55 protein-coding genes and 3 tRNA genes (2 of these 58 only partly in view) are annotated in these 55,625 nt (G+C 62.2%); 32 read left to right on the top strand and 26 right to left on the bottom strand.

What is annotated here, in order from left to right:
• From NKH05_RS18130 to NKH05_RS18120, 3 genes are all read left to right on the top strand, one after another.
• Positions 1 to 541 carry the 3' portion of an SOS response-associated peptidase gene (locus NKH05_RS18130; protein WP_023719432.1) on the top strand. It extends 53 nt beyond the left edge of the window, so only the last 541 of its 594 coding nucleotides appear in the window; its start codon lies off the left edge, out of view; the stop codon is at positions 539 to 541.
• A 73-nt stretch (positions 542 to 614) separates the two neighbouring features.
• Complete coding sequence (locus NKH05_RS18125; RefSeq protein WP_352962442.1) at positions 615 to 1,496, top strand: transglutaminase family protein; 882 nt, start codon at positions 615 to 617, stop codon at positions 1,494 to 1,496.
• An 88-nt stretch (positions 1,497 to 1,584) separates the two neighbouring features.
• Positions 1,585 to 2,436 carry a transglutaminase-like domain-containing protein gene (locus NKH05_RS18120; protein WP_353025831.1) on the top strand — a complete coding sequence of 284 codons (852 nt, stop codon included), beginning with the start codon at positions 1,585 to 1,587 and terminating at the stop codon, positions 2,434 to 2,436.
• Between the two features lie 127 nt (positions 2,437 to 2,563).
• On the opposite strand, the gene NKH05_RS18115 is transcribed toward NKH05_RS18120, so the two are convergent.
• Positions 2,564 to 3,115, bottom strand: a complete 552-nt coding sequence (locus NKH05_RS18115; RefSeq protein WP_352716925.1) for a group I truncated hemoglobin — start codon at positions 3,113 to 3,115, stop codon at positions 2,564 to 2,566.
• Positions 3,116 to 3,249: 134 nt separating this feature from the next.
• Between NKH05_RS18115 and NKH05_RS18110 the strand changes: the two genes are divergently transcribed.
• A complete protein-coding gene (locus NKH05_RS18110) occupies positions 3,250 to 3,435 on the top strand; it encodes a hypothetical protein (protein WP_352482421.1) in 186 nt (61 codons plus the stop codon).
• 1,019 nt (positions 3,436 to 4,454) lie between these two features.
• Here the strand turns inward: NKH05_RS18110 and NKH05_RS18105 are convergent.
• Positions 4,455 to 5,246, bottom strand: coding sequence for a DUF1194 domain-containing protein (locus NKH05_RS18105; RefSeq protein ID WP_352493809.1), 792 nt, complete (start codon positions 5,244 to 5,246; stop codon positions 4,455 to 4,457).
• An 828-nt stretch (positions 5,247 to 6,074) separates the two neighbouring features.
• A tRNA-Thr gene (locus NKH05_RS18100) sits at positions 6,075 to 6,149 on the bottom strand.
• 160 nt (positions 6,150 to 6,309) lie between these two features.
• On the opposite strand from NKH05_RS18100, the gene NKH05_RS18095 reads away from it, so the two are divergent.
• From NKH05_RS18095 to NKH05_RS18050, 10 genes are all read left to right on the top strand, one after another.
• Positions 6,310 to 6,492, top strand: coding sequence for a hypothetical protein (locus NKH05_RS18095; RefSeq protein WP_023719440.1), 183 nt, complete (start codon positions 6,310 to 6,312; stop codon positions 6,490 to 6,492).
• Positions 6,493 to 6,651: 159 nt separating this feature from the next.
• Positions 6,652 to 7,944: a UDP-N-acetylglucosamine 1-carboxyvinyltransferase gene (gene murA / locus NKH05_RS18090; RefSeq protein ID WP_352592367.1), complete on the top strand. Its 1,293-nt coding sequence runs from the start codon at positions 6,652 to 6,654 to the stop codon at positions 7,942 to 7,944.
• 300 nt (positions 7,945 to 8,244) lie between these two features.
• Complete coding sequence (locus tag NKH05_RS18085; RefSeq protein WP_023719442.1) at positions 8,245 to 8,679, top strand: DUF2948 family protein; 435 nt, start codon at positions 8,245 to 8,247, stop codon at positions 8,677 to 8,679.
• A gap of 4 nt (positions 8,680 to 8,683) precedes the next feature.
• Entirely contained in the window at positions 8,684 to 9,976 is a 1,293-nt protein-coding gene (gene hisD, locus NKH05_RS18080) for a histidinol dehydrogenase (protein WP_023719443.1), read from the top strand.
• A 2-nt stretch (positions 9,977 to 9,978) separates the two neighbouring features.
• Positions 9,979 to 10,464 (top strand): UPF0262 family protein, encoded by a 486-nt coding sequence (locus tag NKH05_RS18075; protein ID WP_023719444.1) that lies wholly within the window; start codon positions 9,979 to 9,981, stop codon positions 10,462 to 10,464.
• Positions 10,465 to 10,522: 58 nt separating this feature from the next.
• Positions 10,523 to 10,933, top strand: a complete 411-nt coding sequence (locus tag NKH05_RS18070) for an arsenate-mycothiol transferase ArsC (protein WP_023719445.1) — start codon at positions 10,523 to 10,525, stop codon at positions 10,931 to 10,933.
• A gap of 89 nt (positions 10,934 to 11,022) precedes the next feature.
• The gene (infA, locus tag NKH05_RS18065) at positions 11,023 to 11,241 is read left to right on the top strand and encodes a translation initiation factor IF-1 (protein ID WP_006200926.1); all 219 of its coding nucleotides are present in this window, start codon (positions 11,023 to 11,025) and stop codon (positions 11,239 to 11,241) included.
• Positions 11,242 to 11,266: 25 nt separating this feature from the next.
• Positions 11,267 to 11,896, top strand: a complete 630-nt coding sequence (locus NKH05_RS18060; RefSeq protein ID WP_023719446.1) for a Maf-like protein — start codon at positions 11,267 to 11,269, stop codon at positions 11,894 to 11,896.
• Positions 11,893 to 12,084 carry a DNA gyrase inhibitor YacG gene (gene yacG / locus NKH05_RS18055; protein ID WP_023719447.1) on the top strand — a complete coding sequence of 64 codons (192 nt, stop codon included), beginning with the start codon at positions 11,893 to 11,895 and terminating at the stop codon, positions 12,082 to 12,084. The genes NKH05_RS18060 and yacG overlap by 4 nt, the downstream gene beginning before the upstream one ends.
• Before the next feature lie 375 nt (positions 12,085 to 12,459).
• Positions 12,460 to 12,535, top strand: a tRNA-Phe gene (locus NKH05_RS18050).
• A gap of 202 nt (positions 12,536 to 12,737) precedes the next feature.
• On the opposite strand, the gene NKH05_RS18045 is transcribed toward NKH05_RS18050, so the two are convergent.
• The 11 genes from NKH05_RS18045 to NKH05_RS17995 all read right to left on the bottom strand — a co-directional run bounded on the left by NKH05_RS18045 (position 12,738) and on the right by NKH05_RS17995 (position 22,176).
• On the bottom strand, positions 12,738 to 13,352 hold the full coding sequence (locus tag NKH05_RS18045; protein WP_245278607.1) for a class I SAM-dependent DNA methyltransferase: 615 nt from the start codon (positions 13,350 to 13,352) through the stop codon (positions 12,738 to 12,740).
• A gap of 217 nt (positions 13,353 to 13,569) precedes the next feature.
• Positions 13,570 to 14,325 carry an AAA family ATPase gene (locus NKH05_RS18040; RefSeq protein ID WP_023719449.1) on the bottom strand — a complete coding sequence of 252 codons (756 nt, stop codon included), beginning with the start codon at positions 14,323 to 14,325 and terminating at the stop codon, positions 13,570 to 13,572.
• A complete protein-coding gene (locus NKH05_RS18035; RefSeq protein WP_156948087.1) occupies positions 14,322 to 14,777 on the bottom strand; it encodes a hypothetical protein in 456 nt (151 codons plus the stop codon). Before NKH05_RS18035 ends, NKH05_RS18040 begins: the two co-directional genes overlap by 4 nt.
• A gap of 462 nt (positions 14,778 to 15,239) precedes the next feature.
• Positions 15,240 to 16,832: a gamma-glutamyltransferase gene (ggt, locus tag NKH05_RS18030; protein ID WP_352547883.1), complete on the bottom strand. Its 1,593-nt coding sequence runs from the start codon at positions 16,830 to 16,832 to the stop codon at positions 15,240 to 15,242.
• A gap of 21 nt (positions 16,833 to 16,853) precedes the next feature.
• Positions 16,854 to 17,570: an ABC transporter permease gene (locus tag NKH05_RS18025; RefSeq protein WP_023719452.1), complete on the bottom strand. Its 717-nt coding sequence runs from the start codon at positions 17,568 to 17,570 to the stop codon at positions 16,854 to 16,856.
• On the bottom strand, positions 17,567 to 18,280 hold the full coding sequence (locus NKH05_RS18020) for an ABC transporter permease (protein WP_023719453.1): 714 nt from the start codon (positions 18,278 to 18,280) through the stop codon (positions 17,567 to 17,569). The genes NKH05_RS18025 and NKH05_RS18020 overlap by 4 nt, the downstream gene beginning before the upstream one ends.
• A gap of 69 nt (positions 18,281 to 18,349) precedes the next feature.
• Positions 18,350 to 19,195, bottom strand: a complete 846-nt coding sequence (locus tag NKH05_RS18015; RefSeq protein WP_353025828.1) for a transporter substrate-binding domain-containing protein — start codon at positions 19,193 to 19,195, stop codon at positions 18,350 to 18,352.
• An 86-nt stretch (positions 19,196 to 19,281) separates the two neighbouring features.
• Entirely contained in the window at positions 19,282 to 19,953 is a 672-nt protein-coding gene (locus NKH05_RS18010; protein ID WP_023719455.1) for a GntR family transcriptional regulator, read from the bottom strand.
• Between the two features lie 511 nt (positions 19,954 to 20,464).
• Entirely contained in the window at positions 20,465 to 20,815 is a 351-nt protein-coding gene (locus tag NKH05_RS18005) for a VanZ family protein (RefSeq protein ID WP_031194161.1), read from the bottom strand.
• Between the two features lie 798 nt (positions 20,816 to 21,613).
• The gene (locus tag NKH05_RS18000) at positions 21,614 to 21,880 is read right to left on the bottom strand and encodes a DUF6894 family protein (protein ID WP_353025826.1); all 267 of its coding nucleotides are present in this window, start codon (positions 21,878 to 21,880) and stop codon (positions 21,614 to 21,616) included.
• A 104-nt stretch (positions 21,881 to 21,984) separates the two neighbouring features.
• Positions 21,985 to 22,176 carry a DUF3606 domain-containing protein gene (locus NKH05_RS17995; RefSeq protein ID WP_023719459.1) on the bottom strand — a complete coding sequence of 64 codons (192 nt, stop codon included), beginning with the start codon at positions 22,174 to 22,176 and terminating at the stop codon, positions 21,985 to 21,987.
• A 424-nt stretch (positions 22,177 to 22,600) separates the two neighbouring features.
• Between NKH05_RS17995 and NKH05_RS17990 the strand changes: the two genes are divergently transcribed.
• The 3 genes from NKH05_RS17990 to NKH05_RS17980 all read left to right on the top strand — a co-directional run bounded on the left by NKH05_RS17990 (position 22,601) and on the right by NKH05_RS17980 (position 23,994).
• Complete coding sequence (locus NKH05_RS17990) at positions 22,601 to 22,900, top strand: DUF1236 domain-containing protein (protein ID WP_023719460.1); 300 nt, start codon at positions 22,601 to 22,603, stop codon at positions 22,898 to 22,900.
• A 133-nt stretch (positions 22,901 to 23,033) separates the two neighbouring features.
• Positions 23,034 to 23,474 carry a hypothetical protein gene (locus tag NKH05_RS17985; RefSeq protein WP_023719461.1) on the top strand — a complete coding sequence of 147 codons (441 nt, stop codon included), beginning with the start codon at positions 23,034 to 23,036 and terminating at the stop codon, positions 23,472 to 23,474.
• A 175-nt stretch (positions 23,475 to 23,649) separates the two neighbouring features.
• Positions 23,650 to 23,994, top strand: coding sequence for a hypothetical protein (locus tag NKH05_RS17980; RefSeq protein ID WP_198030499.1), 345 nt, complete (start codon positions 23,650 to 23,652; stop codon positions 23,992 to 23,994).
• 68 nt (positions 23,995 to 24,062) lie between these two features.
• Here NKH05_RS17980 and ggt (NKH05_RS17975) read toward each other — a convergent pair whose 3' ends face one another.
• From ggt (NKH05_RS17975) to NKH05_RS17965, 3 genes are all read right to left on the bottom strand, one after another.
• Positions 24,063 to 25,793, bottom strand: a complete 1,731-nt coding sequence (ggt, locus tag NKH05_RS17975) for a gamma-glutamyltransferase (protein ID WP_352817576.1) — start codon at positions 25,791 to 25,793, stop codon at positions 24,063 to 24,065.
• Positions 25,794 to 26,230: 437 nt separating this feature from the next.
• Complete coding sequence (gene rhaI, locus NKH05_RS17970) at positions 26,231 to 27,523, bottom strand: L-rhamnose catabolism isomerase (protein ID WP_353025825.1); 1,293 nt, start codon at positions 27,521 to 27,523, stop codon at positions 26,231 to 26,233.
• Between the two features lie 173 nt (positions 27,524 to 27,696).
• Positions 27,697 to 29,799 (bottom strand): bifunctional rhamnulose-1-phosphate aldolase/short-chain dehydrogenase, encoded by a 2,103-nt coding sequence (locus NKH05_RS17965; protein WP_353025823.1) that lies wholly within the window; start codon positions 29,797 to 29,799, stop codon positions 27,697 to 27,699.
• A 187-nt stretch (positions 29,800 to 29,986) separates the two neighbouring features.
• On the opposite strand from NKH05_RS17965, the gene NKH05_RS17960 reads away from it, so the two are divergent.
• The 7 genes from NKH05_RS17960 to NKH05_RS17930 all read left to right on the top strand — a co-directional run bounded on the left by NKH05_RS17960 (position 29,987) and on the right by NKH05_RS17930 (position 37,127).
• Positions 29,987 to 30,796, top strand: coding sequence for a DeoR/GlpR family DNA-binding transcription regulator (locus tag NKH05_RS17960; RefSeq protein ID WP_353025822.1), 810 nt, complete (start codon positions 29,987 to 29,989; stop codon positions 30,794 to 30,796).
• Between the two features lie 54 nt (positions 30,797 to 30,850).
• On the top strand, positions 30,851 to 31,846 hold the full coding sequence (gene rhaS, locus NKH05_RS17955) for a rhamnose ABC transporter substrate-binding protein (protein WP_023719466.1): 996 nt from the start codon (positions 30,851 to 30,853) through the stop codon (positions 31,844 to 31,846).
• Between the two features lie 83 nt (positions 31,847 to 31,929).
• A complete protein-coding gene (locus NKH05_RS17950) occupies positions 31,930 to 33,471 on the top strand; it encodes a sugar ABC transporter ATP-binding protein (protein WP_352716949.1) in 1,542 nt (513 codons plus the stop codon).
• Positions 33,468 to 34,445 carry an ABC transporter permease gene (locus tag NKH05_RS17945; protein WP_352493795.1) on the top strand — a complete coding sequence of 326 codons (978 nt, stop codon included), beginning with the start codon at positions 33,468 to 33,470 and terminating at the stop codon, positions 34,443 to 34,445. Before NKH05_RS17950 ends, NKH05_RS17945 begins: the two co-directional genes overlap by 4 nt.
• Positions 34,442 to 35,443: an ABC transporter permease gene (locus NKH05_RS17940; protein ID WP_352482463.1), complete on the top strand. Its 1,002-nt coding sequence runs from the start codon at positions 34,442 to 34,444 to the stop codon at positions 35,441 to 35,443. Before NKH05_RS17945 ends, NKH05_RS17940 begins: the two co-directional genes overlap by 4 nt.
• Positions 35,443 to 35,760, top strand: a complete 318-nt coding sequence (gene rhaM, locus NKH05_RS17935; protein WP_352482465.1) for an L-rhamnose mutarotase — start codon at positions 35,443 to 35,445, stop codon at positions 35,758 to 35,760. The genes NKH05_RS17940 and rhaM overlap by 1 nt, the downstream gene beginning before the upstream one ends.
• On the top strand, positions 35,757 to 37,127 hold the full coding sequence (locus tag NKH05_RS17930; protein WP_353025820.1) for an FGGY-family carbohydrate kinase: 1,371 nt from the start codon (positions 35,757 to 35,759) through the stop codon (positions 37,125 to 37,127). Before rhaM ends, NKH05_RS17930 begins: the two co-directional genes overlap by 4 nt.
• Before the next feature lie 36 nt (positions 37,128 to 37,163).
• On the opposite strand, the gene NKH05_RS17925 is transcribed toward NKH05_RS17930, so the two are convergent.
• Together NKH05_RS17925 and galE are read right to left on the bottom strand one after the other, a co-directional pair.
• Complete coding sequence (locus tag NKH05_RS17925) at positions 37,164 to 38,414, bottom strand: D-amino acid dehydrogenase (RefSeq protein ID WP_353025819.1); 1,251 nt, start codon at positions 38,412 to 38,414, stop codon at positions 37,164 to 37,166.
• A gap of 104 nt (positions 38,415 to 38,518) precedes the next feature.
• Complete coding sequence (galE, locus tag NKH05_RS17920; protein WP_023719473.1) at positions 38,519 to 39,514, bottom strand: UDP-glucose 4-epimerase GalE; 996 nt, start codon at positions 39,512 to 39,514, stop codon at positions 38,519 to 38,521.
• A 265-nt stretch (positions 39,515 to 39,779) separates the two neighbouring features.
• Here galE and hemA point away from each other — a divergent pair, with 265 nt between their 5' ends.
• Entirely contained in the window at positions 39,780 to 41,057 is a 1,278-nt protein-coding gene (gene hemA / locus NKH05_RS17915) for a 5-aminolevulinate synthase (RefSeq protein ID WP_023719474.1), read from the top strand.
• Positions 41,058 to 41,149: 92 nt separating this feature from the next.
• Here hemA and NKH05_RS17910 read toward each other — a convergent pair whose 3' ends face one another.
• Together NKH05_RS17910 and mscL are read right to left on the bottom strand one after the other, a co-directional pair.
• Positions 41,150 to 42,316, bottom strand: a complete 1,167-nt coding sequence (locus NKH05_RS17910) for a pyridoxal phosphate-dependent aminotransferase (RefSeq protein WP_352547899.1) — start codon at positions 42,314 to 42,316, stop codon at positions 41,150 to 41,152.
• Positions 42,317 to 42,427: 111 nt separating this feature from the next.
• Complete coding sequence (gene mscL / locus NKH05_RS17905) at positions 42,428 to 42,850, bottom strand: large conductance mechanosensitive channel protein MscL (protein WP_023719476.1); 423 nt, start codon at positions 42,848 to 42,850, stop codon at positions 42,428 to 42,430.
• A gap of 233 nt (positions 42,851 to 43,083) precedes the next feature.
• On the opposite strand from mscL, the gene NKH05_RS17900 reads away from it, so the two are divergent.
• Positions 43,084 to 46,572, top strand: a complete 3,489-nt coding sequence (locus tag NKH05_RS17900; RefSeq protein WP_352482470.1) for a PAS domain-containing hybrid sensor histidine kinase/response regulator — start codon at positions 43,084 to 43,086, stop codon at positions 46,570 to 46,572.
• Positions 46,573 to 46,575: 3 nt separating this feature from the next.
• Here NKH05_RS17900 and NKH05_RS17895 read toward each other — a convergent pair whose 3' ends face one another.
• Both NKH05_RS17895 and NKH05_RS17890 read right to left on the bottom strand, forming a co-directional pair.
• Positions 46,576 to 47,238 carry a response regulator gene (locus NKH05_RS17895; protein ID WP_502893818.1) on the bottom strand — a complete coding sequence of 221 codons (663 nt, stop codon included), beginning with the start codon at positions 47,236 to 47,238 and terminating at the stop codon, positions 46,576 to 46,578.
• Positions 47,239 to 47,357: 119 nt separating this feature from the next.
• Complete coding sequence (locus tag NKH05_RS17890) at positions 47,358 to 47,789, bottom strand: hypothetical protein (protein ID WP_352715654.1); 432 nt, start codon at positions 47,787 to 47,789, stop codon at positions 47,358 to 47,360.
• A 126-nt stretch (positions 47,790 to 47,915) separates the two neighbouring features.
• Between NKH05_RS17890 and NKH05_RS17885 the strand changes: the two genes are divergently transcribed.
• Both NKH05_RS17885 and NKH05_RS17880 read left to right on the top strand, forming a co-directional pair.
• Positions 47,916 to 48,266, top strand: coding sequence for a DUF952 domain-containing protein (locus tag NKH05_RS17885; RefSeq protein ID WP_353025840.1), 351 nt, complete (start codon positions 47,916 to 47,918; stop codon positions 48,264 to 48,266).
• Entirely contained in the window at positions 48,263 to 49,339 is a 1,077-nt protein-coding gene (locus tag NKH05_RS17880; RefSeq protein WP_352860761.1) for a quinone-dependent dihydroorotate dehydrogenase, read from the top strand. The genes NKH05_RS17885 and NKH05_RS17880 overlap by 4 nt, the downstream gene beginning before the upstream one ends.
• 3 nt (positions 49,340 to 49,342) lie before the next feature.
• On the opposite strand, the gene NKH05_RS17875 is transcribed toward NKH05_RS17880, so the two are convergent.
• On the bottom strand, positions 49,343 to 50,767 hold the full coding sequence (locus tag NKH05_RS17875) for an MATE family efflux transporter (protein ID WP_352860760.1): 1,425 nt from the start codon (positions 50,765 to 50,767) through the stop codon (positions 49,343 to 49,345).
• Positions 50,768 to 50,817: 50 nt separating this feature from the next.
• On the opposite strand from NKH05_RS17875, the gene NKH05_RS17870 reads away from it, so the two are divergent.
• Positions 50,818 to 51,720: a histone deacetylase family protein gene (locus tag NKH05_RS17870; protein ID WP_353025817.1), complete on the top strand. Its 903-nt coding sequence runs from the start codon at positions 50,818 to 50,820 to the stop codon at positions 51,718 to 51,720.
• 62 nt (positions 51,721 to 51,782) lie between these two features.
• Here the strand turns inward: NKH05_RS17870 and NKH05_RS17865 are convergent, their stop codons facing one another.
• Complete coding sequence (locus tag NKH05_RS17865) at positions 51,783 to 52,085, bottom strand: DUF6460 domain-containing protein (RefSeq protein WP_254816341.1); 303 nt, start codon at positions 52,083 to 52,085, stop codon at positions 51,783 to 51,785.
• 93 nt (positions 52,086 to 52,178) lie between these two features.
• Between NKH05_RS17865 and NKH05_RS17860 the strand changes: the two genes are divergently transcribed.
• Positions 52,179 to 52,252, top strand: a tRNA-Gly gene (locus NKH05_RS17860).
• 313 nt (positions 52,253 to 52,565) lie between these two features.
• Here the strand turns inward: NKH05_RS17860 and NKH05_RS17855 are convergent.
• A complete protein-coding gene (locus NKH05_RS17855; protein WP_352482475.1) occupies positions 52,566 to 53,555 on the bottom strand; it encodes a LysR family transcriptional regulator in 990 nt (329 codons plus the stop codon).
• A gap of 316 nt (positions 53,556 to 53,871) precedes the next feature.
• On the opposite strand from NKH05_RS17855, the gene chvE reads away from it, so the two are divergent.
• A complete protein-coding gene (gene chvE / locus NKH05_RS17850; protein ID WP_023719486.1) occupies positions 53,872 to 54,936 on the top strand; it encodes a multiple monosaccharide ABC transporter substrate-binding protein in 1,065 nt (354 codons plus the stop codon).
• A 99-nt stretch (positions 54,937 to 55,035) separates the two neighbouring features.
• Positions 55,036 to 55,625, top strand: partial view of a multiple monosaccharide ABC transporter ATP-binding protein gene (gene mmsA / locus NKH05_RS17845; protein ID WP_353025816.1) — the 5' end (the start) only. It continues 943 nt past the right edge of the window; only the first 590 of its 1,533 coding nucleotides appear in the window; the start codon lies at positions 55,036 to 55,038; the stop codon falls past the right edge of the window.

Raw genomic sequence — 55,625 nt, 5'->3', positions numbered from 1 at the left:
GGCTTTGCTGACGCTCAATATTCCCAGCCATCAAACCGAACTGGATCTGCCGCAGGCGGATGACATCCACATCAACGACCCCGCGCCTGTAATGCGGGCTGCCGGCAACACAATCGAACTGGCGTCGATGACGTTCGGCTTTCCTCCGGCCGGACCAAAAGGCGGACCTGTATTCAACTTTCGCTCGGAGGGACGACAGTTCGGGAACAGCAAACGCTGCCTTGTCCCGGCGTCGGCATTCTTCGAATTCACGGGAACGAAATATCCGAAAGCCAAGCACAGGTTCACGCTGAATGGCCATCCGTTCATGGCGATTGCCGGGCTTTGGCGCGAGGCTGTCGGCAACAAGCCGCCGACGTTCACGATGCTGACGACCGATCCAAGCCCGGATGTCGCGCCGTATCACAATCGGCAAGTGGTTGTGCTGCGGCCATCGGACTGGGCGGCATGGATCCATCTGAGGAAGTCCGAGGCTGAACTCATGCGGCCGCTGCCGGAAGGGTCGCTCAGAGCGGAAACAGTTCGCGCAGGTTCCGAGTAGGAACCATCGGAAGAGCGTGGAAAAGATTATATGATTGCGCCAACATCGCAGGTAAACTTGTCGACCAAAACTGATGCCGATCTTCTCAGTCCAGCATACGACGGTCTATCGCTATAGCCGGCCGGTGAGGTTCGGCGAGCATCGGCTGATGTTCAGACCGCGCGACAGCTTCGATCAAAGACTCCTGGACCACGCCTTGTCTGTCGATCCCGAGCCGAAAGAGGTTCGCTGGATCCATGACGTTTTCGGAAACTGCGTGGCGGTGATCGATTTCGAGAATCCCGCGAAAGAACTGCGCTTTGCGACAGACATTCGGCTGGACCACACGCCGCAGCATGCGCCCGATTTCCGTATCGACGAAGCTGCGCTTCACTATCCGTTTTCCTACGATCCCGACGAAGCCGCAGATCTCTCCCAGACGATGGAACGTCAATACGAGGATGACAGTGACGAGGTTGGCAAGTGGGCACGACAGTTCCTCAGTGCCGCAGGGCACACCGGGACCGGCAATCTGTTGATGACGCTTTGCTATGCCGTCCACGAGAGCTTTGTGTATTCCCGTCGAAGCGAGCCAGGGACGCAGCCGCCGCTGATGACGTTGCACCTGCGTCGCGGCACATGCCGGGACTTTGCGCTGTTCATGATGGAGGCGGTTCGTTCGCTCGGCTTTGCCGCCCGTTTTGTGACTGGTTACGTCTATGTGCCGAGCCGCGACAGCGCGACGGTTCTTGGCGGCGGGTCGACGCATGCCTGGTGCCAGGTCTACCTGCCGGGTGCCGGCTGGGTCGAGTTCGACCCCACCAATGGCATTGTCGGCAATCGGGATTTGATCAGGGTGGCCGTGGCCCGGCATCCTCGTCAAGCCATTCCGCTTTCCGGGAGTTATTCGGGAAGCGCGTCGAGCTTTCTTGCAATGACCGTCGAGGTGAATGTGGCGAAGGAGATCGGTGCGTAGGAAAATTAGCATCCGCTGATGTTTTCCCGGAACTGTTTGGCCGACGCGGAGTTTGCCCGGTTGCTGAATGACAACAATCGGAGCGTCGATGCGGATCCGCGCAGGTTACACCCTCACCTACGAATGTCCGCAGCCAACGCCGATGCTGTTGGCGCTCGAAATCCATCCATCGCGCCGGGTCGATCTGTTGACGGAACAGGTCATCGATTTCGATCGTCCCGTCGAAGCACGCGGCTACGTCGACGGTTTCGGCAACGCCTGCACGAGGATCGAGGCGCCCTCGGGCCTGACGACGATCTCAACCACCTTCGATATCTACGATAGCGGCGAGCCCGATGCGGTCGCCGAGCAGGCTGTGCAGCACAAGATCAAGGACCTGCCGGACGAAGTGCTCGTCTTTCTTCTCGGCAGCCGCTACTGCGATACCGATCGTCTTGGAGATTTTGCCTGGGCGAAATTCGGCAATACCGCGCCTGGATGCGCGCGTGTCCGGGCGATCTGCGATTTCGTTCACAATCACATCGTCTTCGACTACCAGAAAGCCGACCCGCTGCGGACGGCTCACGACAGCTTCACCGACCAGGCCGGCGTTTGTCGTGACTTTACCCATTTGGCGATCGCGCTATGCCGTTGCATGAATATTCCCGCGCGGTACTGCACCGGCTATCTCGGTGACATCGGGGTACCCCCGGCGCCGTATCCGATGGATTTCAGCGCCTGGTTCCAGGCCTATCTCGCCGGCACCTGGTTCACATTCGATCCTCGCCACAACCGCCCGCGCATCGGGCGGATATTGATGGCAACCGGGCGCGACGCGACCGACGTCGCCATCTCAACCAGTTTCGGTTTTTCGCGGCTTACCCGCTTCGAAGTCGTGACGGAGGAGGTCCAGGCCGAACCTTCCCTGGCGTCTGTCGAAAATTCCGCGTTCTCACCTTGAGCTGCAAGGTTCGTAGAGGTGGGTCGACGATGTCCCGAGGCCCATCTGATCTCGAGGTCAGGGCCGCGCTGCATTCAGGGCGACGCTGGCGCCATGCGAATGCATCCGCCCGCACGATATAAGCGCTTCAGCCCCGCTTGACGTTGCCGGCGGTGACCTCGTCTTTGTGGGCGGCGAAAGCTTCCAAGACTTCGGTTTTCTCAGGCTTCGGAATCTTGAAATGATCCAGGGTCCGCCCGAGTTCCGCTGCGACCTCATCGAATTCCGCAGGGGAAATCCGCAGGTCGCGATGCGCCTCCTCGAGGCCGAGCGGCGTCGTGCCGGGCTTGGTGGCGACGAACTTGAAGGGCCCACCAGAAACGTCGCAGACCCACAGCGTGCGCATGAACTTGAGGCCGGGCAACCTTTCAAGGTTCTTGGTGTGCCATTTGCGCAATTGTGGGTTCTTCGACTTCTTGCCGACGATCGGGTTCTTCACGACGGCGTCGCTGAAATGATCGATCACCGCTGCGATGGCGAACACACCCCCCAGCCTCTCATACAGACTTTCTTCAGCTGTGGTTTTCTTGGCCTGGGCGAGTGCGTTGTCGGCAGGCAATACCGCCGTCGACGCGGCGGCCAGCGCCAGCGCGGCAACAACACTTCGTCTTGTCAAAGAGGTCGAAACGGCCGTTTTCATCCCTGGTTCCCTTCGAGGTTAGGCCAGAGCAAGCCGCAGCCTGTCTGGCGGGCTTCATGAAGTGACATTCGGACACTTTGCTATATTTTAGCATCGTCTAAGGAACAAACGAGCCCTTCGCCCGAATTATTCCGATGGACGGCATTCTCACGGTCAACATGCGTAAAAAGGGCGAAGGCCGCGCGGATGAGGAAGGCTTAAGCACGCGTCGCTGCACGCGGCAGAGGTCGCGAAGCCACTTCGGCCGCATCGGCCCGATCGATGTTGCGGGCACCGTAGTGTTCCTGGCCTCGCTGGCGGCGGTCGCCTGCGGCCAATAGCGTGTGCTTTTCAAAAATCGCTAGCTTCTGCGGATAGGTGATCCGCACCTTTGCGTTGCACCCGTCGCATTTGAAGTGCGCGATTGTTCTGAGTGCAGAGCCCTTTCTTACCGCCGGATGCGAGCAATCCGGACATTCGAATGTGAGCGCGACATCCGATAAGTCTTTGGCTAAGCCCATTTCCATCCCCTTCGCAAGCTCGGTGGCTACACTCTGGCGATTCTCAATGGGCAATTCAGATGCCAAACGGCTGTGCCAAAGCGGGATTAGACCAATTCACCTCGGAACGCCGCAAAGCTAGTGCGCCTTCTCTCTGCCTTTTGAGCGACGAAGAGACCTAACTTCCTCCAGCAGTTCGCGCTCATTGGTAGTCAAGTTTCGGAAGATTGCGACAATCATCACCGCTAAGGCTTCGGCATCCAGGCTTAAAAGGTCAATGTGTTCATCTGCGCAAACCTGATCAAACACGCGTTCACAAATAGCCAAATCGTGAGGGCTGAGGCGAGTGCTATTGAAACGCCGGCGCGACATTTGCGAGCCTTCGACGCCCGCCGCCCTGTTGCAAAAGAAGCGGGCCCTGGCAAGAAACGCGAGTCGTTGAGTGGTTGTTCCCGGCTGCAAGCTTTGCTAAGCCGCCTGCAGCAGGGGCAGACCAGAAGCCTTTCCCCGCACGCATCATGGCGCATGCGAGCGGAGCGGTGCGCCGACCTTGGCATTTTCCTAGCATGGCGAGATGCTTGGCACCTAAGGGATTTTCGAGCGACCGCTTGAACGGCTCTGGCTGCCATGCGCGGGCCGATTTTGGACGGCTGGACCGTTGGACTCACGTCAGACACACGCAAGACTACTTCGAACCCTAAACGGGGCCGTCGGCTACCGTTTTGCTTCGAGATCAGCCTGGCCGATTTTTGGATCCCCCCAAAATCGCTCGAACCTTTCTTAAGTAACGTTCAATCAGCGACAATCCGTCGACTGTTGGACTATTTTCAGAGCTTCGTCGGGCAGACCGCAGGATCCGTCTAAGAACGTGCTTTGCCGGAGGCGGAACTCACTTCTCGAATTAACTTCCTGATTATTGCCGATTGAAAGGAAGCGGCACTGTCGGCGGGAATGACGAACGAGCCGGGTCCTCCGATCACGTGCCTCGAATAATATTCCGTCGTCGTCTCACCATTTTCAACGTCGGCGCCTATCGGAAGACCATTGATCACGATGGCTTTCCGAAGTGCTCTCTGACGGCTGTCATCGACAGACGTTCCGTCGTTGTTCGCTCCGTCACCTGAAATGTCGATGATCCTGCGCAAGGTTGGGACAGGCAGTTTGTCAAAGGCGTCCACGGAGGCGTCGATGGCGTATGAGATCGACGTATTCGATCCGTGCGGACCAGAACGCAGCCTTCCAGACTTCTTCCGGAGTGCCTTAGCGATGACGGCCGCATCCTTTGCGTCAGAAAGAATGGTCCAGCTCACCCTCGTTTCCGAGGAGCCGCGGCTCGACCATTCGACAAAGGTGACGGCGATCTTGCCGTGCATACCCTCTTTGATCACCTTAAGCACGGTCGCTGATTCCAAAGCAGCCGCATAGCTCTCGCGTTGTAGGTTTGCCTCTATCTGGTTGATAGAGCCGGACATGTCGGCCGCGAGAACGATTGCGACATCGACTTCGTTGATCGGATTCTCAAGGGCAACCTTCTCGCGAATTCCACGAGGAGAAAGACCGATCGTGTGAGGATTTGCGTGAATATACTGGACAGAGACCAGCACAATTTTCAGCAATCCTGCGATCAGTGCGCTAAAGGATAGGACTTGCATCTCCCATCTATCCTCATGAGCTTATTAAACTCTTGGGGGGCGGTTGATCGCTGACTTCTATTAATTCTGAAGGGAACTCAAGTAGTTTAGATAAAGGGGCTTACTCTCCTAACATTAGCTTTCTCTATATTAGCTGTGACTATTTCAAAAGTCAACAAAATGGAGGGAGAGACACGGGGTAGTCAGCATGCCGGAGCGGAACGCAAGAACGGCTGCATAGGAGGACGCTCCAGCATCTTTTTATTAGCTAGTGCTAATTATCAGGCATATGGTCACTTCAACATGTGGCCGAAGCGGCAACCGGAAAAGGGAATGCGCGGCGCCGAGCCACTGCCGCGGTCGTCCTTGCGGCCTTTTCGTCGTTAGGGTTTTTGGTTCCCTCGAGGGCGCATGATGCCCCGTCAGGGTGGAGCTGTCCGCTGGCCTGCTGTCACGGCGACGCGGAACACGGTGAGTGTCAGCGAATCCCAGCGCGGGCGGTTCATGTTCGTCCCAGTGGCTGGGTTGTCATCTTGAGGCCTGGGGATCATCGGAAGATCACGCGGCAGCAGCGATACTTCATTCCGTATGGTGATGAGATTCCGTCGCAGGATGGCAATTATCATATTTGCCTTCATCCGACCGAAGAGCATGAGAACTGTTTTCTTGCACCGCCCGACGCCATGTGACCCGGGAGCCGCGCTGCGTCCGAAAAATTGCGAGATGCGGGAACGGCTGCAAGCCGGGTCCAGGAGCATGCCGGGCCGGCGCCCTAAAGGCCGCAAAGACACGGCGAGTCAAAGGGCGATGAAATTCAGGCGCAACACAAATCCTCGGTGACCGAAAATCTGGTGCTGCGAGAGAGGATTGAACTCTCGACCTCTCCCTTACCAAGGGAGTGCTCTACCACTGAGCTACCGCAGCCGCCGATGGCGGGGCTTCTGCCATATCGAACCGGCAAGCGCAAGGCCAAGACAAAGACGGGTTGAAAGGCCGCACCAGGCGATCGTTGCGGACATGGCCATGCCACAATGTTGGCTATCCCTTGATCCGCACGGGCGGGTCGCCGGCCGGGGACGGGACGATGAACGACAAGACAATTTCTCCGAACAAGGATGGTCTACCAAAAAAGGCTGGCCGGAAGGACCGGCTGGCCGAGCAGTTGCGTGCCAATCTGCAGAAGCGCAAGGCGCAATCGCGCTCACGGCGAACCGGCGGGGCCGACCAGCGGCCGGACGGGCTGCAGGCGGCAAAGCAGAAGGATTAACGCGAATCGGCTATGTTGGTCGCCGGTATTTTGGCCAAGGTATCGTGGGCCAACGCGGGGAAATAGCCTGTTTCTTGAACCAAGCCGGCCAATGGTCTAGATGGGCCGCAACTGACTCAACCGATTTAAACCGGCTTTTCGGCCGAGGGGACGCTCTTCATGGATCGCATCAGAATTGTCGGCGGCAACAAGCTTGCCGGAAGCATCCCGATCTCGGGCGCGAAAAACGCCGCGCTGCCGCTGATGATCGCCGCGCTTTTGACCGACGACACGCTGACGCTGGAAAACGTGCCGCATCTGGCCGACGTCGAGCAGCTGATCCGCATCCTCGGCAATCACGGCGTCGACTATTCGGTCAATGGCCGCCGCGAAAAGCAGCATGAGGGCTATTCGCGCACCATCAATTTCTCCGCCCGCAACATCGTCGACACGACGGCGCCTTACGAGCTGGTGTCGAAGATGCGGGCGTCGTTCTGGGTGATCGGGCCGCTGCTGGCCCGCATGGGCGAGGCCAAGGTGTCGCTGCCCGGCGGCTGCGCCATCGGCACGCGGCCGGTCGACCTCTTCCTGGAAGGCCTGGAGGCGCTGGGCGCCGATATCGACGTCGATACCGGCTATGTCATCGCCAAGACCAGGAACGGCCGGCTGGTCGGCAACCGCTACGTGTTCCCGAAAGTCTCGGTCGGCGCCACCCATGTGCTGATGATGGCGGCCTCGCTGGCCAAGGGCGAGACGGTGCTCGAAAACGCAGCCCGCGAGCCCGAGATCGTCAACCTTGCCGACTGCCTCAACGCCATGGGTGCGAAGATCTCCGGCGCTGGCACCGCGACCATCACCATCGACGGCGTCGAGGCGCTGTCGGGCGCCCGCGTCAGGGTGATCCCCGACCGTATCGAGACCGGCACCTATGCGATGGCGGTGGCGATGACCGGCGGCGACGTCGTGCTGGAAGGCGCGCGGCCCGACTTGTTGCAGACGGCGCTGGACATCATTTCGCAGACCGGTGCTGAGATCACGCAGACCAATTCCGGCATCCGCGTCAGGCGCAACGGCGCCGGCATTTCGCCGGTCGACGTGACGACGGCGCCGTTCCCGGCGTTCCCGACCGATCTGCAGGCGCAGTTCATGGGCCTGATGACGATGGCCAAGGGTAAGTCGCGCATCACCGAGACGATCTTCGAAAACCGCTTCATGCACGTCCAGGAGCTCGCCCGGCTCGGCGCCCACATCACGCTGTCCGGCCAGACGGCGATCGTCGACGGCGTGGCGAAGCTGAAGGGCGCGCCTGTCATGGCAACCGACCTTCGCGCCTCGGTGTCGCTGGTCATCGCCGGCCTTGCGGCAGAAGGCGAGACCACGGTCAACCGCGTCTATCATCTCGACCGCGGCTTCGAGCGGCTGGAAGAAAAGCTGTCCGGCTGCGGCGCGGAGATCGAGCGCATTTCGGGGTAACGATAGCAGGCTCAGGTCAGCGCCGCCCCTCATCTGCCTGCCGGCATCTTCTCCCCGTATAGGGACGGGAGAAGGACCGTCTGGCGAAGGATTTCGCCAATCTCCAGCGTTGCGGAGAGGGTGCCGAGGTTGCGGCCAGCCTCTCCTCCCGTCCCTATACGGGGAGAAGGTCCCGGCAGGCAGACGAGGGGCGGCGCTGACCGGGGCGATTGCCTGGCCAAGACCTCCGGTGCGGTTGCACGAGCCGGAAAGACCGCCTAACAGAAGGTCGAATAGTCAACTCGCAGGTGCGAATTCCGCATGAATGGCCTTAAGCTTGTCGCGCTCGACGATCAGGATCTGAGCATCATCTCGGCGCATGTCCAGGATGCCGTGATGAAGGTCAGCGATCTCGAATACCTGCCTTCGGTCAAGCGCTTCGTGCTGACCATGAACCGCTTCGTCTGGGAGGCGAAATCGGGCTTCTTGCGCCAGCACAATGAGCGGCGGCAAGCGGTGCTGCATTTCGACCGGGTGCTCGCCGCCAAGACCAGCGGCATTGCCCGCGACAAACCGGACGAGGTGCTGTCGCTGCTGGCGATCAGCTTTCTCGCGCTAGACAAGCCGGCCGGCATCGTCGAGCTGATCTTTGCGGGAGGCGGCGCCATCATGCTCGATGTCGAATGCATCGAGGCGCGGCTTGCCGATGTCGGCGGTGCCTGGGAAGCGACGTCGCGCCCGGTCCACAGGGCCTGAGCCGATGGCCATCACGCTTCGCCAGTCCGACGCCGATTTCGAGCAGCGCTTTGCCGCGTTCCTGCTGACCAAGCGGGAAGTCTCGGCCGACGTCGACGCCGTGGTGCGCGAGATCATCGCCAAGGTGCGCGCCGACGGCGACGCGGCGCTCGTCGCCTACACGCAGAAATTCGGCGGCGGCGACCTGACAAGGCTCGGCATTGCGGTGTCCAAGGATGACATTGCCAAGGCTTACGATGCAGCCGATCCGCAGACGGTCGAGGCGCTGAAATTCGCCCGCGAGCGCATCCGCTCCCATCACCAGCGGCAGCTGCCTAAAGACGATCGCTATACCGACGCCGCCGGCGTCGAGCTCGGCTCGCGCTGGACGGCGATCGAGGCCGTCGGGCTCTATGTGCCGGGCGGCACGGCGAGCTATCCGAGCTCGGTGCTGATGAACGCCGTGCCGGCCAAGGTCGCCGGCGTCGAGCGCATTGCCATGGTGGTGCCAGCCTCCGGCGGCGACGTGCCGCCGCTGGTGCTGGTCGCGGCCGACCTTGCCGGCGTTTCCGAAATCTACCGCGTCGGCGGCGCCCAGGCGATCGCAGCCCTTGCCTATGGCACCGAGACGATAAAGCCCGTCGCCAAGATCGTCGGCCCCGGCAATGCCTATGTCGCGGCGGCCAAACGCCAGGTGTTCGGCACGGTCGGCATCGACATGATCGCCGGGCCTTCGGAAGTGCTGGTCGTCGCCGACGGCAGCAACGACCCCGACTGGATCGCAGCCGACCTGCTGGCCCAGGCCGAGCACGACGTGTCGTCGCAATCGATCCTGATCACCAACGACCCTGCCTTCGGCGACGCGGTCGAACAGGCGGTTGAACGCCAATTGCAGAACCTGCCGCGCGCCGCGACGGCGGCGGCGAGTTGGCGCGATTTCGGCGCCATAGTCCTGGTGCCGACGATCGAGGCAGCACTGCCGCTGGTCGACCGCATCGCGGCCGAACATGTCGAGCTTGCCATCGACGACCCAGAGCCTTTCCTGGCGCGGATGCGCAATGCCGGTGCGGTGTTTCTCGGCCGGCATACGCCGGAGGCCATCGGCGACTATGTCGCCGGCTCCAACCACGTGCTGCCGACGGCGCGCTCGGCGCGCTTTTCGTCCGGGCTTTCGGTGCTCGATTTCGTCAAGCGTACCTCGATCCTGAAGCTCGGGCCGGAACAGTTGCGGGCGCTGGCGCCGGCGGCGATCACGCTGGCCAAGGCGGAAGGACTCGATGCGCATGGACGCTCCGTCGCCATCCGGCTGAACATGTAGAAATGTCCGACTACGACGAAACCCGCGCCAGGCTGATCGATGTCGAGCTCGACGAGACGATCGGCCGATCGACGCCCGATGTCGAGCATGAGCGGGCGGTGGCGATCTTCGACCTGATCGAGGAGAACCGTTTCCAGCCGGTCAATGACGACGGTGCCGGGCCATACCGACTGAAACTGTCGCTGGCCGAATCCCGGCTGGTGTTCGCGGTGGCGCGCGAGGACGGCGCAGCCGTGGTCACCCATATCCTGTCGCTGACGCCGCTTAGGCGCATCGTCAAGGATTACTACATGATCTGTGAAAGCTATTACGACGCCATCCGCACCGCGACGCCCAGCCATATCGAGGCGATCGACATGGGCCGGCGCGGCCTGCACAATGAAGGCTCGCAGACGCTGATGGACCGGCTTGCCGGCAAGATCGACATCGATTTCGACACGGCGCGCCGGCTGTTCACGCTGGTTTGCGTGCTGCACTGGCGAGGTTAAACTGGCCGCCCCGCTGCCCCGCTCGATCCTGCCCCGCTCGATCCTGTTTGTTTGCGGCATGAACGCCGTGCGCTCGCCGATGGCCGAATTGCTGGCGCGCAAGGTGCTCCCGCCTACCACTTTCGTCGCCTCGGCCGGGGTGCGCGGCGGCGAACGCGATCCGTTCGTCGATGCCGTGCTGGCCGAAGAGGGGCTGTCGCTCGGCGAACGGCACCCGAGAACGATGGACGACCTCGAAGACGATTATTTCGATCTGATCGTGACGCTGGCGCCGGAAGCCCACCACACCGCGCTCGAACTCACCCGCTCGCTGGCCGTCGAAGTCGAATATTGGCCGATGCCCGACCCGACCGGCGTCAGCGGCACGCGCGAACAGATCATGGCTGCCTATCGCGACGTGCGCGAGCGGCTGAAGGCGCGGATCGGCCGCCGTTTTCTCGGCAACGAGGCTGAAAACGCCGCGGATTAAGCGTGTTCACAAGCGGACGTTTATCATATAGGTTCCGCGCAACTTTCCGGCCGGGGCGCTGGAAGTACCCATCCAAGCAAAGGTATCGAATGCCGAAGGAAGAAGTCCTCGAGTTTCCGGGTGTCGTGACGGAATTGCTGCCCAACGCGATGTTCAGGGTCAAGCTCGAAAACGAACATGAAATCATCGCCCATACGGCCGGCCGCATGCGCAAGAATCGCATCCGCGTTTTGACCGGCGACAAGGTCCTGGTCGAGATGACGCCCTACGACCTGACCAAGGGCCGCATCACCTACCGCTTCAAGTAAGTTCAAGGACCCGGCCGGGATCGCGATGGGCATTTTGCAGAAGCTCGTGCTTGCCTCGGGTTCGCCGCGCCGGATCGAGCTGTTGCAGCAGGCCGGCATCGAGCCGGATCGCGTGCTGCCGGCCGATGTCGACGAGACGCCGCTGCGCGCGGAGCATCCGCGGTCGCTGGCCAAGCGGCTAGCGACGCAGAAGGCCGAGAAGGCGCTGGTCTCGCTGAAAACCGAGACGGACTACCTGCCGAGCTTCGTGCTGGCCGCCGACACGGTGGTTGCCGTCGGGCGGCGCATCCTGCCCAAGGCCGAGACGCTCGACGATGCCGCCAACTGCCTCGGGCTGCTGTCCGGCCGTTCGCACCGGGTCTATTCCGGCATCTGCCTGATCACGCCGGGCGGCAAGCAGCGCTTGCGGCTGGTCGAGACCAGGGTGCGCTTCAAGCGGCTGCCGCGCGAGGAGATCGACGCCTATATCGCGTCGGGAGAATGGCGCGGCAAGGCCGGCGGCTATGCCGTCCAGGGGCTTGCCGGCGCCTTCGTCGTCAAGCTCGTCGGCTCCTACACCAACGTCGTCGGCCTGCCGCTCTACGAGACGGTGGCGCTGCTGAGCGGCGAAGGCTTCAAGGTGCACGTCAACTGGCTGGCGGGTGCGCGGATATGAGCCCGGACGACAAGGTCACGCCGCTGCGACCCAAGCGGCCCTGCCCCGAATGCGGCAAGCCATCGGCGCGCGAAACCTACCCGTTCTGCTCGAAGCGCTGCAAGGACATCGACCTCAACCGTTGGCTGAAGGGCGTCTACGTCATCCCGGGCCGCGACGACGAGGACGACGACGACCACCAGAAATAGCGCCGTCCGCCTGCAGTTTTCCACAAGCTCGGGACGGTTTCGCGGCCGCGATTGTGACCGATGATCGGCCTTGCCGACTGCCTGTCGCTTCCCGCCTGAACTCAATGTCCAGAAGCTGTTCCATCCGGGTAGAGTCGGATGGAACAGGTTCTGGCGTTTTGCCTGAGCATGATCTTTTCCGAAAACCGGATTCCACTTTTCGGGATCATGCTTTTTGTTTGAGCATGATCTTTTCCGAAAACCGGATTCCACTTTTCGGGATCATGCTCTAAGCGCTGGACAGGCCGGATTCCCGTGCTATAACCCACGCGCTTTCAAGGGGTGCCGACGGCGCTTTCATGAACCCGGTGTGCAGATTGCCGCCCGCCGGAGCAGGCCCAGATAGCTCAGTTGGTAGAGCAGCGGACTGAAAATCCGCGTGTCGGTGGTTCGAATCCGCCTCTGGGCACCACTACTTCCTCATATAAAGTCAATGGCTTGCGGTGTCGCCAGCTTGGCGACTTACGGCATTTCATGTCGCGCCGTGTTGCGAACTGTTACCGTTGAGTTTCAAGGGTTTCCTGCGACTGTCGGCAACTCCACGCGACATGAACTTCAACAAAGACCAGCCTCATGGCAAATGCTCGGTTTCAAATTTCATGTGCCCGCCGGCTTTACCGCTTTCTGGCAACCACCAGGAAATTCTGCGCAAGCTCCGCCGGAATCCTGGCACTTGCGCAGGTCCTTTCAAACGGCACCATCAATATTTCGCACAGTCTTGGCAGCAATTTCCCGGGTCGCGGCAAAAAACCGTACCCAACTATCCGCTCGACAATAAAGCCATTTGCAATGAGCGTCTGCTCGTATCCTTTAATGCTCAAAGTGTGGCGGACTGTCCCTCCTGCATAACGGTTCAGAATGCGGCAGACCAGCCCTATTGGGGAGGTCGCATTCATGTGGATATTCGAGATTAGCAATCCACCTTCGTTCAAATGCGCGCTGATGGCCGACAGTGCATCCTTCCTGAGCTCATCTTCAGCATTGAGGAAGAATCTGAATGCCGTGACCACGTCGAACCTTTCGGCAAGCGGAGAGAACGTAAGATCAGCGCGGACCAATTTCACGTTCTTCGGAACCCGTGCGCTAGCCAGCATAGATTGGGAGATGTCAACGCCGACGACTTCACCAAAAAATGGAGCTGCGATATTTGCTATGCGGCCTGTGCCGCATGCGAAGTCCAGGCATTTCCGGTTCGGCCCGCCGACAGGCAGGAGAATACGTTCGACCAAAGGCTTTTCGATACCCGACCACAGAGCTGCATAGTAGCCGGACCGGTACGTGTCGGAGTAATGGGCACCGTACCCAGCCGTCTGGTGGCTTGCTCGGTAATCCCGACGAGCGGGTGCACGGTTCTCATGGACGCTCCCGAACGGTCGCCGCTGCGCCCGCAGAAATCTGCGAATGCCAACGAACGATCTCACCGTGAACACCATGCAACTCGCGCCTCTAGTCTGGCCCGACGCATGCCGTCGCGGGCAATCCGTGCCCCACGATGCGCGCGACGACCTGTTCGAAATTGCGTGGGTCGAGGCCGTCGACACGCATCAGCGGCCATTTGTCTTGCAGGCATTGGCCGATCTCCCTCGCGATATCCGCTTGCTTCAGGCCCCTGACCACTCCGACTTCGAGAAGGCGCTCGAGGTACGGCTGCCGCGCATACCGCTCAATGAGGCGGTGGCGCAGCGTTTCCCCGGGCGCGTCGACTTGAATGAGGAGATCCGGTCGCGGCAGGAACGTCAGGCAATTACGAACCATGTCGATACTTGGATTTCGTCCCAACAGGACGAGCGCACACAACGCCTGAACGATGCCCTCTTCGAAAATGAAGTACCCTTCTGAGGCCTTCGCCGTATTCCAGGCTTCGAAGAGCAAAACGACGTCGATCTTCAGACGCAACGCCCATATTCGGCTTTTTGGAGGGATCGATGCCAAAAGCCGCGCAGCGGCCCCCTCGCTCGGCGGGGTCGAGAACAAGACCGGACTCGCGGTGGCGAGCTTGTGCACCAGACGCTGGATACCATGGCGTGTCTCCGGGCTTTCATCCTCGACCGAATCGACTTCGCTGCCGACAGACACAAAATCAATCCGGCGATAGCCATTGACTGTCTTCACACGGATGTCGTGTTTCGCCAGCTCACGGCAAAGGGCGCGGAGAAGGGTCGTCTTGCCTGCACCAGGCGGACCGAACAACTCGATAATCATGTAGGGATCTCCCGAACAGGAAGCAGAAAGATCGGATGAAGCGAGCTCGCCCGCTCCGGCGGTGTGGCGAGCGTAAACACTCTGGCATCCGCCTGGCCGAGTTGACCCCGCTCGCTGGCATCCTGCTGACGCCGCAAAAAGCTTTGGAGGAGATGCGATGCGGTGGAAGACTGCCTTTCCATGGCGTGCAGTCCCGCCTGTTGAGCCGCGACAGCGTTGCCGGTTGACTTGAGAACTTGCAATTGCTTCTCGATCGCCTGCGCTTGCGGCTGGTTGACACGCCTGTCGCTGTCGAACTGGCTCGTCGCCCGTGCCATCTCCTGATCGATCGAGCACCCCACGGTTGCCCGTTGGTCGACGTCGGTCGTCGTGGCTTCCAGGCGTGCGAGGCTCGACGACGCCGACCCCGCCGCCTGCGCCAACACCTCCGTCGTCGCGCCGCTTGCGCCCATAGGGAACATGGACCTCAGAAAGTCTCTAAATTGCCTGGGGATCAGTGCTTACTATGAGTGCCGAACCATACCATCATCCATCTGAATGACTGTCGGCACCACGGCACGCGCGTTTGGGCGCTGAACAGGGCAACGAGTTCAGGCCGAGCGGGCGGTTTTGGCTTGACGCGACACAAACGCGACATTCGGCCTAAAATCTGAACAATATCAATCACCGACAGCGGACTGAAAATCCGCGTGTCGGTGGTTCGAATCCGCCTCTGGGCACCATTTTTTCCCTGTACGGCCCGGAGACATAGGTAACAGTTTATACCTAGACATGGGTGACAATCTCGCGCCGAGCGGATTGTCGATGGCGTGCAAGAATTATCTGGACCATGGCGCCAGAGGCTCCTGCTCGCCGGCCAAATGGCGATGAAGAACGCCTTCAGCATCTTGGATTCCGCTCCGGCCACAACCGCTCTAAAGACCGAGGGCGCAGCCGTCCTTGCGCGGTTCAGAACCACCCAGCAGCGTCCCGTTTGCCCAATCGATGCGGATGGCCTGCGCACCGCCGATCGGGTCCGTGGCAGGAATGATTTCGAAACCGCGCCGGCTAAGTTCAGCTACGGTTTCGCGAGCGAGCCCGTGTTCGGCCTGGACCTTCATCGTGCCGCTGACAGGGGCGACCCGCGGCAGATCGATCGCCTCCTGCAGATCTATCCCGAAGTCGAGCACCTTCGTCAGCAGGTGCGCGTGGCCCATTGCCTGGTAGTAGCCACCCATAACGCCGAAAGGCATCTCTGCCCGGCCGCCTCTCGCAAGCATCCCGGGTATGATGGTATGCAGAGGTCGCTTGTTCGGCGCCACTGCATTGGGGTGCCTGGGGTCAAGCGAAAAGCTTTGCCCGCGATTGTGCAAGACGACACCGGAGCGTGGCGAGACCAGGCCCGAGCCAAAGCTGTCGAAGACCGAGTTGATGAAACTGACCGCATTGCGATCCTTGTCGACAACGGAAATATAGACCGTGTCGCTGTGCAGCGGCATATCGAACGCCGGCAGGTCCGCGCGGGCGCGCTTTAGGTCAATCATGCCCGCCAGACGATCGGCCCAAGCATTCGACAACATGTCGGCCACCGGGACCTCGGACGCATCAGGATCGGCGACGAGCACGTCACGCGCGGCGTAAGCGAGGCGTGTCGCTTCGATTTCCAGGTGAAGCCGGTCCGCGGATTGCGGGTCGCCGTGGGCTTCGAAGCGCGAGAGGATGTTTAGAATCAGCAATGCGATCACACCCTGGCCATTCGGCGGACATTCGAACACATCGCAGCCTCGAAACGCCGTGCTGATCGGGGTCACGTACTCGCCTGTTGCCGAGACGAAATCTTCGACTGTGTGCAATCCGCCGAGCCCACGAAGATAGGCGACCATGTCTTCGGCCACAGGGCCAGTGTAGAAGGCCTCTCGTCCCTTCTCGGCGATCAGCCGCAGCGTTGCAGCCAACTCAGGCTGGCGATGCACTTCGCCAACGCCTGGCGCGCGGCCGTTTGGCAGGAAAATCCGTTTCGCGGTCACATCGGAGGCCAGAAGTTCTTCCTCCAACGCCCAGTCACGATGGACCCGCGGTGAAATGGCGTAGCCTTCCTCGGCGAAACGTATAGCGGGGGCCAGGATTTGATCGAAGGGCATGTGCCCGTGATCAGCGTGCAACCTGGTCCAGGCATCGATGGCTCCCGGGATGGTGACGGAGCCAGGAGAATTGCGGGCTACCTCCGCCATGCCACGTTCGAGGAACCAGTCAATTGTGAGGGCGGCGGGTGTCCTGCCCGATCCGTTATAGGCGATGACCTCGCCGGATCCGTTTCGCGACAGAAGAGCGAAGCAATCGCCTCCAATGCCGGTCGAGGCTGGCTCGACGACACATTGCACCGCGCAGGCTGCGATGGCGGCATCCATGGCGTTGCCGCCGGTCGCCATGATCTCCACCGCCGTCAGGGTCGCCGACGGATGAGAGGTGGCGGCCATGGCCTCGCGTGAAACGACGACCGAGCGCGTTGGTTTCTCAAAATTTCGCATGCTATGCCCTTCTGATCGTGCTCAAGAGGCGGCGTCCCTCGTCGAGGGGCGGTGCCGCAGATGCCGCGACATCCAGTATTCGAGTGCCGCCAAGGCACGGATGATCGCGAAATTCAAAGTGAGATAAATGGCGCCCGCGCAGATGAAGACTTCAAAGGCGCGGTAAGTCTGGGAGATCAATCCCTGGGCAATTCCAGTCACCTCCATCAAGGTCACGATGGAGGCCAGAGACGTGCCCTTGATCATCAGGATGATTTCATTGCCGTAACTCGGCAGAGCCTGGCGAAAGGCCAGCGGCAGGATAACATGCCGATAGGTCAGACAGGTGGACAGGCCGACAGACCGGGCCGCCTCGACAAGGCCGCGCGGCACCGATTGAATCGCGCCGCGGAGGATTTCACTGCCATAGGCGGTGGTGTTGAGTGTCAGCGCGATGATTGCGCACCAGTAGGGTTCGCGGAAAACGGCCCATAATCCAATTGCCGACAGTTGGTGCCGGAACTGACCAAGGCCATAATATGTCAGAAAAATCTGCACCAGCAGGGGCGTGCCCCTGAACACGGCAACGAAGCCACGGATCGGCAAAACGACGAAGGGCGATTCCGATTGCTGGGCAAGCGCCAATGTGACGGCAAGGACGAAGCCGGCAACAATGGAAGTCAGGGCCAATTCTATCGTAAGCGGCAGGCCGGCGAGGAGCTTCGGCAGGATTTCGAGGAAAAAACTGAAATCTATCATGCCGACCGGACGCGCCACGGCGCCTTTCGTTCCAGACGGTAAAAGGCATGGCCCGTGACGGAAGCGATAGCCAGATAGAGCAAGGCTGCAGCAATGTAGAAGATGAATGGTTCACGGGTCGAACCTGCAGCGATCTGTGCCTGGCGCATCAGTTCAACGAGGCCGATTACCGATATCAGCGACGAGTCCTTCAGAACCAACTGCCACACGTTGCCGAGACCTGGCAGCGCGTAGCTCAGGAGCTGGGGAAAAATAACCTGTCGCAGCCGCTGCAGCCGGTTGAGACCAAGCGCGCAAGCGGCATCGTGCTGTCCTTGGTCGATGGCGAGGTAAGCCCCTCGATAGACCTCGGCTTGATAGGCGCCCGAGATGATTGCGATGGCCAAGGTTCCAGTGGCAAAGGCCGGAACGCCGACGAATCCGGACCCGCCCAGGCTATGACCAAGCGAGGTCAGGGCGACACTTCCTCCATAGTAAAGCAGATAAATGGTCAGAAGGTCGGGCACGCCTCGGAAAACCGTGCAATAGCCAAGGGCCAAGAACCTCAATACCTTGGAGTTGCGGAGACGGCCGGCCGCTGCCAGCCCACCGAATACAGCGCCAAGCGCAAAGCCCAGCACAGACAGAAGCACTGTAACCGAGGCCGCCATGAGAAGAGCAGCCCCCCAACCTCCGTGCTGGAAACCAAGTAGCCGGAATGCGTCAACCATCGATACCCCCGGCAGGGCGAACGGCTCAGCTCCGGAACGGGTCAGGAATGGCCGTTCGCCGACAAGCGCCTACTTGACTGGAGTGACGTCGCTCTTGACCCATTTAAGCGACAGGGTTTTGATCGTGCCATCGGCGATCGCGGCGTCGATGGCCCCGTTGAGCATATCTTTCAGCTTGATGTCCTCTTTGCGGATACCGGCACCGGAGCCAAGACCGAAGAGCCCCCCGACAAATCCCGGCCCGGCAAGCGTATAGTCGCTGAACTCCGGTTTGCCCAGCGTGGCGGCCAGCGCTGTCTGCTGTGCGAAGAGCGCGTCGATGCGACCCGCGGCAAGATCGAGATCGTGTTGCTCGGTGGTCTTGTATTCGCGAATCTCAGCGACGTCCGAGAAGTATTTTTTCACAAATTCCAGGTTCGCCGTTGCGGCCTGAACTCCAATGATCTTTCCCTTCAGCAATGGCTTGAGCTTGTCGATTGCCGCCTGCGCAGAGGCTTCATTCTCCAGCTTGATCCGCTCGTTGGAAATGCCGACCTTGCCCAGTTCGCTATCCTTTGCGACCGCGAAACCTGAGGGATCCACCGCATATGGCTGGGTAAAGTCAATGATCTTCAGACGTTTTTCAGTGATGAACATGCTCGCCATGATCACGTCGAACTTGCCGACGGTCAGCGCGGGGATCATGCCGTCCCAGTCCTGTGCGACGATCTTGCACTCGATCTTCATTCGCCCGCACAAATCATTGGCGAGATCGACTTCGAAGCCGTCCAGTTTGCCGTCGGCTGTTGTGAAATTCCAGGGCGCGTAGGCTCCTTCGGTGGCAATGGTAATTGCCTTTGGTGTTTCTTGTGCGACGGCGGCCTGGACCAGGCCGAACAGGACCGACGCAATGGCTGCGATGCGGCTAATTTTCATGTCATTCTCCTCTTTTTTGCCGGTATGGCAGTTCCCTTTCGTCGTGCCGGATTATCTTCCGGCTTCAACGAGTTAGATGGCGTTTTCTAGCGGCGGCCGGGACTTGCGAAGTTGGCCAGAAGGGGCGCTGTCTCGACGATATGATCCCGCATGACGATCTCTGCCTTGCCGGCATCACCTGACCGCAACACCTCAATCAGGATCTCGTGCTCGGCGCGCGCGCTGGCGGGCTTGTCGACATAGTCGAACCAGATGCGCAGGTAGGGTTCGATCACGACGTGCAGGCTGGCAATCTGCCGGACCAGCTTGGGTCGGTTGCTCAGTTGGCAAATCTGCAAATGGAAGGCCTGATGGCGCACGACCCAGTCGCTGCTGCCGGTCTGGCTGGCGCGCTCCATGCGGTCGAGCTGGCGTTCCAGTTCTTCAAGCACTTCGACATCGATGTGCGGCATGGCAAGCCTCACCGCCAACCCTTCGAGCACCGAGCGCATTTCAAAGGTTTCGTAAATCTCATCGAGGGTAAGCCCGGCGACGATGCAGCCACGGTTCGGGCGAATGACCACAAGACCTTCCGCGGCCAGCTGGCGGAACGCTTCGCGAACCGGCATGCGGCTCATGCCGATTTCCGTCGCGATCTCTTCCGGGATAAGCCGGTCCCCGGCGCGGTAGCGCCCCATCCTCAAGGCACGCTGAATGTGGCGATAAGCCTCCTCCTCGGCGGTCGTGATGCCCAGCGGCTCGATTGCGTCTGCTGCCATGTCCTTGGTCCAATCAGAGCGTATCTGTGTATCCACTTATCCAGTTGTCGCGACCTGTGTCAAGCACCGAAGCTTGTGCGCGTTAGAATTTCTATTGTGAGAATAAACACTTGGGGGGAAAATGGGGCAAGCACACCGTCATCAGCTAAGCCGCTGATCGGCCGCTTTCAACGTCCGGCAAAAAGGCCCGCCGCTCCATTTGCGAAGCGGCGAGGCCCCATATTCGGGGACGATCGCCGGAGTGTTCCCCGGCATTGCCTACAGTGCAATTCAGGTGCCAGAATCATTGACCCAAAACGGGTCACCGCACCGGAGGCGAGAAGGCGGACCTTCCGCGATCACGCTACTGCCGCGCTTTGCCATTGCTGCTACATTACTTTGCGGCGGACCTGATTTTTCCGCCTGGCCGGCGTCCGTCAGGCAACTTACCCCAACGCGCCCCCCCAAGTGACGCCGGCCATTTTCCCCATATTGCAGCACGGGCGCGCCGATTCCGTTATGCGCTTTCGAGCTATGGCAATCCGCCGGCGAGCCGCTTTGTCCAGCCTGCAATTGTCAGCCCGAAGGCCATTCCGGCGCAGTCGGCCACCCAGTCGAATAGATCCGGGTGGCGCCCTATCAGCTGCACGGCCTGAAGGCCCTCGATCGCCGCGCCCGTGAGCACGAGGAGGACGATCAGCTTCGCCTTGTGTTCCGGCCAGCCGAGACTTCCGAGAGCCGCCAGCACGACGAAGGCGGCGGCGTGATTGAGCTTGTCGTGACCAAACGTGAAAGCCAGGCCAAGACCCTGCAGGAGCTGCTCCGGCAAAAGGGCAAACAGCAGAACGCCGGCAAACGCGGCGGGAAAAGCAATCCTTGCCACGATCTGATAAGAATCCAGGCGCAACAAGGGTGAAATGGCCTTTCGTCCGAAATCTGCAGGGAACACCGCTGGCCGCTGAATCGAGAGCGAACGCGGCGTCCAATTTCCGCCGTCCGGGCGTCCGGTGCATCGTCAGAATGAATGAATGCTTCGGGTCAGCCGCTGCACAGGCCGGGCTCGTGGCAAGTGGTCTGCAATGGTGTGGCTTCCGCGATCACGCAATTACCCGCCGCGCCAACGCAGCTACTATCTGGCTGCGGCGGACCTGATTTCCGCTTGGCCGGCGCTGCATCAGGCACCTTACCCCACGCCTCGCGAAGCAGCGCCGGCCATCTCTCCCAGCTAAAGCGCGTCGCGTTCGACCGGCCTCATGCGACGTGCTTAAAGTTCTTGTCTTGATGCATGTCGTTATCGCAAAACCGCTTCACACTTTTGCGCGACATGCATTGGATTTCCACCGGTTGCGCGATGACCCGGCCCGCATCAAAAAGCCCGCCGCCCTGTCGGACGACGGGCTCCGTTGCCTGGGCGCCAGGGCGCCGCGGTAGCGACTTCTGCTGCTTATGCTCCCGCAGGTTTCCAATATGCTGCCGCCGCATGGCGTTGCGCATCGGCTAAACAAACGAAGCCCGCGCCTCTGGCGGAGGGCGCGGGCCGACCGGGTTGCACCCCGATCTGCAGCAGAAACCCGGGAGGTTCCCGCTGCTTAAGATAACAATTAGAGACTTCTAATGTTCCCTTGGGGAAGATGCCGGCTGCTCCAGAAATCTCATGGTCGGCACGACAACGATAGGGCCGTCAACTCATGCGCATGTTGATCTGGAAAATCCGTTCGTCGAAATGCCGCGTTTCGACGGCAAAGGTCAAAGCCACTTCAAGCACCAGACCGTCATGGTCGTTCCGGACCTTGACTGTGATCCTTCGGTGAGGAAGGCCATCCCTGGCCATCTCGCCCAATGTGCGAAAGGCTTCTTTCCTGACCAGCGGGAAATCGTCACATGACGTTCCCTGATCGTCGGAATAGACGATTCCGTCTTCATCGGAATCGAAGAAATAAAGGGGCATTGGCTTGGCCGAAGCAGCGGCATCCGGGCACGTTGTCGATAGCTGACCGGAATTCTCGGCAGATTGTGATCAGTGCCTTTCCAACCGCCGGCTCCGCCGCCGTCTCACTTGCGCTCGCGCAATGCTTTCACCGCTTGCGAGAGGATCATCCGGTCGCCACCGGTCCTTTTGATCAGCTTGCTCACCTGGCTGGGCGAGACACCATTTTCCCGCGCGAAATATTCGACTTCATAATACTCATCCGCCGACACGCGGTTGCGGTCGCTGAAGTCTCGCTTGCTCTTGTCATCGGCCATTTCTCTTCTCCTCGTCTCTTCTCCTCGCCTCAGGGTCAACTTTGGTCAGAAGCACGCTGCAATTGAGGGTTCGCCCGCCACAAAAGTGACGCGCGAACCCTATCGGCGCAGGAAGGGACAGGGCTGCGCAGATGCCGGGTTCGATCGGAATGGAAACAGCCAAGATCGGTGCGAGCAACCGTCGACATTTTCCAAAGAATCCTCCCGGAACGTGCAGCCAGCAACGAGTTTGAGCGGCGGCGGTTCCGGGCTTCGCGACAAACCTACCCTTTGCCCGCGAGGATCAGACTTAGGTCCTGCGGCAACACGTCGATTGGTCCCCGCCGGGTGGGACCGAAGCCCCGTCGACGGAACGTTTTCAGCTGGCTTCCGTTCGAATGAGCCTTGGCGCGAAGAGCGGACCGAGTTCGCAAAGGAGACGACCATGAGAATGCATCTTTCCACCGCGGCGGCGGGACTTTTGCTGCTGGCAGGCGTCGGCGCCGCTGCGGCGCAAGACGTTGTCATCGAACCGCAGCAGGAAACCGTCATCAGGGAGTATGTGAAAAAGCAGCCGCTGGCCTCGGTGAAAATCCCTGGGGTGGAGCTCAACATCGGCTCGACGCTCCCCGACACCGTCGAGCTTCATGAGGTCCCGAACGTCAAATATCGTTATGTCGTCATTGACAACCGCACCGTTGTCGTCGACCCAGGCACGCGCAAGGTCATCAAGGTCATCGAGTGACGTGAAAACTCGGGCAGCCGTCGCCCGTCGCTCAGAAATGAGCGGCGGGTGACGTTTGCGTCAGGCGGTTCCTCGGCGCTCAGCTGGGACCCGCCTTACCGTCGAGGGCCGGGGGGCCTCACAGGCAGTTTCAATGCGAACAATCAGCAGACTTTTCGATTCCCATGACCAGGCGGCCCGTGCCGTCGAAACGCTTCAGGCAGCAGGAATTGCTCGCCAGGAGATCAGCGTCATCGGACCCTACGATGATGAAATCGGCGCCGTCTTGCGCGATCCAGGTACGGGTGCCGTCCTTGGCGCGGCAGCCGGTTTGTTGGCCGGCCTCGGCGCCTTTGATATGCCCGGCATCGATCCCCTCGGCGCGGGATGGCTGGCATCGGCCCTCGTCGGTGCAGTCTTGGGCGGCGTTGCCGGCGCGACATTGTCCCGTATCGGCAAGCAGCCGGGCCAGCCGGATGCCGCACAAGGTGTGATCCTGGTGCTGGCGCATGTCGATGAAAGACAGGCCGACACCGCACAGGCGGTGCTTGGAGCTTCCGTTCAGGCGACGCAGTCTTTGGCCAGGGCGGCTTGAAGATCAAGCTCGGGCAAAGCACTTTGATCAGACCGAGCAGAGGGCGATCAAAGCACGGACCCAAAAATCTCTGGCAAGCCGCCGCCAGAAAGTGTTGAACACCGTGCCGATCACATTCGGCGAGCGGTTGCGCTCGGCGAGGCTTGATGATTTGCTGTCGGTTTGCGGAGAACGAATGATGCATGAGCCTGTCGGTCAAGACGAATATGGGTCGACCAGCCCGTTCGATCCGGACGATCTGTCGAGGTTGAACGCGATCGGCCCGAGCGCCGGCAGCAACGATTTCGAAAAATACGCGGTAGCCGTGATCATCGTATTCGGCGCCCTGATCATCGGCGGCCTGATGGCCGCCGGCTTGAGCTTCGGGCGCCGCAGCACCTTCTTTTTCGCGCTTGGCGGCGCCACCGCGGCATGGATATCCGGCAACGCGCTCCTGCTCGATCGGCCGCGCATCTACGCCCTGTTCGTCGGCGTCGCGGCGTTGATGCTGATTGCGTCGACCATCGCGCTGGTCACCTGAAGCAAGGCGAATCTTCCTATTGACCGTGACCTTATCCGAAAACCGGTTCCGCCTTTTGAGACCATGGTCTAATACCCGATAGCCTCACCGGATGCGGCGCGGCTGTCGATGGCGCCGTTGTAGCGGGCGCCGCCGCCCTTCTCGATTTCCGCCAGGCTCTTGCCGCCGACCAGGATGCCGGCCGCCTGGCCCCAATTCGCCTCGGCGAGATCGAGATGGTAGCCCATGCCGGTAAGCAGCTTTTCGGTATCCGGCGACAGGCCGAAGGGTTCGATATAGACCGTGTCGGGTAACCATTGGTGGTGGGTGCGCGGCGCGTCGATCGCTTCCTGGATGTTCATGCCGTGATCGATGACGTTGACGATCGCCTCCAGCGTGATGGTGATGATGCGTGAACCGCCAGGGCTGCCGATGACCATGAACGGCTTGCCGTCTTTGGCGAGGATGGTCGGGCTCATCGACGACAGCGGCGTCTTTTTCGGCGCGATCGCATTCGCCTCGCCCTGGACGAGGCCGTAGAGATTGGGCACGCCGGGTTTCTGGGTGAAGTCGTCCATCTCGTTGTTGAGCAGGATGCCCGTGCCGTCGGCGACGACGCCGGCGCCGAAAGAGCCGTTCAGCGTGTAGGTTACCGCGACGGCGTTGCCGTCATTGTCGATGATCGAATAATGCGTCGTCTCGTTGCTCTCGCCAAAGCCCTTCGGCATCAATTCCTGCGACACGCCGGCCCGGAACGGATCGATCTTTTCGCGGATTTCCCTGGCGTAATTCTTGTCGAGCAGTTTTGCGACCGGATTGTCGACGAAGCCGGGATCGCCGAGCGCCGAATTCCGGTCGACATAGGCGTGGCGCATCGCCTCGACCATGACGTGAACCGTCTCGGCCGAACCAGAGCCGAGATAGGACAGCGGATAGAACTCAAGCACGTTGAGGATCTCGCAGATGATGACGCCGCCGGAGCTCGGCGGCGGCGAGGACGTGATCTCGTAGCCGCGATAATTGCAGGTCGCCGGCTTGAGCTCGCGCACCGCGTAGTTTTCGAAATCCGCCTTGGCCAGAATGCCGCCCTTCTCGCCGCTCGCCTTGACGATGGCGTCGGCGATCGCGCCTTTGTAGAAGGCATCCGCACCGCGTTCGGAAATGGCGGCAAGCGAAGCCGCGAGATCGGGCTGAACGAGGCGCTCGCCGACGGTGTAAGGCTTGCCGTCCGGCTTGAGGAAAACGGCCGCCGCCGCCGGGTCCCTCGCCAACCGCTCCGCGCCGCCCTGGAGCGAGGCCGCATCGCCCTGCTCCAGTACGAAGCCTTCCCTGGCAAAGCGGATGGCCGGCGCCAGCAAGTCCTGCCGCGTCAGCGTGCCGTATTTCTCCCGCGCCATCTCGAAGCCGGCGACCGAACCCGGCACGCCGACGGCCAGATAGCCGTCGAGACTGGCGCCCTTTACCGGCTTGCCGTCCTTGTCGAGATACATGGTTTTGGTTGCGGCGAGCGGCGCGCGCTCGCGGAAATCGAGGAAGGTCGAGCGGCCGTCCTTGAAGCGGATGGTCATGAAGCCGCCACCGCCGATATTGCCGGCGGTCGGATAGACCACGGCCAGCGCATAGCCGACGGCGACCGCGGCATCGACGGCATTGCCGCCCTTCTTCAGCACCTCGACGCCGACTTCAGACGCAAGATGCTGGGCGGTCACCACCATGCCGTGCTCGCCCTTCGCCGGCTGCGGCGAAGCGGCGAAGGCGAGGAACGGCACGAAGGTCAGGGTGAGGGAAAGGCTGACGGCGATTAGGGTTCGGCGGTGCATGGCCGTTCTCCGTGGCTTGGGGTGAGCCTAGGAAACGCGCTTGGAGCGGTTGAGTCTACTGACAATAATGGGAAGATACGGCGAGGCTTCGCGCCTCCGGTTGAGCTGCCGATCTCCCCCCTTGCGGGGGAGATGGCCGGCAGGCCAGAGGGGGGTGCTGTCCCTCCGACCTCTCCAGCAATGCGCGGGCACATCCTCTGGCTATTTTGCAGGTTGCACGGTTCGACGTTGGAGATCCTTCCCACCCCCCTCTGTCCTGCCGGACATCTCCCCCGCAAGGGGGGAGATCGGATTTCGCCTTTGGTTTTCGCCAACATTCAACGCTGGCGAGCAACTTTGTTCTTGCTTTGTGCCGGCAGCTATGCTACTAATCTATCTATGGTGCTGAATCGCACCGCGACCCGCCTCTGGCGGGTTTTTCATTTTTCACCTCGACATCAAACAATCCCGCCACCGACGCTCGCGACCGCCGGCCGTTCCGCTGCGACTTTCGCCCGATACCCGGCTGCGCGGTAGGCGGCGACCGGATCGATGGCGCCGCCGGTCTTTAGTCGTGCCATGGCGAGGATCGGCTCGACATCGGTGCGATAGGCTATCTTCAGCGTCTGCGTTGCCATCAGCGCATCATTGGCGTCCTGGAAGCCTTCGAGCGCCTTGCGATCGACCAGCAGCGCCTGGGCATAGGCGCGCTGCACTTCAACCGCCGACAGCATCAGGCTTTCGATCGGATCGGTGACGTTGTGGCTCTGGTCGAGCATGTGGGCCGGATCGAACCCTTCGGGACCGGAAAGCTCGGCATCGACCAGTTCGTTGAAGACCAGGAACAGCCGGTAGGGATCGATCGAGCCGGCGTCGAGGTCGTCGTCGCCATATTTCGAATCGTTGAAATGGAAGCCGCCGAGCTTCTTGAACTGGATCAGCCGCGACACGATCATCTCGATGTTGACGTTGGGGGCGTGATGGCCGAGGTCGACCAGGCAGAACGCCTTGTCGCCAAGCTCTTTGGCGATGATGTAGTTGGTGCCCCAATCCTGCACGACGGTCGAATAAAAGGCCGGCTCGTACATCTTGTGCTCGGTGAACAGCTTCCAGTCGTCCGGCAGTCCGGCATAAATCTCCTTCATCGCGTCGAGATAACGCTCGAACGCCTTGGCGAAATTAACCTGGCCGGGAAAATTCGAGCCGTCGCCGATCCACACCGTCAGCGCTTTCGAGCCCAGCGTCCTGCCGATCTCGATGCATTCGAGATTATGCTCGACCGCCTGCCGGCGTGTTGCGGCATCGGCATGCGACAACGAGCCGAACTTATACGAAAGTTTTTGGTCCCTGGCGTCGGAGAAGGTATTGGAGTTGATGGCGTCGAGGCCGAGGCCGAAGCGGGATGCCGCCTGCTTCAGCCGGTTCGGATCGGCCTTGTCCCACGGAATATGCAGCGAGACGGTCGGCGTCGCCTGCGTCAGCTGGCGGATGACGGCGCAGTCCTCGATCTTGTCGAAAATGTCGCGCGGCTCGCCAGCGCCGGGAAAGCGGGCAAAGCGGGTGCCGCCGGTGCCGACGCCCCAGGACGGGATGGCGACGGCGAATTTCTCGACCTTGTCGCGGATGGCATCGATGGCGATGCCGCGGCGGTCGAGGCGCTCGCCGAGGGACTCGTAGTCGCGCTTGAGGTCGGCATTGCGCGCGGCATTGTGCCTGTCGACGAGGTCGGCGGAGATGATGGTTTCGGACATGGTGGTTTCCTCCCAATTTGCGTTGGTCGGCGCTGCCCCTCACCCTTACCCCTCTCCCCGTAAAGAACGGGGAGATCACCGGCGTTGGAGCGCTTCCCTTCTCGGCGTCACTATTACGGGGAGAAGGTGCCGGCAGGCGGATGAGGGGCAGCGCAACCCTCAAAGACGGTCGCTTATCGCGTAAAACTCTGCGCGTTGCCGGCATCGACGTTGATGATGTTGCCGGTCGATTTTGCCGACATGTCGGAGGCGAAAAAATAGATCGCTTCGGCGATGTCCTCGGGGAATACCGACCGCTTCAGCATCGAGCGCGAGCGGTAATGCTCTTCGAGATCGTCGGTCGACATCTTGTAAGCGGCGGCGCGCTGTTCCTTCCATTCGCCGGTCCAGATCTTCGAGCCGCGCAGCACGGCGTCGGGATTGACGACATTGACCCTGATCTGGGCTTCCGCGCCTTCCAGCGCCAGGCAGCGCGCCAGATGGATCTCGGCAGCCTTGGCCGTGCAGTAGGCGGCGGCGTTTGGCGATGCGGCAAGGCCGTTCTTAGAGGCGACGAAGACGACGTTGCCGCCGATCTTTTGCGTCCGAAACAGCCGGAACGCCTCCCGCGAAACCAGGAAATATCCCGTCGACAAGATGTCCATGTTCTTGTTCCACAGCGCCAGCGTGGTGTCCTCGATCGGCGCCGAGGAGGCCAGGCCAGCGTTGGACACCAGGATGTCGATGCCGCCGAACTCGACCGCTGTCTCGGCAAAGCCGGAGATCACCTGATCCTCGGACGTGACGTTGATGACGACGGGCCGCACGAAATCCTTGCCGTAGGCCTTGGCAAGCTCGTCATTGGCGCTGGCAAGGGCTGCCTCGTCGATATCGGCCAGCACGACGCAGGCGCCTTCGCGCAGCAGCCGGTTGGCGGTGGCGCAGCCAATGCCGCCGGCGCCGCCGGTGACCAGCGCGATTTGGCCGGCAAGAGCTTTCGGTTTCGGCAGGCGCTGCAGCTTTGCCTCTTCGAGCAGCCAGTATTCGATATCGAAGGCTTCCTGGTCGGGCAGCCCGACATAGGTCGACACCGTCGAGGCGCCGCGCATGACGTTGATGGCGTTGACGTAGAATTCGCCCGATATACGCGCCGTCGCCTTGTCGCCGGCGAAGGTGAACATGCCGACACCGGGCATCAGATAGACCACGGCGTTCGGATCGCGCACCGGTGGCGAATCCGCGTGCTTGCAGCGGTCATAATAGGCCTGATAGCCGACGCGATACTCCGCCACATCGTCGACAAGACGGGCAATGACGGCATCGACATCGGGATTCCTGGGATCGAACTCGATGACCAGCGGCCGGATCTTGGTGCGCAGGAAGTGGTCCGGGCAGGATGTGCCGAGTGCCGCCAACGGCCGCAAATCCCTGGAATTGACGAATTCGAGCACCGCAGGAGAATCGTCGAAATGGCCGAGCTTGTGGCTTTTCTCCGAGATCAGGCCGCGGATCCTCGGCATCAGTTTTGCAGCCACAGCGCGACGCGCCGGTGCATCGAGCGATTTGACGATTTCGCCGCCGAAGATCGGCTTGCCCTGGCTCTTGCGCTCGAACCAGTCGATCGCCTGGTTGATCACCGAAATCGTCGTCTCGTAGCATTCCTTCGGCGTGTCGCCCCAGCTGAACAGGCCATGGCTTGCCAGCACGACACCCTTGGCCTCGGGGTTCTCGAGGCAGAATTTCTCCAGCCACAGGCCGAGTTCGAAGCCCGGGCGCTTCCATGGCAGCCAGCCGATCGTGTCGCCGAATATCTCCTTGGTCAGCGCCTGCGAATCCTTGGCGGCGGCAATAGCGATGATGGCGTCGGGGTGCATGTGGTCGACATAAGGCTTCGGCACGAAGGCATGCAGCGGTGTGTCGATCGAGGCCGCGCGCGGGTTGAGGTTGAAAGTGCAGTGGGGCAAATAGCCGACCATCTCGTCTTCATGTTCGAGGCCACGATAGAGACCTTTCAGCGCGCGCAATTTGTCCATGTAGAGCGTGGCGAAGCCGTCGAGTTTGATCGAGGCGCTGTCGCCGCCCGAGCCCTTGACCCACAGCACTTCCACGCTCTGCCCAGTGAGCGGATCGTTTTGCCAGATCTTGGAGGAGGTGTTGCCGCCGCCATAATTGGTGACGCGCTTGTCGGAGCCAAGAACATTCGAGCGATAGACCAGACGTTCGGGCTCGCTCATCGCTTGCGCTTTTGCGTCATCCCAAAGATTGGCGAGGCGCGTGCCGGAGCGCTTGTCGAGCATAGGTAATCCTCCCTTTGGGACACGCAAACGGCGCGGGTCCTTTTGTCCGAATTTCTACGCAAGCGGCCGTCTTGTCAATCACAAACGATCAATATCAATCATATTGCACTGCACAATGAAATTATCTGATCGGAAATGATTGACACTGCGCGCTTGGGGTGCCTAGATGCTCAAGCAGGGAGGAACCATGCACGAGAAAGAGCGCCACAGGATCATTCTGTCCGCCGTCCAGGAAAAGCCTGTGGTGACGGTGCAGGAGATGGTCGACCTGACGGAGTCGTCGGAGGCGACGATCCGGCGCGACATCGCGGCATTGCATGTGCAAAAGCGCCTGCGCCGGGTGCGCGGCGGCGCCGAGGCGCTCTCGCCTCCGCAGTTCATCGGCCTTGCCGGCCGGCCGTTTTCCGTCAACGAGACGATCAACGCTTCGCAGAAGCGGGCGATCGCACGAGCGGCCGTGGAACTCTGCAAGGACGGCGAGCCGATCATCATCAATGGCGGCACCACCACGTTCCAGATGGTGCATTTCCTGAGCGGCCGCCGCATGCCGATCTTCACCAATTCCTTTCCGATCGCCGAGCACCTGCTCAGGCATTCCAAGAACACGGTGATGCTGTCGGGCGGCACCATCTACCGCGAGCAGAACATCATCCTGTCGCCCTTCGACAATGACGTGACGCGCAATTTCTACGCGCGCCGCATGTTCATGGGCGCGCAGGGACTGGGGCCGCTGGGTCTTATGGAAGGCGACCCGCTGCTGATCCAGGCCGAGCAGAAGCTTATCGACCAGGCGGACGAATTGGTGGTGCTGGTCGACTCCTCGAAATTTCGCAAGCGCTCGAGCCTGATCCTGTGCGGCCTGTCGCGCATCGCCACGGTGATCACCGACGACGGCATCGAGGATCGCGAAGCCAAGATGCTGGAGACCGCCGGCGTGACGCTGATCGTCGCCCGCACAACGGCAAGCAATAAGGAAGAATCTTCGCTGCAGGCCTGAGAAAACTCACGCCCGCAGCGGCGATGGAATGCAACGCTCAAGGGAGGATATTCGATGAGCTTTCTGAAGAAACTGATGGTTACGGCGGCGTTTTCCGCCGCCATGTTCGTGAATGCCGCCTATGCCGAAAACGTCAAGATCGCGCTGGTGGTGAAGTCGCTCGGCAACGGCTTCTTCGACGCCGCCAACAAGGGCGCCGAAGAGGCGGCCAAGGAACTCGGCGACGTCGAGATCATCTACACCGGCCCGACCAAGGCGACCGCCGAAGCGCAGATCGAAGTGGTCAATTCGCTGATCGCCCAGAAGGTCAACGCCATCGCCATTTCGGCCAATGACGCCGACGCGCTGGTTCCGGCGCTGAAGAAGGCGATGGAACGCGGCATCACCGTCATCTCGTGGGATTCAGGCGTCGCGCCGGAAGGCCGCCAGCTTCACCTCAACCCTTCCGACACCAACCTGATCGGCGAGACCATCATCAAGCTTGCCGCCGACTACCTGCCGGAAGGCGGCGATGTCGCCATCCTGTCGGCTTCGTCCACCGCGACCAACCAGAACGCCTGGATCGACGCGGCCAAGAAGGTGCTGCCGGAGAAGTTCCCCAAGATCAAGCTCGTCGCCACCGTCTATGGCGACGACGACTCGGCCAAGAGCACGGACGAGGCCAAGGGCTTGCTGAAGTCCTACCCGAACCTCAAGGCGATCATCGCACCGACCACGGTCGGCGTCGTTGCCGCCGCGCAGGTGGTGACCGATGAAGGCCTGATCGGCAAGGTCAACGTCACCGGCCTGGCGCTGCCGTCGGAGTTCAAGAAGTTCATCGACAACGGCGCCAGCCAAGCGGTTGCGCTGTGGAACCCGATCGACCTCGGCTATTCGGCCGTCTACCTCGCCCACGACCTGGCGGTGAAGAAGGAAGAGGCGAAGCCCGGTGCTACGCTGTCGATCGGCCGCGTCGGCAAGGTCACGCTCGACGACACCAACTCGGCTGCGATGGCTCCGCCCTTCCAGTTCGACAAGTCGAACATCGAAAAGTTCTCCAAGATCTATTGATCCTGGAGCCTTCGAACTGGTGCGGCGGGACCTTGGCCCCGCCGCGGCCTCAACCGGACCTAGTTTCAGGGCTTGATACGATTATGGACACGACAGCCCAACACGAAGTGGCGAAGGAAGCGCCTTTGTCTCCCGGGCCGCGGCTGACGCTGTCCGGCATCTCGAAAAGCTTTCCCGGCGTGCGCGCGCTGCACGATGTCAGCCTGTCGCTCTATCCCGGCCAGGTGACCGCGCTGATCGGCGAGAACGGCGCCGGCAAGTCGACGCTGGTCAAGATCATGACCGGCATCTATCAGCCCGATTCAGGCACAATCAACATCGACGGCCAGCCCGTCGCTTTGCCCAGCGCCCATGCCGCCTTCGGGCATGGCATCACCGCCATCCATCAGGAAACCGTGCTGTTCGACGATCTGACGGTGGCCGAAAACATCTTCCTCGGCCATGCGCCGCGCACCCGCTTCAAGACCATCGACTGGCGCACCATGCGCAAGAATGCCCGCGAGGTGCTGGACACGATGGGCGCCGGCCATATCGACGCCGATGCCAGGCTGAAGGATCTCGGCATCGCCAACAAGCATCTCGTCGCCGTTGCCCGCGCCATGTCGATCGACGCGCGGATCGTCATCATGGACGAGCCGACGGCAGCACTTTCGATGAAGGAGATCGAAGAGCTTTTCCTGCTGATCGAATTCCTCAAGAGCGACGGCAAGGCGATCCTGTTCATCAGCCACAAATTCGATGAGATCTACCGCATCGCCGACCGCTATACCGTGTTCCGTGACGGCGAGATGGTTGGCGAAGGCCTGATCAAGGATGCCGGTCAGAGCCAGATCGTGCGCATGATGGTCGGCCGGGCGGTCGACCATATCTTTCCGCAGCGCAAGGCCGAGATCGGCGCGCCGGTGCTGGCCGTCTCCGGCCTGTCGCATCCGACCGAGTTCGATGATATCGGCTTCGAGCTGCACAGGGGCGAGATCCTCGGCTTCTACGGTCTTGTCGGCGCCGGGCGCAGCGAGGTGATGCAGGCGATATCAGGCATCACCCGCACCAGCGGCGGCACGATCACGCTGGAAGGCAAAGCGATCGCGCCGAAATCGGCGGCGGATTCGATCGATGCCGGCATCGTCTATGTGCCGGAGGAACGCGGCAAGCAAGGCGTGGTGATCGGCCTGCCTATCTTCCAGAATGTCTCGCTGCCTTCGCTCAAGCGAACCTCCAAATCCGGCGTATTGCGGCTGGCGGAAGAGTTTGCGCTAGCCCGCTCCTACACAGAGCGGCTCGACCTGCGCGCCTCCTCGCTCAGCCAGGACGTCGGCACGCTGTCGGGCGGCAACCAGCAGAAGATCGTCATCGCCAAATGGCTGGCGACCGCGCCCAAGGTGATCATACTGGACGAGCCGACCAAGGGCATCGACATCGGCTCGAAGGCCGCCGTGCACGGCTTCATGGCCGAGCTCGTCGCGCAAGGCCTGTCGGTTATCATGGTGTCGTCCGAACTGCCGGAAATTCTCGGCATGTCCGACCGTGTCGTCGTTATGCGCGAGGGCCGCATTGCCGCGGTCTACGACAATAAGGGGCTCGACGCCGAAACGCTGGTCAGGACGGCAGCGGGGATCGCGGCATGAAGGCTCTTCTCAAATACCGCGAAGTCTGGCTGCTGGCGGCAATCGCCGTGCTGATCGGGCTGATCTCGATGCGTTTTCCGGGCTTTGCCGCTCCCGGCAATGTGCGCCAGGTGTTCAACGACACGTCGATCCTGATGATCCTGGCGCTCGGCCAGATGGTGGTTATCCTGACCCGCTCGATCGACCTGTCGATGGCAGCCAATCTCTGCTTCACCGGCATGGTGGTGGCGATGCTGAACGCCGCGCATCCGGCAATCCCGATCCCGCTGCTGATCGTCATCGCACTTCTGGTCGGCCTGGTGCTCGGCGCCATCAATGGCCTGTTGGTGTGGCGGCTGAACATTCCCTCGATCGTGGTAACGCTCGGCACTCTCACCATCTACCGCGGCGCCACCTTCGTTATTTCAGGCGGCGCCTGGGTCAACGCCGACCAGATGAGCCCCGATTTCATCGGCCTGCAGCGCGCGACGTTCCTCGGCATACCGGTGCTGTCATGGATTGCCCTGCTGGTCATCGCCTTGTTCTTCCTTGTGATGACGCGCACGGCGCTCGGCCGCTCGATCTACGCCATCGGTGTCAACCCGACCGCATCGGTCTATGCCGGCATCGACGTCGGCCGGACGAAATTCATCGTCTTCTGCATTTCGGGGATGATCGGCGGCCTCTGCGGCTATCTCTGGATCTCGCGCTACGTCATCGCCTCGGTCGAGGTCGCCAACGGCTATGAGCTCAACATCATCGCCGCCTGCGTCATCGGCGGCATCTCCATCGCCGGCGGCATCGGCTCGGTCGGCGGCGCGGTGCTCGGCGCGCTGTTCCTCGGTATCATCTCCAACGCGCTGCCGGTGATCAATATCTCGCCCTTCTGGCAAATGGCGATTTCGGGCAGCGCCATCATCCTGGCCGTGGTGCTCAACGCGCGCGGCGAACGCCGGCAAGGCCGCATCATCCTCAAAAAGGCGGAAGTGGCATGACCGATACCCCTGCCCCGCGCCATGTTCCGAACCGACTCGACAAGCCGTTCACTGCGGCGATCTTCTCATGGGAGGCGCTGCTGGTCGTCGTGGCGGTCGCCATCTTTGCCGTCAACAGTTTTGCCTCGCCCTATTTCCTCGACGCGTGGTCGCTGTCGGACCTGACTTTCAACTTCACCGAAAAGGCGCTGATCGCGCTGGCCATGGCACTGCTGATCATCTCCGGCGAAATCGACCTGTCGGTCGCCGCTATCATCGCACTCGCCTCGACGATGATGGGCATGGCGGTGCAGGCCGGCGCCGGCACGCCTGTCCTGGTGGCAATCGGCATCGTCGTCGGGCTCGGCTGCGGCGCCTTCAACGGGCTGCTCGTCACCAGGCTGGGGCTGCCGTCGATCGTCGTCACCATCGGCACGATGAGCCTGTTTCGCGGCGTTGCCTTCATCATCCTCGGCGACCAGGCCTACAAGGGCTATCCCGCGAGCTTCGCCTTCTTCGGCCAAGGTTATGTCTGGTGGGTGGTGTCGTTCGAACTGACGCTTTTCCTGGTCGCGGCCGTCGTCTACTGGTTCCTTCTGCATCGGACGAGCTTCGGCCGCCGGGTCTTTGCCATCGGCAACAACCCGGTTGCGGCGCAGTTTTCCGGCGTGCGTGTCGGCCGCATCAAGTTCATCCTGTTTTGCCTGACCGGCCTGATGGCGGGCATCGCCTCGGTGCTGATTACGTCACGGCTCGGCTCGACCCGGCCGTCGATCGCGCAGGGCTACGAACTCGAAGTCATCACCATGGTGGTGCTCGGCGGCGTCAGCATTCTCGGCGGCGCCGGCAGCATTCTGGGCGTCGTGCTGGCGGCCTTCATCATGGGGCTGGTGACCTTCGGTCTTGGCCTGCTCAACGTGCCGGGGATCGTCATGTCGATCTTCATCGGCCTGCTGCTGATCATCGTCATCGCGCTGCCGATCCTGTGGCAGCGCGTGCGGCGGGAGCGCTTTGCCTGATGCCCGAAAAATATGCGTTCAAGATGAAGCTCAATCCCGGCATGAAGGCCGAATACAAGAGGCGCCACGACGACATCTGGCCGTCACTCGTCGCGTTGCTAAAACAGGCTGGTATCTCCGATTACTCGATCCATCTCGACGAGGAGACCAACACCTTGTTCGGCGTGCTGTGGCGCCGTGACGACCATGGCATGGACGAATTGCCTAAGCATCCGGCGATGCAGCGCTGGTGGGCCGAGATGGCAGACATCATGGAAACCAAGCCGAACAACGAGCCGGTGGCGGTGCCGCTGGAAACAATGTTCCATATGGAATGACCCGCCACGTCGCCGTCATCGATATCGGCAAGACCAACGCCAAGGTGGCGCTGGTCGATCTCGCCGCAGCAAGCGAAGTGGCGCTGCGCAGGATGGTCAACGAGCCGGTTCGGCAACGCCCGTATCCGCACCACGACGTCGAGCGGTTATGGGCGTTCATCCTCGGCAGCCTGGCCGAGATCGATCGCGAGCAGCGCATCGACGCGATATCGATCACCACCCATGGCGCAACGGCGGTGCTGGCCGACGCATCAGGCGAACTGGCGCTGCCGGTGCTCGATTACGAGTTCGACGGTCCGGATGCCTTCGCCAAGGACTACGACGCGATCCGCCCGCCTTTCACCGAGACCGGCACGCCGCGCCTGCCGGCCGGCCTCAATCTCGGCGCGCAGTTGTTCTGGCAGCAGAAGCGCTTTCCAGCGGATTTCGCCAGGGCCGCCGCGATGCTGATGTATCCGCAATACTGGGCCTTGCGCCTGACCGGCGTCGCCGCCAGCGAGGTGACTTCGCTCGGCTGCCACACCGATCTGTGGAACCCGTGGAAAGCGGATTTTTCCTCACTGGTCGACCGGCTGGAATGGCGCCGGCTAATGGCGCCGGTGCGGCAGGCCAAGGACCGCTTGGGCCCGATCCTGCCCGCTCTGGCGCGGCAAACCGCCCTCGATCCGCAAACGCCGGTGTATTGCGGCCTGCACGATTCCAACGCCTCGCTGCTGCCGCATCTCCTGTCCGACAAGCCGCCTTTCTCCGTCGTCTCGACCGGCACCTGGGTGGTGTCGATGGCGGTTGGCGGCAGCAAGGTCACGCTCGATCCGGCGCGCGACACGCTGGTCAATGTCAACGCGTTCGGCGATGCCGTGCCCTCGGCGCGCTTCATGGGTGGCCGCGAGTTCTCCGTGCTGACGGAAGGCCAATTGGAAGACTGGACCGAAGACGATGTCGCCGCGGTGCTCGCGCGCAAGACGTCCCTATTGCCTTCGATCCAACGGGGTTCGGGGCCGTTTCCGCACTGCGCCGCGGCATGGCTTAACGCGGACGGCATCAACAATGGCCAGCGCTTTGTCGCCATCTCGTTCTACCTGGCGCTGATGACCGCGACCTGCCTCGATCTGATCGGCGGCGGGGGGTCAACCATCGTCGAAGGACCCTTCGCCCGCAACCGGCTGTTCACCCGCATGCTGGCTGCGGCGACGGCGCGCGCCGTCATTGCCTCCGCGGCTGCGACAGGCACCAGCATCGGCGCCGCCTTGCTGGCGTCGGACCAGGGGACACCGCAAGGCAGAGGCGAAAGGACCGAACCGTCGGCCGATCCACTCTGGACAAGTTACGTGCGCTCCTGGCGTTCGGCAGTCGACGAACGAGCCTGACCGCCGAGCTCATGGCGCCCTGCGGTCAGGCCGTTGCTAGCCCGCGTAGAGCAATCCCTGTGGATCGATCTCCGGCTTGCGGCCGGCGACCACGTCGGCAAGGAATTTTCCCGAACCGCAGGCCATGGTCCAGCCGAGATGGCCGTGGCCGGTATCGAGATATAGATTGTCATACCGCGCCCGGCTGATGACCGGCACGGAGTTCGGCATCATCGGGCGAAGTCCAGCCCAGAGCTCGGCCTTGCTCTCGTCGAAGGCGCCGGGGAACAGGTCCTTGCCGGTGTTCAGGATCGAGTTGAAATCGCGCGGCTTGAACGTGCGGTCGAAACCGGTGAACTCCGCCGTCGAGGACATCCGCAGCCGATTTCCCAGCCTGGAATAGCCGATCAGCCGGTCCTCGTCGGCGCCGCCCATGATCGGCCCCTTGCTTTCATCTTCCAGCGGAACGGTCACGGTATAGCCCTTCACGGGATAGACGGGCAGGTCGATGCCGTAGCGGCGGCCGAGCAGACCGCTCTCCGGCCCCATGGAAATGACCACGGCGTCGCCGGCCACCGGGCCGGCCGAGGTCATCACCGCGCGCACCCGGTCGCCGTCGATGTCGAGGCCTTCGACCGTCGTGCCGTAGAGGAATTGGACACCGAGTTTTTCGGCGGCATAGGCAGCGAGGCGCTGCGTGAATTGACTGGAATCGCCGGTCTGGTCGATCGGCGAATAGACGCCGCCGGCAATTTTGTCCTTGGCTCCGGCAAGGCCGGGCTCGAGCTCGACCAGCCGGTCGCGGCCGACGATCTCGATCGGCAGGCCATGTTCGGCGAGATAGCGGTAATTGTCGGTGCCGGTATCAAAGCTCTGCTGCGAGCGGAAGAAATACAGAATGCCTTTCTTGCGCTCGTCATAGTGAATGCCGGTGTCAGCGGAGATGGCGTTGATGCAGTCGCGTGAATAAAGCGCCAGGCGCAGCTTGATCTCGGTGTTGGCGCGCATGCGCTTATGCGTGCACTGGCGCAGGAAGCGCAGGCTCCAGGCGACAAAATACGGATCGAAGCGCAGCCGCACCTTGATGCCGAGATCGTGGTTGTAGAGGGCTCGCAGGAACGTTTTAAGCGCGGCGGGCGAAGCCCAGGCGGTGGCATCGCCGGGAGATACCAGGCCGGCATTCGACTGGCTGGTGCCGCGCGCCGCCGCCGGATGGCGCTCGATCACCGTGACTTCATGGCCGTCGCTTGCCAGACAATAGGCCGCCGCCGTGCCAACGACGCCGGCTCCAAGCACCGATATTTTCATGCCGCCCCCAAGTCGAACGCAGCCGAACGCCTGCACGCTCAGCCGTGAGGCCCTTCAATAGCGCCTCTGCCGCCTGCCGACGAGCCCTTGCGGAGAGCCCGCGCTTAGCCCAGAGCCGAATTCTTGCTGGTCAGGATGCGCTCCCAGGCAAGCGCATCGGAGACGATCTGGTCGAGGTTGTCACGCTGCGGGGTCCAGCCGAGTTCGCCGCGGGCCAGCTCCGAATTGGCGACAACCGCGGCGGCGTCACCGGGGCGGCGCTCGCCCATCCGCACCTCGAAATCATGGCCGAAGACGCGGCGTACGCTGTCGATGACCTCGAGCACCGAATAGCCGTGGCTGTAGCCGCAATTGGCGACCAGGCTCGATCCGCCGGCACGCAGCCGCTGCAGGGCCAGCCGATGCGCCGCCGCCAGGTCGCTGACATGGATATAGTCGCGCATGCAGGTGCCGTCCGGCGTCGGATAGTCGGTGCCGAACACCTGCATGAAGGGGCGCTTGCCGAGCGCCGTCTCGCAGGCGACCTTGATCAGATGCGTGGCGCCGGGCGTCGACTGGCCGGTGCGGCCCTTCGGGTCGGCGCCGGCGACGTTGAAATAGCGCAGCGCCGTATAGCGCAGCCCATAGGCAATAGCCGCGTCGCGGAGCATCCATTCGCTCATCAGCTTGGACAGGCCGTAGGGCGATTCCGGCGCAAGCCTGGCGTCCTCGCGCACCGGCTCCAGGCCGGCGCCGCCATAGACGGCGGCGGTCGAGGAAAAGATGAAATTGGGCACGCCTTCGCGCACCGCGGTCTCGATCAGGGTGCGTGTCTTGCAGGTGTTATTCTCGTAATAGGCAAGCGGGTCGGCCACCGATTCGGGCACGACAATCGAGCCGGCGAAATGGATGATCGCGTCGACCTTGTTGTCGCGGATGATCGAGGCGACCAATTCCTTGTCGGCGACATCGCCGACGACGAGCTTTGCTTCCGGAGCCACCGCCCATTCAAAGCCGGTCGAAAGCCGGTCGAGGACGACGACGCTGTCGCCCGTGTCCAGCAACTCCCAGACCATATGGCTGCCGATATAGCCGGCACCGCCTGTCACCAAAACCGTCATCCGCATCCTCGCTATTCATGATTTATCGGAACTGTCTCAATCGTCGCCGTACTGGAAAACCTGCCGCCAGGCCATTACAATCTGCGGTAACCAGTCTCATCGGCGGGTGGCATTGTCCTGAAACAAGATTGATCCACATCAAGGGAATAGGCCACGTTCCGTGGTCGTTAGGAACAGGCCTGGGGCGTGGCATTTTGACCAAAACGGTGCGGTGGACGGCGAATAGGCCAATGACTATGATCCCGCGCAAAATTGGGAAGGCGACATGAATTACCAGCGGTTTTTCGAGGAAGCGATCGACCAGCTCCATGCAGAGCGTCGCTATCGCGTCTTCGCCGACCTTGAGCGTATCGTGGGAAAATTCCCGCGCGCCATCTGGCGTGCCAATGGCCGCGCCGAGGAAATCACCGTCTGGTGCTCCAACGATTATCTCGGCATGGGCCAGCATCCCGACGTCATCGCCGCGTTCCAGAAGGCGGCAGGCAAAATGGGATCGGGGGCTGGCGGCACCCGCAACATTTCGGGCACCAGCAACCCGCTGGTCGAGCTCGAACTGGAGCTTGCCGACCTGCACGACAAGGAAGCGGCACTGGTTTTCACCTCCGGCTTCGTTTCAAACGAAGCGTCGATCTCGACCATTGCAAAGCTGCTTCCCAATTGCCTGATCATCTCGGACGAGCTTAACCACGCTTCGATGATCGAGGGTGTGCGGCGCTCGGGCGCCGAGAAGAAGATCTTCCGCCATAACGACGTCGCGCATCTCGAAAGCCTGCTGCAGGCGGCCGGCCGCGAGCGTGCCAAGCTGATCGTCTTCGAGAGCGTCTATTCGATGGATGGCGACATCGCGCCGATCAAGCAGATCGTCGACCTCGCCGAGCGTTACAATGCGATGACTTATATAGACGAGGTCCATGCCGTCGGCATGTACGGGCCGCGCGGCGGCGGCATCACCGAGCGCGAAGGGCTGGCCGACCGCATCGACATCATCGAGGGCACACTGGCCAAGGCGTTCGGCACGCTTGGCGGCTACATCACCGGCACCAGCGCCGTGATCGACGCCGTGCGCTCCTATGCGCCGGGCTTCATCTTCACCACGGCGCTGCCGCCGGCGATCGCTGCCGCGGCAACCACCTCGATCCGCCATCTCAAGCGCTCGCAGGCCGAGCGCGACGCGCAGCTGCGTCAGGCGACGCGGACCAAGGAAGTGCTTGCCGCGGCCGGCCTGCCGGTAATGGAGTCACCTACCCACATCGTGCCGCTGCTGGTCGGCGATCCCGAGCTCTGCAAGATGGCCAGCGACCGCCTGCTCGGCGTGCACGGCATCTATATCCAGCCGATCAATTACCCGACAGTGCCGCGCGGCACCGAACGGCTGCGCATCACGCCGACACCGTTCCATTCTGACGCGCTGATTGCCTCCTTACAGGACGCGCTAGTCGAGACATGGGATGCGTTGGGGATTCCCTACGGTTCGGCCGGCCGGCCTTCAGTGGCCAAGAGCGACCGCGTCATTCCGTTGCTGGTGCCGAAGTCGGGCGGGTAACCTCCGCCGCTACGGGCACCATTGCGGAAGCCGCCTATCGGTGCCGCCTCATTTTTCAGTGCTGCGATGCCTGGCGCGAAGCTCAACACACCTCACACAGTCTTCATCCATTTCGCCAGCCGGTGCGCGGCTTCTTCGAGCTGGTCGAGGCGGCGGTGGAAGCATAGCCTGAGGAAAGCTTCGCCGCCGGGGCCGAAGGCGGTGCCGGGGGCCAGGCCGACATTGGCGCGGTCGACCATGTCGAAAGCGGCAGCGCGGGAATCGGTGATGCCGTCGACGGCGAAGAACAGATAGAACGCGCCCTGCGGCACGGTGAACCGCGCCCTGCCGGTTTCGGCGAGAATGCCGCAGACGAGGTCGCGCGCCGCCCTCGCCCGCTCCACCTGTTCGACGATGAAGGCATCGCCCTCGTCGAGGGCGACGACGGCGCCGCGCTGCATGAACTGCGCAACGCCGGAAGTCGAATACTGGACCAGGTTCTCGAACACCTGCTGCAAGGCGGGATGGATCTTGATCCAGCCGATGCGCCAGCCGGTCATCGCCCAGTTCTTGGAAAAGGAATTGACGAACAGGATGCGGTCCTCATCGGCCATGATGTCGATGAACGACGCCGCGCGGCCATGGCCGTAGTGGAACAGCGAATAGATCTCGTCGGCAATGATCCACAGGCCCCTTTCGCGGGCGAGATCGAGGATTGCCTGCAGCGTCTCCTTGTCGGCGGTCCAGCCGGTCGGGTTGGACGGCGTGTTGACGAACAGCGCCTTGGTCCGTGGCGTGATCGCCGCTGCGATCTTGTCGACATCGCAGGACCAGCCATTGCCGGACTGATCAAGGGTGACTGCAACCGGAACGGCGCCGGCCACGCCGGCGGCGGCGGCGAAATTCGGCCATGCCGGCGACAGGTAGACAAGTTCGTCGCCCTTGCCGGCCACCGCGTCGATGGCCATCTGGATGGCATGCATGCCGGAGCCGGTGACGATGAATTCTTCGTTGGCGAAAGTCTTGCCGAAATGCCTGGTGTAGTAGCGGGCGAGCGCCTGCCTGAGTTCGGGAATGCCCCGCTGCCAGGTGTAGAAGGTCTCGCCGGCGGCCAGCGCCTTGGCGGCGGCATCGGTGATGAAGGCAGGCGTCGGCAGGTCGCCCTCGCCGGCCCAAAGCGGGATCATACCGTCGCGGCCGCGGCCACGATTCATGACGGCGACAATGCCGCTTTCGGGCGCCGCCCGCGCTTCGGCGCGCAGAGTATCGATCAGGGTCATGGATGGGTCCGTTTTCGTTTGCTCGACTGCTAGCGTGTTTCAGGGCGGACGAAAACAGAAAACCCCGGCCGCAAGCGACCGGGGTTTTGGTCCAGAAAGTTGCCGCAGGCGCTACTTTCTGGCGAGGAGATCGCGAATTTCGGTGAGCAGCGCGACGTCGGCTGGTGGCGGAGCGGCCGGGGTAGCCGGTTTCTCGCGCTCCAGCCGCTGGCGCAGATTGTTCACCGCCTTGACCATCAGGAAGATAATGAAGGCGAGGATAAGGAAGTTCAACGCCACGGTGATGAAGCTGCCATAGGCGAAGACCGCGCCCTGTTTCTTGGCATCCGCCAGCGATGTGGCGTTAACGGCCGAGGACAAGGGCAGAAAGTAGTTGTTGAAGTCTAATCCGCCCAAAATCGCCCCGATGACCGGCATGATGATGTCGTCGACCAGCGAGGTGACGATCTTGCCGAAGGCAGCGCCGATGATGACGGCGACGGCCAGGTCCATCACATTGCCCCTGGAAATGAATTCCTGAAACTCTTTCAGCATTCGACCCTCCTTTTCCTGACCGGCCGTGCTGCCGTCCACGCCCTCGGCATCGACCGGCAGGCAGAATAGCAAAAACCTGCGGTTGCGACAGGAGCAAAGACGTGTTTCCCCGGCCTGGATTGCGCGAAGCCGCGGCCATAATGCGCCGAAAGCCGCGATGGACTCGGTGGCCAAGCTGTGATTGCGTCTGCAAGGCCGGATGAAAAAGCCGGCGCAGGGAGGAAGTTCGAGGCGTGCAGGGCTGGTTCATCGTCATCATCGCGATCGCCTATGTGACGTTGCTGTTTGCTATCGCCAGCCTGGGCGACCGGCGCTCGACTTCATCCGGGCCTGGCCGCGCCCGGCCCTTTATCTATGCGCTCAGCCTCGCCATCTACTGCACCTCCTGGACCTTCTTCGGCTCGGTCGGGCTCTCCTCCGAGCGCGGCCTCGAATTCCTCGGCATCTATATCGGACCGGTTCTGGTGTTCGTGTTCGGCTTTCCGCTGCTGCAGCGCATCGTCAGGCTGGCAAAGACCGAGAAGATCACCTCGATCGCCGACTTTCTCGGCGCCCGCTACGGCAAGAGCTTCGCTGTCGCGGCGATCGCCACGCTGATCGCAACCATAGGCGCGGTGCCTTACATGGCGCTGCAATTGAAGGCGATCTCCGGCTCGGTCAGCCTGATGGTCGAGCACTATACCGGCTCGCCGCCGTCGTTCGATCCGTTCGTCAGCGACATCTCGCTTGTCGTTGCCATGCTGCTGGCGCTGTTTGCCGTGCTGTTCGGCACGCGCCATGCCGACGCCACCGAACACCAGGACGGTCTGGTGCTGGCGGTGGCGGTCGAGACCGTGGTCAAGCTCGCCGCCTTCCTGGCGATAGGCCTGATGGTCACGTTTCTGATCTTCGGCGGGCCAGGCGATATGTTCGACCGGCTCGCCGAAAACACGCAGGTGCGCCAGGCGATGGGCTACAACACCTCGCTCGCGACCTGGCTGGTACTGACATGCCTGAGCGGCTTTGCCATCCTCATGCTGCCGCGCCAGTTCTACGTCACCATCGTCGAGAACCGCAGCGAGGCTGAGCTGCGCACGGCGACATGGGTGTTTCCGCTCTATCTCGTGGCAATCAACCTGTTCGTGCTGCCGATCGCGCTGGCCGGCCTGGAACTGGTCGGCCCCAGGACCAGCAGCGACCTCTATGTGCTGTCACTGCCGCTGTTCAGCGGCCACGACGTTCTGGCCATGGCCGCCTTTATCGGCGGCCTGTCGGCGGCGACGGCAATGGTGATCGTCGAAAGCGTCGCGCTGTCGATCATGATCTCCAACGACCTGATCATTCCGCTGTTCGTGCGCCGGCTGCTGCGGACCACGACCTCAGAGAGCGAGGACTGGTCGACGCTCATCCTCAATGTGCGGCGGGCGGCGATCTTCATCATGCTGTTCATCGCCTTCCTCTACTACCGCGAGAGCACAAACAGCGCGCGGCTATCCTCGATCGGCCTGATGTCGTTCGCCGCGATCGCGCAGTTCGCGCCGGCAATGATCGGCGGCCTGGTCTGGCGCGGCGCCAACGGAAGGGGTGCGGCACTCGGCATGGTGGCCGGCATCGTCGTCTGGAGCTACACGCTACTGCTTCCCTCGCTCGCCGCGCCCGAGACCGGCATCCTCGTCCACGGCCTGTTCGGCTTCGATGCATTGCGGCCGCAAGCCCTGTTCGGCACCGTCGCCGAGCCGCTGAACCATGGCGTGCTGTGGAGCCTGTCGATCAACACGTTGTTTTTTGTGTTCGGCTCACTGTCGCGCGCGTCGGTGCCGCTGGAACGCATCCAGGCGTCGATCTTCGTGCCGCGCGAGGCGGGGCCGCTGCCGAGCCTGCGCCGCTTCCGCACCACGATCACCGTCAACGACCTCAAGGACACGATCGCGCGCTATCTCGGTGTCGAACGCACCGAGCGCTCCTTCCAGTCATTCGAGAAGAGCAGCGGCACTTCACTGCACGGCAACGAACAGGCCAGCATGGATGTCATCCGCTTCTCCGAGCAGCTTCTGGCCAGTGCCGTCGGCTCCTCCTCGGCGCGGCTGATCCTGTCGCTGCTGCTGCGCCGCAACGACCGCGAATCCAAGGACGCCTTCCGCCTGCTCGACGACGCCACCGAGGCGCTACAGCACAATCGCGACCTGCTGCAGATCGCACTCGACCAGATGGAACAGGGCATCACCGTCTTCGACCGCGATTTCCGGTTGATCTGCTGGAACCGCCAGTACCGGGCGCTGTTCGACCTGCCCGACGAAATGGGCCAGGTCGGCGTCTCGCTCGATCGTATCCTGCGCCACCTTGCCGAGCGCGGCGATATACCGCCAGACCAGCGCGTCACCATGCTGAACCGCCTGACCAGCTTCGTCAGCCCATGGCAGATGGAGCTGAAGACCAGCGGGCGTATCCTGGAATTGCGCTCCAATCCGATGCCGGACGGCGGCATCGTCGCCACCTATGCCGACATCTCAGGGCGCGTCGAGCAGGATCTGGCGCTGAAGCGCGCCAATGAATCGCTGGAACAGCGCGTGAAGAGCCGCACCGCCGAGCTCACCCGCGTCAACGAGGAGCTGGCGCAGGCGCAGATGCTGGCCGAAGAGGCCAATCTCGGCAAGACGCGCTTCCTCGCTGCCGCCGGCCACGACATCCTGCAGCCGCTGAACGCCGCCCGCCTCTATTGCTCGTCGCTGATCGAGAAGACCGGCAAGGGGCCTGCCGGCAAGGCGGCGATGAATATCGAATCGTCACTGGAATCGGTCGAGACCATCCTCGGCGCGGTGCTCGACATTTCGCGCCTCGATGCCGGCGCGATGAAGCCGGACGATACGAGCTTCGGCCTCGACGGGCTGCTGCGCCAGATCGGCAACGACTTCCGGCCGCTTGCCGCCGAAAAGAAGCTCGAACTCTCGATCATGCCGTCGTCGCTCAGCGTCATGACGGATCGAAATCTGCTGCGCCGGCTGATCCAGAACCTGGTCTCCAACGCCATCAAATATACGCGCCATGGCCGCATCCTGGTCGGCGTGCGGCGGCGCGGCGAACTGGCCGAGATCCAGGTTATCGACACCGGCATCGGCATTGCCGGCGACAAGCTCAACACCGTGTTCCGCGAATTCACCCGGCTCGACGAGGGCATGCGCGAGGCGGAAGGCCTCGGCTTGGGGCTCTCCATCGTCGACCGCATCGCCCGCGTCCTGCGCCTTGAAATCCGGATCTTCTCCAATCCCGGCAAGGGCACGCGCTTTTCCGTGCTGCTGCCGGTGGCGGCCGTGCAGGCACCGCGGCGCGAGGCCGAGGCGAAGCCGCCTGCCCGCGCTACGACCTCGCTTGCCGGGCTGCATGTGCTCTGCATCGACAATGACGGCCGCATCCTCGACGGCATGCGGCTGCTGCTCGAGGGCTGGGGCTGCAGCGTCGACACGCTTTCCGGCGCGGAGGATCTCGACAGGTCCGCCATGCATCGGCCGGACATTGTGCTTGCCGACTATCATCTCGACGACAAGACCGGCCTCGAATTGATCGCCCAGTTGCGTGCGATCCATGGCGAGGACCTGCCGGCCGTGCTGGTCACCGCCGACCGCTCCAGCGAGGTTCGCGCCGCTGCTGGCAGGCTCGACGTGCCGGTGATCAGCAAACCGCTGAAACCGGCGATGCTGCGCTCGATGATGGCCAGGGTCAGGCCGCTGGCGCCGGCGGCCGAATGAGAATCAGCCAGCCGCCTGAACCGGGTCGCTGCCGATCTTGGACAAAAGGATGACCGCCTGGGTGCGACTGTCGACGCCGAGCTTCTGCAGGATGGCCGAGACATGCGCCTTGATCGTCGCTTCGGAGACGCCGAGCTCATAGGCTATCTGCTTGTTGAGCAGTCCCTCCGCCAGCATGCCGAGCACGCGCGTCTGCTGTGGCGTCAGCGCCTGCAGCCGCTTGATCAGGTCGGAAATCTCGGGATCGCGCTCGACGCCGAGATCGACCCCGGCGGGTGCCGCGATGTCGCCTGCGAGCACCGACTGCACCGCATTGCGGATCTCTTCCATGCTGGCCGATTTGGAGATGAACCCCGAGGCGCCCAGGTCGAGCGCGCGCCGGATCGTCACCGGATCGTCATGCGCCGAGACCACCATCATCGGCACCGCCGGATGGATGCCGCGCAACGAGATCAGGCCGGAAAGGCCGCTTGCGCCCGGCATCGAGAGGTCGAGCAGGACCAGATCGACATCCTCATTGGCCAGGACCAGCGCCTTGGCGCTTTCGAAATCGCCGGCCTCGTGAATGGCGGCAACATCTCCGATGCCGGCGAGTGCCTCCCTCAATGCACCGCGAAAAAGCGGATGATCGTCGGCAATGACGAATGTGTAGCCCAACGGTGATATCCCTCCCCGAATCCCGTTGGCGATTTTCCGCCTTGCAGGATCTGAACGATCATAACGCTACGCCTGCTGTTCGGCGTGGCCGGCTTGCTATTCCCGCCCTAGGTCTTTTTGCGAATTGCCTAGGTCTTTTGCGAATTGGGCTTGGCGCCGTCTTCGTCCTTGTCCATGTCCTTGACGATATCCATGAAGCTGCGCAGGAAGCGCTCCATGTAGCCCATCGTCTTGTTGAAATCCTCCTCGCTGGGCAAAGTCGATTCGAAACGGGCGGCTAGCGAATTTTCGAGCTTGGCGACGCGTTCGTCGAGCGCCTTCACCGAATTTTGCAGCCGGTCGACCTGATCCTGGAAGGCGGCACGTTCGTCGGCCGCTGTCTTGCAGACGAGCTGACCGGAACGCTCCTCGCAGAGCGACATGGCGCCGGTCTGCGTATCCATGCGCACATAGCCATTGGCCGATTTTTCCAGCCGGTAGCGATCGGCTTCCTCGGAAAAGGCCGAAGCTGCGACAAGCGAGACCAGTGCTGCGGGGATCAAGACGTGTTTCAGACGCATGTTTTCCTCCATGAGCCAGTCGGCGCAATCTATCACAGTTTGCGCCGGAATTGGGGAAGAACCTGAAATGGGGAAGAACGCGGGCCTGCCCTTCCCCGCATGATCTGTTCGGACTATAGCGCAATGATGTCCGAGATCATCTACAAGATAGTTCCCGAGGCGCTGTGGCGCGAGGCTGAAAGAGAAGGCCGCTTCACCGGCGCGCCGATCGACGTCGCCGACGGCTTCATCCATTTTTCCACCGCCGGGCAGGTTCGGGAAACGGCGGCCAGACATTTCACCGGCCAAAGCGGGTTGCTGCTGGTCGCCGTCGACAGCGCGCGCCTCGGCGACGCGCTGAAATATGAGGTCTCGCGCGGCGGCGCCTTGTTCCCTCATCTCTACAGCGGGCTCGGCCTCAATGCGGTCGTTTCTGTGCAGGCATTGCCGCTCGGCGCCCACGGCCGGCATGAATTCCCGGCGCTGGAGGCCGAATGAGCGCGTTCGACCGGATCGGCCAAAAACTGCTGTTCACGCTCGATCCGGAAACCGCGCATGGGCTGTCGATTGCCGCGCTGAGATGCGGCCTGCCGGTCGCCGGGCGCCCTTTGCGAGACGACAGGTTGAAGACACGCATCTGCGGGCTCGATTTTCCGAACCCGCTCGGCATGGCCGCGGGTTACGACAAGAATGCCGAAGTGCCGGACGCGCTGCTCGGCCTCGGCTTCGGCTTCGCCGAGGTCGGCACGATCACGCCGCTGCCGCAGACGGGCAATCCGAAGCCGCGCATCTTCCGGCTGCCTTCGGACGGGGCAGTGATCAACCGGCTGGGCTTCAACAATGAAGGCCACGCCGCCGCGGAAAAGCGTCTTGCTGCCCGCAAGGGCCGCGCCGGCGTCGTCGGCGTCAACATCGGCGCCAACAAGGACAGCGCCGACCGCGTCGGCGACTATGAGCGCGGCGTGATCAGGTTTGCGCGATACGCCGGCTATCTGACGATCAACATCTCCTCGCCAAACACGCCGGGCCTGCGCAACATGCAGGCGCGCGAACAGCTTGGTGAACTCCTGTCGCGGGTCATGGCCGCGCGTGCGGCGGCACCGGCAAAGCCGCCCGTCTTTCTCAAGATCGCGCCGGACCTGGTCGAGGCCGAACTGGAGGACATCGCCGCCGAGATCACCGACAAGCAAATGGACGGCGTCATCGTCTCCAACACCACGATCGCGCGAGCCGGCCTGCGCAGCGCCGGCCTTGCCGGCGAGACCGGCGGGCTTTCGGGAAAACCCTTGTTCGAGCGCTCGACCATCGTGCTGGCAAGGATGCGAAAACTACTTGGCCCGGATCCCGCCATCATCGGCGTCGGCGGCGTCGATTCCGCCGAGACGGCGCTGGAAAAGATCCGTGCCGGCGCCGATCTCGTCCAGCTCTATACCGGCATGATCTATGCCGGGCCTGCGCTGCCGGGGCGTATTCTTTCCGGCATGGTCCGTTTCATGGACAGTCAAGGGCTGAAGTCGCTGCGCGAGCTTCGCGACAGCCGCCTCGATCACTGGGCGACGAAACCGCTTTAGCGATCAGTTAAAGGCCGTGCGCACCCGCAGCCGCAATATAGTGAGCAGGCTGAAGCCGCGTACCAGCAGGAACACGTGCAGCGCCGCCCACAGGCCGTGATTGCCGAACGCCGGCGCCAGGATCAGCAACGCGGCGCTGAACGCCAGGAACGACACCAGCATCATGTTGCGCATGTCGCGCGACCATGTCGCGCCGATGAAAACACCGTCCATCTCGAAAGCCAGCACGCCGCTGAGTGCGGTGAATGCCGCCCATGGCAAGTAGATGTCGGCGACGGCGCGGACGTCTGTCGAGGTCGTGATCAGGGCGACCAGACCGGTGCCTTCCAGCAGGAGCACGAGCGTCGCCACGCCTGCCAGGCCGAGCCCCCAAAGCAGCGTCAGCCGCACCGCCTGGTCAAACGCCGTGGCGGCACGGGCGCCGATGGCGCGCCCGGCCAGCTGTTCGGCGGCGGTGGCGAAACCGTCGAGGAAATAGCCGGCAACCAGGAAGAGGTTCATCAGCACGGCGTTGGCGGCCAGCGTCAGCGTGCCGAATTGCGCGCCTTGGCGCGTGAACAGCGCGAAGGCGGCGAGCAGTGAGAAGGAGCGGATCATGATATCGCGATTGAGCGACATCATGCGCAGGAATGCCGGCAAATCGAGGACGCGATGGCGCGGCAGCCTGGGTGCGGCCCAGAAGCGCCGGCCGACGATGGCGAGACCAAGCAGCATGGCGACGAACTCGCCGGTGAGCGTCGCCCAGGCGACGCCGGCAACGCCCCAGCCAAGCTCCAGGGCGAGCAGGAAGCAGAGCGCGATATTGATGCCGTTCAGCACCAGCTGCAGCATCAGCCCGAGCCCGCCCTCGCCGCGCCCCAGCACATAACCAAGGATGGCGTAATTGATAAGCGAGAACGGTGCTGCGAGCATCCTGATGCGGATATAGACGTCCATCGCCGCGCCGACGCGCGGCTCGGCGCCGATGAACCATTGCCCGGCAGCCGAAACCAGGGGCGCAAGTGCGGCAAACACGATGCCGGCGACGACCGCGATCAGCACGGCGCGCCAGAACACCGCCTGCTCCTCCAGTGCATCGCCGCGCCCGAAGGCCTGGGCGACGAGGCCGGTGGTGCCGGAGCGCAGGAAGTTGAAGGTGGTGAAAACGACGTCGAAGATCAGGGCGCCGGCCGCCAGGCCGCCGAGAAGGGCGGCGTCGCCGAACTGTCCGACCACCGCCGTGTCGACAATTCCGAGCAACGGCGTCGTCAGATAGGCAAGCGTCATCGGCACGGCGATGGCGAGCACCGAACGGTTGGTGACGACGAAAGCCCTGGCTTCAGTGACGTGGGCTTCGGTGGGTAAAGCCTGCTCCAAACGTGTGTTGCTTCCTGTTGCGGCTTGATCGGCTAGCCGATGTGCCCCAGTTTGCGGACCTCGCGCAACCATCCATCCCGGCATGGTCAACCGAAACCCGCCTCTGGCGCACCGGCCGTCCCATGTCCTTGCAGATCGTTCATCATCCCGATTACGACGCCGGTTTCGCCGTCAACCACCGCTTCCCGATGAGCAAATATCCGCTGCTGATGGACGCCTTGCGGGCACGCGGCCTGGCGCGGCCCGAAGCGCTCAACACACCAGCGGTGGCGCGGCCATCATGGCTGAAGCTTGCCCACGCGGCAGACTATGTCGACCAGGTGCTTGCCTGCGACGTGCCGGTGAGGATCGAGCGCGAGATCGGCTTTCCCGTGGGACCGCGGGTTTCGCTGAGGGCGCAGCTCGCAACGGCCGGCACGGTGATGGCGGCGCGGCTGGCTTTGCTGAACGGAATCGCTTGCAACACGGCCGGCGGCAGTCATCACGCGCGGCGCGCGCAAGGCGCCGGCTTCTGCACCTTCAACGACGTGGCCGTTGCCGCGCTGGTGCTGCTCGCCGAAGGTGCCGCCCAAAACATCCTGGTCGTCGACCTCGACGTGCATCAGGGCGACGGCACGGCGGATATCCTGAACGACGAGCCGCGCGTGTTTACCTTCTCCATGCATGGCGACCGCAACTACCCCGCGCGCAAGATCGCCTCCAACCTCGACGTCGCCCTGCCCGACGCCACCGGCGATGCAGCCTATCTGGAGCGGCTGGGCGCCATCCTGCCGGAGCTGTCGGCGCGAAAGCGCTGGGATCTCGTCTTCTACAATGCCGGCGTCGATGTCCATGCCGAGGACCGGCTCGGCAGGCTGGCGCTGTCGAATGACGGGCTGCGCGCCCGCGACGATATGGTGATCCGCCATTTCCGCACGCTAGGCGTCCCGGTGTGCGGCGTTATCGGCGGCGGCTATTCGACGGATGTCGCAGCACTTGCCGCACGCCACGCCATCCTGTTCGAGGTGGCTGCGGGCTACGCGTGAAAGGCTGTTTGTTTGAGCATGATCTTTTCCGAAAGCCGGTTCCCACTTTTTGGGATCATGCTCTACTTCCTGAAATTGGCGATCCTGAGCAGGATGAAGGCCGGCACGACGATCGCGGCACCGAGCAGGATGTAGCCGAGGAAGCGGTCGATGGCGTGGAAGCCCAAATTCCACAGGTCGATGAAGAATTTGCGGATGCCGTAGAGCACGTCCATCGGCGACCAGCCGAAGGCGTTCATGACCAGGCCGACGAGGAACGACACCACAAGCAGCTTCAAGATCACCCGGAGCGGCGTATCGCCGAGAAAGCGGTTCAGTGCGGACAAGGCCTGTCTCCACAGTCGGGTGCCGCGATTCGGGCACATGCCCAGAAATACGCAGTTGACCGCCCGGCATCAAGCCGAGCCCTCAAACCGGATTGCGCATCGGCGCCGGGCCATGATATCGGAGGAACCAGCGCGGGTATGATGTAATGGTAGCTTGTCAGCTTCCCAAGCTGAACGCGCGGGTTCGATTCCCGCTACCCGCTCCAGCTTTTGCCACACGGGTTGCGCCTGAGTTGGCGATGTTGAAAACTTGCGGCTTTACAGGCAGTTTTACAGCTGCTGGCCGTCCTTCATCTGTTTGGCCGATGTGCCAGTTCGTCGAATATCTCACATTGAGGGTCGGCGGGGCCTCGAATGACCCCAACCGGAATGTCTACCCTTGGCCCGCTGGCTTCTGCTGGCGGGCTTTTTTTGAGCATCACGCAGCAGTTGTGGCCGACGTGCATCGGCGCCGCTGCTGGTGGGCCTGTCTGGTCGTCTGGCCGGCCACGGGATGCGCCCCGCTACCCGCTCCAATCCTCAGCCCACCTCCCGCAAAATAAAATCGTGCAGCATCTTGGCCGCCGGCGACAGCGCGCGGTTCTTTACCGTGATCAGGCTGTAGGGCCTGACCTCGATGTCGAACTCGGTCTGGACGACGTCGATGGCGCCGTCGAGCCCTTCGGGGTTCTGAATGAACTTCGCGACCTGGATCGACACCGGCGCGATCGCGTCGGATTGCGCGACCATGACCAGAGTCAGTAACAGCGAGCTGGTGTTGAGGATGCGATCCGGCAGCGCGATGTTGCGGTTCAAAAAGTTGCTTTCCATGGCTTGGCGCAGCGGCGAGCCGCCCGACTGGAAAACCCAGTCATAGGCGGCGGTGTCTTCCAACCGCACTGCCTTGCCCTTGGTCAGCGGGTGGCCGCGGCGCACGATCAGGCAGGCCTTCTCGACGCCGATGACGCGGGCCTCGAACAGCCGCGGATTGAGGTCGTCGGGGATGCGGGCGATGATGAAATCGTGCCGAGAGGCGATCAGCTCGCGCGCCAGCACGTTCGAGGTCTCGACCTGCATGGTGATCTCGATGCGCGGATAGAGGCGCCGGATCTCGCGGATCGCCGGCACCGCCAGCTCGATCGCCGGTGCCGTGACCGCGCCCAGGAACACCGAGCCGCCCTTGCCCGCCTTGAGCTCGAAGATCTCGCGGTCGACCTCGCGCATCTCGAGCAGGATCGACCGCGCGCGCCGTGCCAACGCCTTGCCATAGGGCGTCAGCGTGATGCCACGCGGCAGCCTTTCGCAGAGCTTGACGTCGAGCACCGCCTCCATCTCGGCGATCATGCGCGAAGCCGCCGGCTGCGAGATGTTCATGACCTGGGCCGCGGCACTCACCCGGCCGTGCTCGTCGAGGGCTGCGATCATACGCATGTGACGCAGGCTCAAGCCGCTGCGCAGCAGGGTTCCGCCATCGCGCGGAATCTCATCGTAACCGGCTGATATTCCACCAGGATTTCGCAGCGCCGCCATGATTTTTCCCTACTCCTACGCCCGGCGCGCCAGCTGGATCCGGCAGCGTCGTCACTAGCCTAAGCCATATCAGTCTCGATATAGCAACCATCAAAGATCGCATTTGACAGTTATGGCAAAGCGACACACCCTTCGCGCGTCCGGAGACTTGACGGTCGGTGACGAGGGAAAACTCGTATCGATTGAACCAGAGTTTCGGGGCCGATTGGGAGGATACCGGAGATCGATTGACGGCAGCGGCGCGTTTGGCGCTCCTGCACGATTGCGCGGCCCACGAAACCCAAGGGTACGCGTCCATCAACCAGGGAGAGTTAATGTGAAGATTATCAAGACACTGGCCGCCGTCGCGGCCCTAGGCATCGCGGCTATGACGCTGCCGGCGCAAGCGGGCGAAGGCCTGGTCGGCGTGCTGATGCCCACCAAGACCTCGCAGCGCTGGATCAACGACGGCGACGCCGTCAAGTCCCAGCTCGAGGCTCTGGGCTACACTGTCGACCTGCAATACGCGCAGGACGACATTCCGAACCAGCTCAGCCAGCTGGAAAACGAAATCACCAAAGGCCCGAAGGCGCTGATCATCGCTTCGATCGACGGCACCACGATGGGGGATGCGCTGCAGAAGGCGAATGACGCCGGCGTCGTCGTCGTCGCTTACGACCGCCTGATCAAGAAGACGCCAAATGTCGACTACTACACCACCTTCGACAATTTCGGCGTCGGCGTCATCCAGGCCAAATCGCTGCTCAAGGGCCTCGGCTATCCCGAGAAGAAAGGCCCGTTCAACATCGAGCTGTTCGGCGGTTCGCCGGACGACAACAATGCGTTCTTCTTCTATAACGGCGCCATGTCGGTTCTTCAGCCGCTGATCGACGACAAGACCCTCGTCGTGAAGTCCGGCCAGATGGGCATGGACAAGGTCGGCACGCTGCGCTGGCTGGCGGCAACCGCCCAGGCCCGCATGGACAATCTGCTCTCCGCCAACTACTCGGACGGCAGCCGCGTCGATGGCGTGCTCTCGCCCTATGACGGCCTGTCGCGCGGCATCATCGCTTCGCTGCGCGCCGTAGGCTACGGCACTGCCGATCAGCCATGGCCGATCGTCACCGGACAGGACGCCGAGACCGCTTCGGTCAAGGCGATCATCGCCGGCGAGCAGTATTCGACCGTGTTCAAGGACACCCGCGAACTCGCCAAGGCGACGGTCGAACTCGTCGACAAGGTGCTCTCGGGCGGCAAGCCGGAAGGCCTCGACACCACGACCTACAACAACGACGTCAAGGTCGTTCCCTCGATCCTGTTGACGCCGCATGACGTCGACAAGTCGAACTACCAGGCGCTGGTGGTCGACTCCGGCTACATCAAGGCCGAAGAACTGAAGTAATCGCGGTTACAAAGCCTGGGGTCCTGCGCAGGCAGGGCCCCTTTTCGTTGGCGAGCCAGCCCGGTATTGTTTGCGGACCTCGCAGGAGTGGTATTCTCAATGGCATCGACGATTTTGGAGATGCGCGACATCACCAAGACGTTTCCAGGCGTCAAGGCGCTGTCGAACGTCAAGCTCATGGTCGAGGAAGGCGAGATCCATGCCGTGGTCGGCGAGAACGGCGCCGGCAAGTCGACGCTGATGAAGGTGCTGTCGGGTGTGTATCCGTCCGGCACCTATGACGGCCAGATTATCTATCGCGGCGATGAGTGCCATTTCAAAGGCATCCATGACAGCGAGCGCAAGGGCATCGTCATCATCCACCAGGAGCTTGCGCTGGTGCCGATGCTGTCTATCGCCGAAAACATATTTCTCGGCAACGAGCAGGCCAAATACGGCGTCATCGACTGGAATGCCAACGAGACGCGCACCAGCGCCCTGCTCAAGAAGGTCGGCCTCAAGGAAGACCCCAACACGCTGATCACCAATATCGGCGTCGGCAAGCAGCAGCTGGTCGAGATCGCCAAGGCGCTCAGCAAGGAAGTGAAGCTGCTCATTCTGGACGAGCCGACGGCGAGCCTGTCCGAAAAGGACAGCCAGGCGCTGCTCGATCTGCTGCTCGAATTCAAGCGGCAGGGCATCACTTCGAT

The organism is Mesorhizobium sp. M1399 (assembly GCF_040317735.1).
In the GTDB taxonomy this organism is placed as follows: domain Bacteria; phylum Pseudomonadota; class Alphaproteobacteria; order Rhizobiales; family Rhizobiaceae; genus Mesorhizobium.
This window is presented reverse-complemented; position numbering and strand designations above follow the sequence as displayed.

Excerpts from the sequence above, each read along its gene's own strand:
- NKH05_RS17945 (WP_352493795.1), top strand. The coding sequence starts at position 33,468 with ATGAAGGCTCTTCTCAAATACCGCGAAGTCTGGCTGCTGGCGGCAATC.
- NKH05_RS18025 (WP_023719452.1), bottom strand. The coding sequence starts at position 17,570 with ATGATAGATTTCAGTTTTTTCCTCGAAATCCTGCCGAAGCTCCTCGCC.
- NKH05_RS18075 (WP_023719444.1), top strand. The coding sequence starts at position 9,979 with ATGTCCGACTACGACGAAACCCGCGCCAGGCTGATCGATGTCGAGCTC.
- NKH05_RS18085 (WP_023719442.1), top strand. The coding sequence starts at position 8,245 with ATGAATGGCCTTAAGCTTGTCGCGCTCGACGATCAGGATCTGAGCATC.
- yacG (WP_023719447.1), top strand. The coding sequence starts at position 11,893 with ATGAGCCCGGACGACAAGGTCACGCCGCTGCGACCCAAGCGGCCCTGC.
- NKH05_RS18120 (WP_353025831.1), top strand. The coding sequence starts at position 1,585 with ATGCGGATCCGCGCAGGTTACACCCTCACCTACGAATGTCCGCAGCCA.
- hemA (WP_023719474.1), top strand. The coding sequence starts at position 39,780 with ATGAATTACCAGCGGTTTTTCGAGGAAGCGATCGACCAGCTCCATGCA.
- NKH05_RS17960 (WP_353025822.1), top strand. The coding sequence starts at position 29,987 with ATGCACGAGAAAGAGCGCCACAGGATCATTCTGTCCGCCGTCCAGGAA.
- NKH05_RS18125 (WP_352962442.1), top strand. The coding sequence starts at position 615 with ATGCCGATCTTCTCAGTCCAGCATACGACGGTCTATCGCTATAGCCGG.
- NKH05_RS17855 (WP_352482475.1), bottom strand. The coding sequence starts at position 53,555 with ATGGCGGCGCTGCGAAATCCTGGTGGAATATCAGCCGGTTACGATGAG.
- NKH05_RS17910 (WP_352547899.1), bottom strand. The coding sequence starts at position 42,316 with ATGACCCTGATCGATACTCTGCGCGCCGAAGCGCGGGCGGCGCCCGAA.
- NKH05_RS18010 (WP_023719455.1), bottom strand. The coding sequence starts at position 19,953 with ATGGCAGCAGACGCAATCGAGCCGCTGGGCATCACGACCGCCGAGGAG.
- NKH05_RS17865 (WP_254816341.1), bottom strand. The coding sequence starts at position 52,085 with ATGTGCCCGAATCGCGGCACCCGACTGTGGAGACAGGCCTTGTCCGCA.
- NKH05_RS18060 (WP_023719446.1), top strand. The coding sequence starts at position 11,267 with ATGGGCATTTTGCAGAAGCTCGTGCTTGCCTCGGGTTCGCCGCGCCGG.
- NKH05_RS17930 (WP_353025820.1), top strand. The coding sequence starts at position 35,757 with ATGACCCGCCACGTCGCCGTCATCGATATCGGCAAGACCAACGCCAAG.
- NKH05_RS17940 (WP_352482463.1), top strand. The coding sequence starts at position 34,442 with ATGACCGATACCCCTGCCCCGCGCCATGTTCCGAACCGACTCGACAAG.
- NKH05_RS17965 (WP_353025823.1), bottom strand. The coding sequence starts at position 29,799 with ATGCTCGACAAGCGCTCCGGCACGCGCCTCGCCAATCTTTGGGATGAC.
- NKH05_RS17885 (WP_353025840.1), top strand. The coding sequence starts at position 47,916 with ATGTCCGAGATCATCTACAAGATAGTTCCCGAGGCGCTGTGGCGCGAG.
- NKH05_RS18105 (WP_352493809.1), bottom strand. The coding sequence starts at position 5,246 with ATGCAAGTCCTATCCTTTAGCGCACTGATCGCAGGATTGCTGAAAATT.
- NKH05_RS17880 (WP_352860761.1), top strand. The coding sequence starts at position 48,263 with ATGAGCGCGTTCGACCGGATCGGCCAAAAACTGCTGTTCACGCTCGAT.
- ggt (WP_352547883.1), bottom strand. The coding sequence starts at position 16,832 with ATGCGAAATTTTGAGAAACCAACGCGCTCGGTCGTCGTTTCACGCGAG.
- NKH05_RS18110 (WP_352482421.1), top strand. The coding sequence starts at position 3,250 with ATGGACGGCATTCTCACGGTCAACATGCGTAAAAAGGGCGAAGGCCGC.
- NKH05_RS17870 (WP_353025817.1), top strand. The coding sequence starts at position 50,818 with ATGTCCTTGCAGATCGTTCATCATCCCGATTACGACGCCGGTTTCGCC.
- NKH05_RS17925 (WP_353025819.1), bottom strand. The coding sequence starts at position 38,414 with ATGAAAATATCGGTGCTTGGAGCCGGCGTCGTTGGCACGGCGGCGGCC.
- NKH05_RS17980 (WP_198030499.1), top strand. The coding sequence starts at position 23,650 with ATGATGCATGAGCCTGTCGGTCAAGACGAATATGGGTCGACCAGCCCG.
- NKH05_RS17995 (WP_023719459.1), bottom strand. The coding sequence starts at position 22,176 with ATGGCCGATGACAAGAGCAAGCGAGACTTCAGCGACCGCAACCGCGTG.
- NKH05_RS17875 (WP_352860760.1), bottom strand. The coding sequence starts at position 50,767 with ATGGTTGCGCGAGGTCCGCAAACTGGGGCACATCGGCTAGCCGATCAA.
- rhaM (WP_352482465.1), top strand. The coding sequence starts at position 35,443 with ATGCCCGAAAAATATGCGTTCAAGATGAAGCTCAATCCCGGCATGAAG.
- galE (WP_023719473.1), bottom strand. The coding sequence starts at position 39,514 with ATGACGGTTTTGGTGACAGGCGGTGCCGGCTATATCGGCAGCCATATG.
- NKH05_RS17890 (WP_352715654.1), bottom strand. The coding sequence starts at position 47,789 with ATGCGTCTGAAACACGTCTTGATCCCCGCAGCACTGGTCTCGCTTGTC.
- hisD (WP_023719443.1), top strand. The coding sequence starts at position 8,684 with ATGGCCATCACGCTTCGCCAGTCCGACGCCGATTTCGAGCAGCGCTTT.
- murA (WP_352592367.1), top strand. The coding sequence starts at position 6,652 with ATGGATCGCATCAGAATTGTCGGCGGCAACAAGCTTGCCGGAAGCATC.
- rhaS (WP_023719466.1), top strand. The coding sequence starts at position 30,851 with ATGAGCTTTCTGAAGAAACTGATGGTTACGGCGGCGTTTTCCGCCGCC.
- rhaI (WP_353025825.1), bottom strand. The coding sequence starts at position 27,523 with ATGTCCGAAACCATCATCTCCGCCGACCTCGTCGACAGGCACAATGCC.
- NKH05_RS18040 (WP_023719449.1), bottom strand. The coding sequence starts at position 14,325 with ATGATTATCGAGTTGTTCGGTCCGCCTGGTGCAGGCAAGACGACCCTT.
- NKH05_RS17985 (WP_023719461.1), top strand. The coding sequence starts at position 23,034 with ATGCGAACAATCAGCAGACTTTTCGATTCCCATGACCAGGCGGCCCGT.
- NKH05_RS18115 (WP_352716925.1), bottom strand. The coding sequence starts at position 3,115 with ATGAAAACGGCCGTTTCGACCTCTTTGACAAGACGAAGTGTTGTTGCC.
- NKH05_RS18035 (WP_156948087.1), bottom strand. The coding sequence starts at position 14,777 with ATGGGCGCAAGCGGCGCGACGACGGAGGTGTTGGCGCAGGCGGCGGGG.
- NKH05_RS18095 (WP_023719440.1), top strand. The coding sequence starts at position 6,310 with ATGAACGACAAGACAATTTCTCCGAACAAGGATGGTCTACCAAAAAAG.
- mscL (WP_023719476.1), bottom strand. The coding sequence starts at position 42,850 with ATGCTGAAAGAGTTTCAGGAATTCATTTCCAGGGGCAATGTGATGGAC.
- ggt (WP_352817576.1), bottom strand. The coding sequence starts at position 25,793 with ATGCACCGCCGAACCCTAATCGCCGTCAGCCTTTCCCTCACCCTGACC.
- NKH05_RS18070 (WP_023719445.1), top strand. The coding sequence starts at position 10,523 with ATGAACGCCGTGCGCTCGCCGATGGCCGAATTGCTGGCGCGCAAGGTG.
- NKH05_RS18000 (WP_353025826.1), bottom strand. The coding sequence starts at position 21,880 with ATGCCCCTTTATTTCTTCGATTCCGATGAAGACGGAATCGTCTATTCC.
- NKH05_RS17950 (WP_352716949.1), top strand. The coding sequence starts at position 31,930 with ATGGACACGACAGCCCAACACGAAGTGGCGAAGGAAGCGCCTTTGTCT.
- NKH05_RS18015 (WP_353025828.1), bottom strand. The coding sequence starts at position 19,195 with ATGAAAATTAGCCGCATCGCAGCCATTGCGTCGGTCCTGTTCGGCCTG.
- infA (WP_006200926.1), top strand. The coding sequence starts at position 11,023 with ATGCCGAAGGAAGAAGTCCTCGAGTTTCCGGGTGTCGTGACGGAATTG.
- NKH05_RS18020 (WP_023719453.1), bottom strand. The coding sequence starts at position 18,280 with ATGGTTGACGCATTCCGGCTACTTGGTTTCCAGCACGGAGGTTGGGGG.
- NKH05_RS17990 (WP_023719460.1), top strand. The coding sequence starts at position 22,601 with ATGAGAATGCATCTTTCCACCGCGGCGGCGGGACTTTTGCTGCTGGCA.